Origin of the sequence: Kitasatospora sp. NPDC088264, assembly GCF_040685715.1 — a bacterium.
Classification (GTDB): domain Bacteria; phylum Actinomycetota; class Actinomycetes; order Streptomycetales; family Streptomycetaceae; genus Kitasatospora.
The window spans coordinates 1-57,671 of record NZ_JBFBIR010000026.1 but is presented as its reverse complement, the minus strand read 5'-3'; the positions used below and the strand labels follow the sequence as shown (position 1 = coordinate 57,671).

29 protein-coding genes and 1 pseudogene (1 of these 30 running past the window's edge) are annotated in these 57,671 nt (G+C 75.7%); 17 read left to right on the top strand and 13 right to left on the bottom strand.

The window, feature by feature from the left end; all coding sequences use genetic code 11:
• The 3 genes from AB0O82_RS21120 to AB0O82_RS21110 form a co-directional block, all read right to left on the bottom strand.
• Positions 1 to 1,281 carry the beginning of a BTAD domain-containing putative transcriptional regulator gene (locus tag AB0O82_RS21120; protein WP_363585506.1) on the bottom strand. Its footprint begins 1,929 nt before the window's first position, so the window shows 1,281 of its 3,210 coding nt (coding positions 1–1,281); its start codon is at positions 1,279 to 1,281; its stop codon lies off the left edge, out of view.
• A gap of 9 nt (positions 1,282 to 1,290) precedes the next feature.
• The gene (locus AB0O82_RS21115) at positions 1,291 to 2,235 is read right to left on the bottom strand and encodes a DUF4184 family protein (RefSeq protein ID WP_363585505.1); all 945 of its coding nucleotides are present in this window, start codon (positions 2,233 to 2,235) and stop codon (positions 1,291 to 1,293) included.
• 736 nt (positions 2,236 to 2,971) lie between these two features.
• On the bottom strand, positions 2,972 to 3,772 hold the full coding sequence (locus AB0O82_RS21110; RefSeq protein ID WP_363585504.1) for a maleylpyruvate isomerase family mycothiol-dependent enzyme: 801 nt from the start codon (positions 3,770 to 3,772) through the stop codon (positions 2,972 to 2,974).
• A gap of 130 nt (positions 3,773 to 3,902) precedes the next feature.
• On the opposite strand from AB0O82_RS21110, the gene AB0O82_RS21105 reads away from it, so the two are divergent.
• Both AB0O82_RS21105 and AB0O82_RS21100 read left to right on the top strand, forming a co-directional pair.
• Complete coding sequence (locus AB0O82_RS21105) at positions 3,903 to 4,202, top strand: hypothetical protein (RefSeq protein ID WP_363585503.1); 300 nt, start codon at positions 3,903 to 3,905, stop codon at positions 4,200 to 4,202.
• A gap of 81 nt (positions 4,203 to 4,283) precedes the next feature.
• Positions 4,284 to 4,442, top strand: a pseudogene (locus tag AB0O82_RS21100) (IS630 family transposase); the annotation flags it as partial.
• 20 nt (positions 4,443 to 4,462) lie between these two features.
• Here the strand turns inward: AB0O82_RS21100 and AB0O82_RS21095 are convergent.
• Positions 4,463 to 5,365 (bottom strand): hypothetical protein, encoded by a 903-nt coding sequence (locus tag AB0O82_RS21095; protein ID WP_363585502.1) that lies wholly within the window; start codon positions 5,363 to 5,365, stop codon positions 4,463 to 4,465.
• A complete protein-coding gene (locus AB0O82_RS21090) occupies positions 5,362 to 5,688 on the bottom strand; it encodes a PadR family transcriptional regulator (protein WP_363585501.1) in 327 nt (108 codons plus the stop codon). The genes AB0O82_RS21095 and AB0O82_RS21090 overlap by 4 nt, the downstream gene beginning before the upstream one ends.
• Here AB0O82_RS21090 and AB0O82_RS21085 point away from each other — a divergent pair.
• Positions 5,683 to 5,982: a hypothetical protein gene (locus tag AB0O82_RS21085; protein ID WP_363585500.1), complete on the top strand. Its 300-nt coding sequence runs from the start codon at positions 5,683 to 5,685 to the stop codon at positions 5,980 to 5,982. The genes AB0O82_RS21090 and AB0O82_RS21085 overlap by 6 nt on opposite strands.
• Positions 5,983 to 6,069: 87 nt before the next feature.
• Here AB0O82_RS21085 and AB0O82_RS21080 read toward each other — a convergent pair whose 3' ends face one another.
• A complete protein-coding gene (locus tag AB0O82_RS21080; RefSeq protein WP_363585499.1) occupies positions 6,070 to 6,705 on the bottom strand; it encodes a TetR/AcrR family transcriptional regulator in 636 nt (211 codons plus the stop codon).
• A 146-nt stretch (positions 6,706 to 6,851) separates the two neighbouring features.
• On the opposite strand from AB0O82_RS21080, the gene AB0O82_RS21075 reads away from it, so the two are divergent.
• Together AB0O82_RS21075 and AB0O82_RS21070 are read left to right on the top strand one after the other, a co-directional pair.
• Positions 6,852 to 7,610 (top strand): SDR family oxidoreductase, encoded by a 759-nt coding sequence (locus AB0O82_RS21075; RefSeq protein ID WP_363585498.1) that lies wholly within the window; start codon positions 6,852 to 6,854, stop codon positions 7,608 to 7,610.
• Between the two features lie 170 nt (positions 7,611 to 7,780).
• Complete coding sequence (locus tag AB0O82_RS21070; protein ID WP_363585497.1) at positions 7,781 to 7,909, top strand: hypothetical protein; 129 nt, start codon at positions 7,781 to 7,783, stop codon at positions 7,907 to 7,909.
• 364 nt (positions 7,910 to 8,273) lie between these two features.
• On the opposite strand, the gene AB0O82_RS21065 is transcribed toward AB0O82_RS21070, so the two are convergent.
• Positions 8,274 to 8,885: a TetR/AcrR family transcriptional regulator gene (locus AB0O82_RS21065; protein ID WP_363585496.1), complete on the bottom strand. Its 612-nt coding sequence runs from the start codon at positions 8,883 to 8,885 to the stop codon at positions 8,274 to 8,276.
• 167 nt (positions 8,886 to 9,052) lie between these two features.
• Between AB0O82_RS21065 and AB0O82_RS21060 the strand changes: the two genes are divergently transcribed.
• Positions 9,053 to 10,012 carry a chlorophyllase gene (locus AB0O82_RS21060; RefSeq protein ID WP_363585495.1) on the top strand — a complete coding sequence of 320 codons (960 nt, stop codon included), beginning with the start codon at positions 9,053 to 9,055 and terminating at the stop codon, positions 10,010 to 10,012.
• A gap of 85 nt (positions 10,013 to 10,097) precedes the next feature.
• Here the strand turns inward: AB0O82_RS21060 and AB0O82_RS21055 are convergent, their stop codons facing one another.
• The 5 genes from AB0O82_RS21055 to AB0O82_RS21035 form a co-directional block, all read right to left on the bottom strand.
• Positions 10,098 to 10,763, bottom strand: coding sequence for a hypothetical protein (locus AB0O82_RS21055; RefSeq protein ID WP_363585494.1), 666 nt, complete (start codon positions 10,761 to 10,763; stop codon positions 10,098 to 10,100).
• Positions 10,764 to 11,009: 246 nt separating this feature from the next.
• Positions 11,010 to 11,210 (bottom strand): MbtH family protein, encoded by a 201-nt coding sequence (locus AB0O82_RS21050; protein ID WP_363585493.1) that lies wholly within the window; start codon positions 11,208 to 11,210, stop codon positions 11,010 to 11,012.
• Between the two features lie 49 nt (positions 11,211 to 11,259).
• Positions 11,260 to 12,075: a dimethylargininase gene (gene ddaH, locus AB0O82_RS21045; protein ID WP_363585492.1), complete on the bottom strand. Its 816-nt coding sequence runs from the start codon at positions 12,073 to 12,075 to the stop codon at positions 11,260 to 11,262.
• An 83-nt stretch (positions 12,076 to 12,158) separates the two neighbouring features.
• A complete protein-coding gene (locus AB0O82_RS21040) occupies positions 12,159 to 12,983 on the bottom strand; it encodes an ABC transporter permease (RefSeq protein ID WP_350878844.1) in 825 nt (274 codons plus the stop codon).
• An 83-nt stretch (positions 12,984 to 13,066) separates the two neighbouring features.
• On the bottom strand, positions 13,067 to 13,978 hold the full coding sequence (locus AB0O82_RS21035) for an ABC transporter ATP-binding protein (RefSeq protein WP_363375621.1): 912 nt from the start codon (positions 13,976 to 13,978) through the stop codon (positions 13,067 to 13,069).
• 458 nt (positions 13,979 to 14,436) lie between these two features.
• Here AB0O82_RS21035 and AB0O82_RS21030 point away from each other — a divergent pair, with 458 nt between their 5' ends.
• On the top strand, positions 14,437 to 14,913 hold the full coding sequence (locus AB0O82_RS21030; protein WP_363585491.1) for a GNAT family N-acetyltransferase: 477 nt from the start codon (positions 14,437 to 14,439) through the stop codon (positions 14,911 to 14,913).
• Positions 14,914 to 15,338: 425 nt separating this feature from the next.
• Positions 15,339 to 22,631, top strand: coding sequence for an amino acid adenylation domain-containing protein (locus AB0O82_RS21025; RefSeq protein WP_363585490.1), 7,293 nt, complete (start codon positions 15,339 to 15,341; stop codon positions 22,629 to 22,631).
• A 74-nt stretch (positions 22,632 to 22,705) separates the two neighbouring features.
• Here the strand turns inward: AB0O82_RS21025 and AB0O82_RS21020 are convergent, their stop codons facing one another.
• The gene (locus tag AB0O82_RS21020; protein WP_363585489.1) at positions 22,706 to 23,539 is read right to left on the bottom strand and encodes an alpha/beta fold hydrolase; all 834 of its coding nucleotides are present in this window, start codon (positions 23,537 to 23,539) and stop codon (positions 22,706 to 22,708) included.
• A gap of 324 nt (positions 23,540 to 23,863) precedes the next feature.
• Here AB0O82_RS21020 and asnB point away from each other — a divergent pair, with 324 nt between their 5' ends.
• From asnB to AB0O82_RS20975, 9 genes are all read left to right on the top strand, one after another.
• Complete coding sequence (gene asnB / locus AB0O82_RS21015) at positions 23,864 to 25,747, top strand: asparagine synthase (glutamine-hydrolyzing) (RefSeq protein ID WP_363585488.1); 1,884 nt, start codon at positions 23,864 to 23,866, stop codon at positions 25,745 to 25,747.
• Complete coding sequence (locus AB0O82_RS21010; RefSeq protein WP_331745473.1) at positions 25,744 to 26,487, top strand: aspartate/glutamate racemase family protein; 744 nt, start codon at positions 25,744 to 25,746, stop codon at positions 26,485 to 26,487. Before asnB ends, AB0O82_RS21010 begins: the two co-directional genes overlap by 4 nt.
• Positions 26,484 to 28,271 (top strand): non-ribosomal peptide synthetase, encoded by a 1,788-nt coding sequence (locus AB0O82_RS21005; RefSeq protein ID WP_363585487.1) that lies wholly within the window; start codon positions 26,484 to 26,486, stop codon positions 28,269 to 28,271. The genes AB0O82_RS21010 and AB0O82_RS21005 overlap by 4 nt, the downstream gene beginning before the upstream one ends.
• A complete protein-coding gene (locus AB0O82_RS21000; RefSeq protein ID WP_363585486.1) occupies positions 28,268 to 34,759 on the top strand; it encodes an amino acid adenylation domain-containing protein in 6,492 nt (2,163 codons plus the stop codon). The genes AB0O82_RS21005 and AB0O82_RS21000 overlap by 4 nt, the downstream gene beginning before the upstream one ends.
• 1 nt (position 34,760) lies before the next feature.
• A complete protein-coding gene (locus AB0O82_RS20995) occupies positions 34,761 to 35,498 on the top strand; it encodes an aspartyl/asparaginyl beta-hydroxylase domain-containing protein (RefSeq protein WP_331744769.1) in 738 nt (245 codons plus the stop codon).
• 104 nt (positions 35,499 to 35,602) lie between these two features.
• Positions 35,603 to 40,075, top strand: coding sequence for an SDR family NAD(P)-dependent oxidoreductase (locus AB0O82_RS20990; RefSeq protein ID WP_363585485.1), 4,473 nt, complete (start codon positions 35,603 to 35,605; stop codon positions 40,073 to 40,075).
• Entirely contained in the window at positions 40,072 to 48,741 is an 8,670-nt protein-coding gene (locus AB0O82_RS20985) for an amino acid adenylation domain-containing protein (protein WP_363585484.1), read from the top strand. Before AB0O82_RS20990 ends, AB0O82_RS20985 begins: the two co-directional genes overlap by 4 nt.
• Positions 48,742 to 48,841: 100 nt before the next feature.
• A complete protein-coding gene (locus AB0O82_RS20980; protein ID WP_363585483.1) occupies positions 48,842 to 54,361 on the top strand; it encodes a type I polyketide synthase in 5,520 nt (1,839 codons plus the stop codon).
• On the top strand, positions 54,358 to 57,558 hold the full coding sequence (locus tag AB0O82_RS20975; protein WP_331744776.1) for an amino acid adenylation domain-containing protein: 3,201 nt from the start codon (positions 54,358 to 54,360) through the stop codon (positions 57,556 to 57,558). The genes AB0O82_RS20980 and AB0O82_RS20975 overlap by 4 nt, the downstream gene beginning before the upstream one ends.
• Positions 57,559 to 57,671: the final 113 nt, after the last annotated feature.

Genomic DNA, 57,671 nt, shown 5'->3' with positions numbered 1-57,671 from the left:
CAGCGCCGACCTGCTTTCTAGGTCCTTGGGCACAACTGCCGCCCGGACGCCCAGCGTTGTCAGGAAGTCCGCCAGGATGTCGGACGCGTTCGCGGGCACCAGGTCGGCGCCGCGCAGGTCCGCGTACAGCCGGCCGTCGGGGAAGTCCGGGCGCACGGTGTGGGCGGCTCGCACCGCGAGGGTCGTCTTCCCCACCCCGGCCATCCCGGTCACGGTCACCAGTCGCAGTGCGGGGCTGGTCCGTCCGGCCGGTGCTTGCCCGGTCAGCGCTTGTCCGATTCCGGCGATGTGCTCCTGCCGTCCGATGAACTGTGCCAGCACCGGGGGGAGTTGGTCCAGGGCTTCACTGTCGGCCGCATCGCCTGCGCTGCGGTCGACGTCTCGTTCGACGTCTCGTTCGGCGCCTCGGTCAGCCGACGCGGGCGATAACGGTACGTCTGGGCGTAAGCCCGGACCGGGTGCAGCGGTCCTCGATCGCATGGCGGCATCCACACCGAGATCGTGACACAACTCCGTGAGCGCGGGCGCCGGTTCGATCCCCAGCTGCTCGACCAACCGTAATCGAAGCGCGTCGTAGACCGCACGCGCCTCGGACGTGCGCCCTTGCCGCCGCAGCGCGCGGATGAGCAGTTCCTGGAGGCGCTCGTGGAGCGGGTGGTCACCGGCCAGCTGCTCCAGCTCCGACAGGTAGCCGGAGGGAGCGTCGAGGGCCGCGCCGAGTCCCGCACCGTGGGCCACGTCGAGGGCCACGTCGAGGGCGAGGCGCTCCTCCAGGAGGGTGAGGCGCAGCCTCGAAAGCCGCTCCCGCTCGCGGCACATGAGCGGCCCTGGCAGGCCGGCGAGCGGCTCCCCGCGCCACTGGGCCAGGGCTTCTCCCAGTGCGTTCCGGGCGTCCTGCGGGCGCTTGGCGGCGCACGTCCCGGCCAGTTCCTGCAAGCGCTTGACCCGCCACAGGTCCACGCGGTCCGGCTCGACGGCCAGACGGTAGCCACCCGTTCGGGAGACCAGCACCCTGGGCGCCGTGCGCACGGGCTCCAGCAGGTTCCGCAGCTGCCACACGTAGGTGCGCAAGCTGGTGTCGGGCGCACCGGGCGGCCGGTCTCCCCACAGGCCGTCGATCAGCTCGTCGACCGTCACGACCGCGTTCGGGCGCAGCAGCAGGGCGGCCAGTACCGACCGCTGCTGCGGGCCGCCGAAGTGCAGGTCCGTGCCGGCGCGCCGGACCCGCAGCTCGCCGAGTAACGCGAAGCTCAGCGAATCCTGATCATGATCTGGACGCACGTGTTCCCCTCATCTGGTCGGCCGGGTACCGAACCGGCCATCGGCCTCTGCCTGGTGTTCCGATTGTCGGTGAACGGCCCCGCGTTCTCCCTGCGGACCCGGGCGTACTGTGTCAACTCTGCCCCGGCGGAGGCGGGTTGCCGTGAGGGCGCGCCGACTCCACCACATGAGGACGTACAGGGCCAGGCTGCCGATCAGGCCGGCGCCCGCGCCCTTCGCCGCGTCGGACAGCACCCCTTCGACGACGGCGCTCAGCGGCAGCCCGTCGGCCACCGCCTCCGGGCCGGCGAGCCACCGCCAGGCGTGGGCAACGGCTCCGACGAGCGTGACCAGGGCCATGGCGAGGAGGACGGGGCGCCGGGTTTCGCTGCCAGGCTTCGTGCGGCCCTCAGTGGCGAGGAAGCGGGCCCGCCTCGGCCACACGTACACCGCGATGGCGGCCAGGCCGCCGATCGTGCTCGCGTGCTGCAACGCCCGCGCCCAGGTGAGGCTGCCCACCAGCGTGGAGTTGAGCCAGGGCGTACGGGCGACCACGAAGCCGTCGAAGTGGGTGAAGGCGTCCCAGACCAGGTGCGTGGCGATGCCGATCAGGGCGGACAGCACGATCCACCCGGCTCGTCGCGCCAGCGCGCCGGCAGCGCGGAGCCGCGACGCGGCGCTGGGCTCCGGCAGCGGCAGCGGCAGCAGGGACGCCAGCGGGCGTTCGCCGGCGCGGAGCAGTCCCCACAGGGCGAGGGCGTACGGCAGGGCGACGGTGACGGCGCCCGGAGCGCTGTGCGAGGTCGTGGCGTTGACGAACGGTTCGTACCAGGACTGCGCACTGACGGGCAGTCCCGTGGTGACGACGAAGTAGGGCAGGTCCGGTGCGACGGCTCCGGCGACCAGCGCGGCCCGGCTGAAGGGTCTCCGCAGCAACGGCAGTACGGCCGCGGGGTGGGCCAGGGTGAACGGCATGAGCATCCTCTCGCGCAGACCTCAATAGTCCGTCGAACGGAATGCTACGTCAAACGGACTAATGACCTCTGGCGAATGCGCCGCGTCATCCCTCGCGGCTCCGGCTGCGGCGGGCGACCGTGCTGTCGATGCCCAAGGCCCGATAGGCCAGATGGGCCTGAACGCCGTCCGGAATCCAGCATCCTCCCCATCCTCCCCGTCACGGTCGCGGCGGGTCCGCTCGCAGAAGCCAACCCTCACCACCGGCGAACTCAATGCCCTGGAAGGAAGCACCGAACGCCACCTGGTCGAACCCGACTTCCCGGTGCAGAGAGGTTGTCGTCTTTCCAGGCTTGAGGACTGCGTTCTCGCTGGTCAGGCATAGGGTCGGCGGTCTCGTGGCAGTGGTGACGTGTCGTGTCGTCGCTTTGGTGGAGGTCGAGGATGCCGTCGGTTGTGGGACTGCTGGAACAGCGTGAGCTCACCGCTCGCCGTCGTGTCGACGATCTGCGGGAGGAGGCCGACCGCCTCCAGGCGGAGCTGGCCGTGGCCGAGCGGGAGTGGAACGAGTGGGTCATCGCCCGCTCACGCGCTGGCGAGGTACTGGCCCCGGGCAACGACGCCGTCGTCGGCCCCGCCGCCTCCGAGGGTCTGCCGGCTCCCGGTGTGCAACCGGCGCGGCCCGAACCGGCGGAGGCGGCGAACAATCGTGTCCTACCGGCTCGAGGCCCGGTCCCCGCCCCGTCCCCGCTACGTCCTACTTCTCCTCCGGCTCCCAGGCGCGGAGCAGGTCGAGCAGCCCTGCGTCTCCGTCAACGTGCAAGGAGTCGGCCTGGATCCGGTCGTACAGGTAGAGGACCAGCTCACTGGCCGTGCCGTGGACGGAGGCGCCGGCTGCGTCCGAGTCCTCGCCGGTCGCGGCGGTGGGCGCGGGGATGCGGGTGGTGCGTGCGCCGTCGCCGTCGACGGTGAGGCGCCAGGAGCGGCCCTCGGCGGCGTGGAAGTCGAAGGCCGTGGGCTTGTGCGGCCAGGCACTCGGCGTTCCGCAGACGGTGAACAGGAACTCCTCCACACCGTCGAGTACCACCTCGACCGGCAGCGGCTGCGGGGCGCCCCAGGCGAGCTGGGCGTCGTACGTGTGCACCGCGGTCTCCTGGACCCGGTGCCGGGCGACACCGCCGGAGGTTGGCGGTGACTGCGACGCGGGCCACCACGTCCAGCAACCGCTCTCCGGTCCTGCCTCGCGCAGGGCGCTCAGCAGAAGCTGCGTCGACGCGGCCAGCCAGGCCAGCAGGGCCTCACGCTCCCGCGGCACTACCAGAGCGGCGCGCGCGGCGACGGCCTCGGCCGGGGGCGCGTCGGCAGGCCCCGCACCGACGATGGCGGCCCAGAAATGGTCTCCCCCACCCAGGTGCTTCACCAGATCGAACAACGTCCACCCGGGGCAGGTCGGCACCTGCGCGTCAAGACTGGGCGCGGCGGCAACCACGGCGCGGAATGCGGTCGACCGTTCATCGATCAGTCGCAGCAGGTCAGGGAACTCAAGATTCTTTTCCACGCCGGATGTCTATCACCGTGCTCCGGTGATCGGACAGCGATTTTCACAGTCGCCGCCGGTTGGCCACTGCGGACGTCTCGCCTCCCACCGCTCGGGTGACAAGCTGCGCACTGCTGCGAGGACGCCGGTGGTGGCGGTACGCCAGGCGTCGTGCCTGTGGGTGCCCTGGCCTCGCCGCGCGGCCGGGCACCTCGGCGACGTGACGTCCACCCGGTACGCGCTGTTCGGAGACCTTGTGTCGCGCCTCGAGGACGACTTCGCCATGCGGTGTGCGACCGAGCGAGACGCCCAGGACCGCAGTGAGTACGGTCGTGTCACCGTACCGGCAGATGCGACCGTGTGCGGGACTCGGATCGTCGTCTGCGTGAGCAAGTTCGGGTCGCCGGCCCTGGTCTGCGCGGACAACCCCGGTGCCTTCCTGGTGCTCTGACCGCGAAGGTTCACCGGGTTCGCGGTGGCACGGTCCGGACCGGTTGGACGTGGGTGGACATCCGAGGTTCGGGGAGGCGTGGTGGCGGAGCCGGTCAAGGTTCGGAGACTGGCCGGCCAGGAGGGCCAGCAGTTACAGCGGATTGTGCGGCGTGGCAGTACGGGTTCGGTGCGCTACCGGCGGGCGATGATGTTGCTGGCCTCGGCCGGCGGGAACCGCGTGCCGGTCATCGCCCAGCTGCACCGTCCCCGAGCTGCCGGTCAGCGGAGGAGGCGACCGCTTCGCTTCAGGCGGCCGGCGAGCCCGACGGCCACCACGGTGGCCGGCAGCGCGGCCGCCAGGCACGCCACGACAGCCGCCTCGCCCCACGCCACCGTGTAGGCGTGGGCGAGCAGCGGCGGGGAGGCCAGGGCCATCGCCGCCAGCTCGCGGCCGCCCCGCGATCCACTGGACCAGGTCAGCGCGACACCGGTCGCGGCGAGGACGACCAGCGGCCAGCACCCGTAGTCGGTGCTGACCCACGGCACCCCGTGCGAGGCGATGGCCGCCCGCGGCACGACCACGAGCGCGACCACGGCAGCGGCCTCGCCCGCTCGCCCCGCCGCGACGCCCTCCGCCCGCCGGTCCTGCGGGCAGGCGAGCAGCACGGCCGCCGCCAGAACCATCGCGGCCGGGGTGACCACCGGGTCACCGAACCCCGGCCCGCTGACCACCGCGGCCACCGCGAAGGAGAGCAGCCCGGCCACCGCGCAGGGCACCCCCACGCGCCACCGGCCGGCCAGCGCCGCTACCGCCCCCGCGACCACGACCAGCGACGAGACGAGCAGCGCGCCCCACGCCCCCGACAGGTCGGCTTCGAGTCGCACCCCCAACGGGGCGGGCGAGGAGACGACGTCGGCGTACCAGGTCAGCAGGTGCAGGCCGCAGGCGGCGGCCGAGGCGGCCAGCGCGAAGGGGTACGCCAGCGCGAGGACCTTCGCGACGGGAGCGGCCGGGCCCAGCCCCATCCGCATCCTCATCGCGTGCGCCGCCAGACCCGCGCCCTCCCGCAGCCGCGAACCCAGCGGCTCGCCCGCGGTCATCTCGCGGAAGGTCGCGACGATCTCCCCGCCGTGGGCCCGGCGGTAGGCGGCGGGATAGAGCCGCAGGACGCGCTCGATCATGCGGAAGCCGCCGGCGGCTCGGCGACGGACAGGCGGCGGGTGGCCTCCTTCGCCGCCGCGGCCAGGCGCTCGGCCTCCACCGCGAGCCGCTCCCGCCCCGCCGGGGACAAGGTGAAGATCCGCCGGGCCCGGCCGTCGACGATCTCCTCGCGGTCGATGTCGATCAGGCCGTCGGCCAGCAGCCGGTCCAGGGCCCCGTACAGCGCACCCGTGCGCAGCGCGACCCGGCCGCCGGTCATCGTCTTGACCTCCTGCGCGATGGCGTATCCGTGCCGGGGCGCGTCCGCGAGGGCGGTCAGCACCATCAGGGTGGGCTCTTGCATCACACGTTCACTCACCTCACGAAGATAGTCACTCCGCCGGACCATCTCAACGCGGTCGGTCGGGGTCCTGAGGTGCGGTGCCGGGGCTTATCGCCGTTCGGCGCGTCATTCGGCGCTCCGTTCGGCGCGTCATTCGGCGCGTCATTCGGCGCTCCGTTCGGCGCTCCGTTCGACGCCCGGTTCCTGCGCGGGCAGGCCGCGGAGCAGCGTGCCGAGGAACAGTTCGAAGCGGGGGGTGCTGTCGCCGAGGTCGAGGGGGTGCTCCTGAACAGCGGTGATGCGCTGACCGCTTGAGCTCGCCTTCGTTTGCCGACAGGTATCGCGGGTGAAGGCGTCGCGGTCTTTGGCATTGCGCGTCAGTGTCGAAGTTCCGGCTTCCGGTCAGGCCAGCGGGTCGGGGGTGTATCTGGCGAGCATGGTCTCGACGGCCTCTTCGACGGCGTTGTGAATGTCGGAGGCTGCGGGGTTCCAGCCGGTCAGCAGCATGCGGGGCCACAGGACGTAGTTGGCGATCATGCCGAGGAACTGGTTCGCGGCGCTCTCAGCGTCGGGCACATCAGCGTTGCCCGCCTCATGCTCGGATTCCAAGTAGTGCTGGACGGAGGCGAAGTAGGGCAGTTTGCCGAGCTGGAACTGCATCCGTCCCAGCTCGGGGAAACGAGGCAGTTCGGCGATGACGATCCGGAACAGGCCTGTCATGCGGGGCTGGCTGATCAGGTCGGCGTAGCGGTGGCCGATGGCTGTCAGCCCGGAGCGCAGATCTCCCGCCTGCGGCCGGGCGGCGGTATCGCCGGCGTCACGCTGCCAGGACTCGGTGACGATGGCCTCGAAGAGGGCCGCCTTGGTGGGGAACCGCTTGAACAGGGTGGACTTCGAGACCCCGGCCGCTTCGGCGATCCGTGCGAGGGAAGTGCCGGCGTAGCCACGGTCCAAGAACAGTTCTGTGGCCGCGGAGGTGATCGCCTCGCGCTTCTGCTGGGCGAGCCTGCGGTGATGCGCGGTGAGTTCTGCTGCCATGCGGAGAGTATGCCGCAGTCCCGAGGCGAGTCACTTGACTCGCCTCGGGGGCCCGCTTACGGTGCACCAACAAGGCGAGTCAAGTGACTCGCCTCTGATCTGTGGCACCTGGGCGAATCCTGGTTGTCGCACGGTGGAGGAAGTTCATGACAATCGACAAGATCGCTTTGGTGACCGGTGCGAATCGCGGCCTCGGGCGCAGCGCGGCCATCGCCCTGGCCACACGCGGAGTGCGGGTCGTGGTCACCCACCGCGGCGATGTGGCCGGGGCTGAGAGGACGGCGGAACAGGTGCGGGCCGTGGGTGGGACTGCCGCTGTTCTCCGGCTCGACATCAGCGACGTCTCCTCCTTCGCGTCCTTCACCTCCGAACTGGGCGCGCAGCTGGAGCGCTGGGGTACTTCGAGGCTCGACATCCTGGTCAACAACGCGGGAGTGGGAGTCTTCGGGCCGCTGGAGACTGTCACGATCGACGACTTCGACACGGTGATGGGCACCAACGTCCGGGGCACGTTCTTCCTCATCCAGTCGCTCGTGCCGCTGCTGGCCCAGGGCGGCCAGGTCATCAACGTCTCGACGTCACTGACCCGCCACACCAGCCCCGCCACCTCGGCCTACTCCGCGTCGAAGGCCGCCGTCGAAGCTCTGAGCCGCACCCTCGCCGCAGAACTCGGACCACGCGGCATCCGGGTCAACTCCATCGCCCCGGGGCCGACCGCCACCGACTTCAACGGTGGAGCGATGCGGGACGACGCCGGAATGCGCCAGGTTCTGGCCGGACAGACCGCGCTCGGCCGCGTCGGCGAACCTGAGGAGATCGGCGACGCCATCGCCACGCTGGCCTCCGAGGGACTGCGCTGGGTCACCGCCCAGCGCATCGAGGTCTCCGGCGGCGCTCTCCTGTGACGCCGGGCGACGGTCGGTAGGGAAGCAGGCAGTGACGGCCCCGGCTCACTCCGAGCCGACCAACTCGTCCTCATCCTCATCCTCGTCCAGCTCTGGCGCATCAGGGTCCCGAAGCGGGCTCAGGGCGCCGGCGGCCGGAAGGATGGCGGTGACCACTGTGCTGGACGACCATGATCGTTCTCACCGATAACGGCTGTACCGATGTTCAACTCGGCGCCGCCAGCTACCAGCCGGCCCCCGGCGACGTGGAGGGCTGGGCCTTCGGCGCGGGCGGCCAGCCGAGCGTCACCGCGCCGTAGCACCGACCCGGTACGCGCGCCGCTGCGGACGACCTGCGGCGGCGCGCGCTTGGCGGGCACCGCCGCCATCCTCTACTTCACACTCGTGGTGCACCTGCCCGCCGCACTGGCCCTCTCTGTCAGCCTTGGGTGAGACAGCCCGCTTTGGCGGGTTGGCCTGAGAGGGCCCGAGCAGCAGTTCCACCCCTGGTGACCAGCACCGATCCGTCCGCCCGTGGTGGACGAGGCGTTCACCGCCGTCGAACACGAGCTGGGCATCACGGCCGCAGCCGGGGCGGGGCATAGTGATCAGGTCCATCCACGCCATGCCGGCCAGGACCGGCCGAACCGAGGAGAGCTCACGGTTGCGGAAGGCCGTGGCCCGTCAGGATGACGGCGGTCGCTGGAGGCCCTGGAGGAGCAGGTCGACCAGGCGGCGGGGGTCGTAGCGGGGGTCGTCGTCGCGGCCGGCGCAGAGGTTGCCGATGCCGCGCATCAGTTCGTAGGCCTGCGTTCCGGGCCTGGTCTCGCCGGCCTCGGCCGCGGCGGCGAGCAGTTGGGCGCAGACGGGCACCAGGCGGTCGAGGAAGTAGGCGTGCAGCGCGTCGAAGCCGCCGCCGTCCGATTGCAGCGCGTTGGCGAGTCCGTGTTTGGTGACCAGGAAGTCGACGAAGAGGTCGACCCATTGGCGAAGTGCCGCGAACGGGGAGTCGGCCTCGGCCAGCAGGGCCGGGCCGGCTTCGGCGCAGGCCTCGACCTGGTGGCGGTAGACGGCGACGACGAGGTCCGCGCGGGTCGGGAAGTGGCGGTAGATCGTCCCCGTTCCGACGCCCGCCCTGGCCGCGATCTCGCGGATCGGCGCGTCGACGCCGGAGGAGACGAACACCTCGGCGGCGGCGGCCAGCAGCGTCTGCCGGTTGCGCTGCGCGTCGGCCCGCCTTCCCCTGGCCGGCGACTCCCCGGGCCGGGTCTCCCCGGACTGGCCCGCAGTGGACACCACGCTCTCCTCCCGATAGTCGTTGACGAAGCGGAACGCTGTTCCGTATAGTAAGTGGAACAAGGTTCCGGTTTCAGCATAGCCGAAACCGGACGCTCCCGACCGCCTCGCCCGCCGCCGGCCGCTCAGGCCCGGCCGGGAGAGGCCCCTGAAGGGACATGCGCACCATGAGCGAATCGACGCACCCGGCCGACACCTTCGGCCCGCCCGTTCCCGTCCTCTCCGTCAGTCCGGTCGTCCTGCCGGTGCCCGGCCGGGCCGTGGACCTGGAGGTGCGGGTCTCCGCGCCGCTGACCGGGAGCGACCTGCCGGTCGTCCTCCTCTCCCACGGCCAGGGCCACTCGAACAACCTCTCCTCGCTGAACGGCTACGCCCCCCTCGTCAACTTCTGGGCCGCGCACGGCTTCGCCGTGATCCAGCCCACCCATCTCAGCTCGACGACGCTGGACCTCGCCCCCGACACCCCCGGGGCACCCATGTACTGGCGGTCCCGGGCCGAGGACATGACGCACATCCTCGACCGGCTCGACGCGATCGAGGCCGCCGTCCCCCAACTCCTCGGACGCCTGGACCACGGCAGGGTCGCCGTCGCCGGGCACTCGATGGGCGGGCACACCGCGAGCCTGCTGCTCGGCGCCCGGCTCACCGACCCCGACGACGGGACGACGGTGGACCTGGCCGAACCCCGGATCACGGCGGGCGTCCTCCTGGCCGCACCCGGCAGGGGAGGTGACGCCCTCACCCCGCTGGTGGCCGAGAACTACCCCTTCCTCTCGACCCCGGACTTCTCCCGGATGACGACGCCCGCGCTCGTGGTCGCCGGGGACAAGGACGCCTCCGCCCACCTGACGGTCCGGGGGCCGGACTGGCACACCGATCCGTACACCCTCTCCCCCGGCCCCAAGTCGCTGCTCACCCTGTTCGACGCGGAGCACGGGCTCGGCGGCATCTCCGGATACGACGTCGCCGAGACCACGGACGAGAACCCCGCACGGGTCGCGCTGCTCCAACGGCTCACCTGGGCCTACCTGCGCACCGCGCTCCACCCCGGCGACCCCGCCTGGCAGACGGCATGCGACGCGCTGACGGCCGAAGCCGACCCGCTCGGCCGGGTCGACTCCAAGTAGCACCGGCCGAGCGCGTGCGTCATTCGACGCCGTCTCCTCGGTGAGTGCCAGGGCGCGGGTGGTCGACGGCCGCCGACCACCCGCGCTACTCCACCGGCGAAACGTGCAGCGCGGGAAGCGTTGGGGCCGTGGCCGGTCGTCCCGTCAACTCGCGGTAATGGCGCACCCGGAACACCCCGGACAGGCTCGCCGTCACCGTCACGGCGACCGCCAGCCAAAGGGCAGCGCCCGCCATGGCGAGCACCCCGAAGACCCGGTCGACCGCCGTGAGGCCCAGGCCGAAGACCGCCACCGACGGAAGGAAGGACAACAAGACGGGCAGAGCGATCCAGGTCGAACTGCGCGCGGTGTCCCCGCCGCGGGCCCGGAACGCCTGCCGGGAAGTCCGCATCGCCTCACGGACCCCGATGCCGTCGATCATCATCGCCGGCAGTACCAGGTAGGAGGCCATCGCCCACGAGAGCCCGACCAGCAGCAGCGACCCGAAGAAGATCACCACCACCCCGACCAGTGCCCACACCACGATCGCCGGCAGCCGCCGCAGCGCCCGCCCGTAGCCGGCCCCGATCCCGACCGGCCGCCCCTGCATCGCGTCATCCGCCGCGGCGACCAGCACCGCGTTGAAGAACGTGGCGCAGACCGCCCCGACGAGGATCGCGACCACCACCAAGGCCACGTTCCCCAGGACGGCCCCCGACCACAGCCCCGTCACCCCCAGGGCGAGCGCCCCGACCAACCCGGCGAGCACCACGCCGGCGATCCCGGGCAGGAGCAGCAGCGCCTTTGTGCTCCCACATCACCCGCGCCGATTCCCTGACCGGCCTCTCCGTGTACAACGTCCCACCCCAAAGGTTCTCAACCGGGCGCGGCCGGCCACTCCCGGGGCCCCTCCGGCAGCTCCAAGCACGCTTCCTGATCGGCCGATTCGTCGAACTCGTCGCGCAGCGGCCTCAGCAGGAACTCTGCCATCCCGTGGGGCAGCGGGGCGGGGCGGCGGTCAGTCGTGGGTCAGGGTTCGGGGGCGGATGTCGGGCCAGGTCTGCTCGATGTGGTCGAGGCAGGCCTGCCGACGCGCCGCGCCGAACACCGTCTTCCAGCCCTCGGGCACGGCGGCGAAGGCGGGCCAGAGTGAGTGCTGGCCCTCTCCGTTGACCAGGACCAGGTAGTCGGCGTCGGGGTCGTCGAAGGGATTCGTCACCACGTCGTCCTCTCGTGCTTGGTGAAAACCGGTGAGCTTGCCGGTGTGGTCAGCGGCCGCGCAGTTCCAGGGTGCAGCACTTGACGCTGCCGCCCGCCTTGAGGAGTTCGGTGAGGTCCACGCCGATCGGCTCGAAGCCGCGTCGGCGCAGTTCGCCGATCAGGTGGGTGGCCGACTCGGGGAGCAGGACGTGGCGGCCGTCGGAGAGCGCGTTGAGGCCGAAGACGGCGGCGTCCTCGGCGGTCGCCTGGATGGCGTCCGGGAACAGTTCGCGCAGTACCGCCCGGCTGCCGGGGGTGAAGGCCTCCGGGTAGTACATGATCTCGTCGTCGGAGAGGACGGCGAGCGCCGTGTCCAGGTGGTAGAACTCCGGGTCGACCAGGGTCAGGCTGGTCACGGGGACGCCGAAGAACTCCTGGGCCTCGGCGTGCGACCTCGGGTCGGTGCGGAAGCCCGTGCCGGCCAGCAGCCGACGGCCGGCCAGCAGGTAGTCGCCCTCGCCCTCGTTGATGTGCTCGGGCCACAGCAGTTCGGACCAGCCCTGCTCGCGGAACCAGGACAGGTAGGCCGGGCCCTCGGCCGTGCGCTCGGCGTGGCGGAAGCGCGCGCCCAGGACCTTCCCGTCGACCACGGTCGCGCCGTTGGCCGCGAAGACCATGTCGGGCAGTCCGGGCAGCGGGTCGATCTCCTCGACGGTGTGGCCGAGGTCGCGGTAGAGGTCGCGCAGCCTGGTCCACTGGGCGAGCGCGAGCGCGCCGTCGACCGGCTTCTCCGGGTGCATCCAGGGGTTGATGGAGTAGCTGACGCCGAAGTGGCTGGGCCGGCACATCAGGAAACGGCGCTGGCTTGCGACGCGGGCTGTCATCGGGGTGGTTCTCCTTGGTCTGCGTGCTGCGTGCTACGTGGTGTTCGTGTTGCTCCGGGGGTCCGGGAAAGTCCGGGAGCCGTTCAGTCGATGAGCCGGCGGCGCATCCCGCGGACGGCCAGGAACCAGGCGAGGACGGCGAATGCGGCCAGGACGGCCCCGTGCAGGGCGTCGCCCGCCCCGAGCGTCCCGAAGGCGGCGTGGCGCACCAACTGCGTGCAGTGGTAGATCGGGTTGACGGCCGCCACCCCCTGGACCCAGTCGGGCAGCCCGTCCAGCGGGAAGAACACGCCCGCGGCCATCACCAGCGGTGTGAGCACGCCGGACACCACGAGCCGCAGCCAGTCGATCGCCGGCACCAGGCAGGACACCCACATGCCGAGCAGGGCGAAGGCGAAGCCGGAGACCAGCGCCACCAGCGGCACCAGCAGCAGCTCCGGCCCCGGCGGCAGGCCGATGGCGAGGCAGACCAGCAGCGGCGCGGTGCCGTAGACGGAGGACTTGACGGCGATCCAGGACGCCTCGGCCGTGACCAGTTCCCAGACGTCGACGGGCTGGCACAGGACGGCGTCGTAGATCTTCTGGTACTTGCGGCGGTTGAAGCTCTCGAACATCCCGGCGAAGGCCGAGGCGAAGAGCACCGAGGTGACCACCATGCCGACGCCGACGAACTGCGGGTACGGGTGCCCCTGGACCGAGTCGATCAGCCGGCTGAAGCCGATGCCGAACCCGGTCATGTAGACCAGCGGCTCGATCAGCGAGCCGAAGGTGATGGCGGGCCAGTAGCGGCGGAAGAGCAGCAGTTCGCGCAGCCACACCGCCCGCATGGTCGGCCACAGGGCGGGCGGGAGGCCTGGGGCGGGACCGGTCTGGGCCTCGGTGCGGGGCATGGGCGTCGCCGTGGTCATCGGGTGTCCTCTCTGTGGGGGCGAGCAGGCGGGCGGGCAGGCGGCCGGTGGGCCAGGGGGGCGAGGGAGCGGCCGGCCCGGGCTCAGCCGAACAGCTCTCCGGTCAGCGCGACGAACACGTCCTCCAGGGAGGTCGGGCGCAGCACGTCCGGCGGTCCGAGACGCTCGCGCAGCTGCGCGGAGATCGTCTCGGCGCGCAGGACGGAGACCGCCGGCCCGGTCCGCCGGCTGGGCAGTCCGGCCCGGGCGGCCTCGGCCTCGACGAGTTCGCGCCGGGCCGCGTCGCCCCGGTACTCGGCGGCCTGCGCGCCCGCGTGCGCGCGCAGCAGTTCGGCGGGGGTGCCCCGGGCGATCACCCGGCCGCCGGTCACCACGGCCACCTCGTCGGCGAGCCGTTCCGCCTCTTCGATGTAGTGGGTCGACATGACCACCGTGGTGCCGCTCTCGCGCATCCCGTCGATGACGTCCCACAGGTCCTGCCGGATCTGCGGGTCCAGGCCCACGGTGGGCTCGTCCATGAGCAGCAGCCGCGGGTTGTTGACGATGCCCCGGGCCAGTAGGACCCGTCGGCGCATGCCGCCGGAGAGCGCGTCGGCGCGGGTGTTCGCGCGGTCGGTCAGCCGGACGGCGGCCAGCGCCTGGTCGACCGCCTCACGGTAGCGCTCGCGCGGCAGGGCCGTGAACCGGACGAAGACGTCGAGATTCTGGCGCACCGTCAGTTCGGGGTCGATGTTGTCGTGCTGCGGGACGACGCCGACCAGGGAGCGGGCGCGGCGGGAGTCCTCCGGCATCCGGTGCCCGAACACCTCCACGGTGCCCGCGTCCGCGCGGGTCTGCCCGGTGAGCATCCGCATGGTGGTGGACTTGCCCGCGCCGTTGGGCCCGAGCAGGCCCAGGAACATGCCGGGCGGCACTTCCAGGTCCAGGCCGCCCACCGCGGTGGTGGCACCGAACGTCTTGACCGCGCCGCTGATTCGGACGGCAGGAGTGTCCACGCGGGCGCTCCTTTCGGGGAGTCGGGGAAGGCAGGAGAAGCGCAGGGGATGTGCAGGGGATGTGCGGGGGAAGACGAGGGGAAGGCGGAGGAAGTCGGGCGAAGCCAGGGGAAGTTCGGCGTCGGGGAAGGTACAAGGGAAGTCGGGGAATGTCACCGCCCGGTGCGCCGAAATCCTCGCTCCCCGGGGGCCGGGCCCGCGCGATCATCTAACCGCAGAATCGACTTGTCAGGAACCTGCTTTCGGGGGTTCCCCTGTCCATGACCAGGTGTTAGGTTGCTCGAAGATCAATGCCGCCGGGACGCACTATGTCGGCCCATCCGGGGGGAAATTCGGCTCCATCGCCCGTAGTTCGCGACCGTAGCGTCGGTGTGCGACGGGTGCCGATCACGTATTCCTCCTTCGGTCGTCACCCGCGGCACCACCGCCCCTTCACACACCTGACCGAGGAGATGTGGATGCAGTCCGACGGACCGCTCACCGCGAACGTCCGCCTGCGGGCCGCGGTAGCCGAGGACGCCGGTGTCGTCACCGAGGTCTTCCTGGCCTCCCGCACCGCGACCATGCCGTACCTGCCCCGTCTGCACAGTGACGAGGCCACCCTGAGCTGGATCACCCACGTCGTGCTCCCGGACACCCGGGTGTGGCTGGCCGAGGAGGCCGGGACCGGGGCCGTGCTGGGCTTCGCCTCGCTCGACGGCAACCTGCTCGACCACCTCTACCTGCGCCCCGAGGTGCGCCGCCGCGGCATCGGGACCGTGCTGCTGGAGGCCGTCAAGTCGGCCAGCCCGCAGGAGCTCTCGCTGCACGTCTTCCAGAAGAACACCGAGGCGCGCGCCTTCTACGAGCGGCACGGCTTCGTCGTGGTGGACACCAACGACGGCAGCCGCAACGAGGAGAACGAGCCGGACATGACCTACCGCTGGACCGCGTGACTCCCGCCCGCACAGCGCGGTAGCCGGTACCCCCCCCGCCGAGGGACGTCGGCGGGCCCCCGCGGCCCCGGAGCCCACAAGGACCCCCGGAGGCCACCACGGCCGGGGGCCCGCGACGGCCCCGGGACCCCCGGCGGCCCGCACACCACCACGGTCCGTGAATCACCGCGGTCCGCAGATCACCACGGCCCGCTCATCACCACGGCCCGCTCATCACAACGGCGGGGCTCGCCACGGCCTGAACTCACCACGGCCGCGGCCCCCGACGGCCCCGGGGCCCACGACGCCCCGCGACTCACCGTGGCCGCAACTCACCACGGCTCACCACGGCCGGGGCCCACAACGGCCAAGAGCCACCGGAAACCACCGTCCGGCCCGCCCGACCCACCCGGCCGGCGGGGCGGTTCCACCTGGAGGGATGCCCCGTGCTGGGCGAACACAGCCTGCCCGCGGAGACACCGCTGTCGTACGCACAGTTGGCGCTCTGGTTCAACGACCGCCTCCAAGGCGGCGACGCCTCGTACAACGTCCCGGTGGCGCTGCGGCTGACCGGCCCGGTCGACCACGAGGCGCTGCGGTGCGCCCTCGCCGACGTGGTGGAGCGGCACGCGGCCCTGCGTACCGTCTTCCCCGAGCGCGACGGCGTGCCGCGCCAGCACGTGCTGGCGATGGCCGAGCTGCCGCCGGTCCTCACCGTGGTGCCCGTCACCGAGGAGGAGCTGCCCGCCCTGATCGAGGCCGGGGCCGGGCACGTCTTCGACCTGGAGGCCGAGGCCCCGCTGCGGGTGCACCTGTTCGTGCTCGGCCCGCAGCAGCACGTGGTGCTCATGGTGCTGCACCACATCGCCGGCGACGGCTGGTCGCTGGCCCCGCTGGCCCGCGACCTGAGCACCGCCTACCTGGCCCGCAGCCAGGGCCGGGCGCCCGTCTGGTCCCCGCTGCCCGGCACGTACGCCGAGTACGCCGTGCGCCAGCACGCGAACCTCGGCGACCTGGACGACCCGCAGGGCCAGGGCGGGCGGCAACTCGCCTACTGGCGCCAGGCGTTGGCGGGCCTGCCGGACTTCCTGGAGCTGCCCACCGACCACCCCCGCCCCGCCGCGATGTCGCACCGGGGCGAGTACTTCCCGTGGGACCTCCCGGCCGAGCTGCACCGCGAGCTGCTGGCGCTGTCCCGCTCCTGCCGGGTCAGCATGTTCATGGTGCTCCAGGCGGCGCTGGCGACGGTGCTGACCCGGTCGGGGGCCGGTACGGACATCCCGATCGCCAGCCCGATCGCGGGCCGCACCGACGAGCGCTACGACGACGTGGTCGGCTACTTCGTCAACCCGCTGGTCCTGCGCCTGGACACCTCCGGTGACCCGACCTTCCGCGAGCTGCTCAAGCGGGTGCGCCGCACCGACCTCCAGGGCTTCGCCCACCAGGAGTTCCCGTTCGAGCGGCTGATCACCGCGCTCAACCCGCACCGCTCGCTGGGCTGGCACCCGCTGTTCCAGGTGATGCTGGCCTTCCAGAACACCCCCGAGGCCTCCCTCGCGCTGCCCGGCATCGAGACCGAGATCGCCGAGGCGGGCCCGGGCGGAGCGAAGTTCGACCTGTCCTTCAACATGCGCGAGGTGCACGACGCCGACGGCGCCCCGGCCGGGCTCGGCTGCTTCGTCGAGTACAGCACCGACCTGTTCACCCGCGCGGGCGCCGAGGCCCTGACCGCCCGGCTCGGCCGGCTGCTCGCCGCGGCCGCCGCCGACCCGGACCAGCGGATCGGCGAGTACGACCTGCTCGGCGCCGAGGAGCGGCTCGACCTGTTCGAGCGCGCCCACGGGCCCGCCCTGCCCTTCCCCGCGGTGCCGCACGACGACGCCCCCGCGGTGCCGCACGACGGTACCGCCACGATGACGCACGACGGCGCCCTCACCGCGACCCAGCACGGCGCCCCCGCGGTGACGTACCACGGCGCCTTCGAGGAGCGCGCCGCCCTGGAGGGCGAGGTCACGGCCCTCGTCGCCGAGGACGGCCGGTTCACCTTCGCCGAGGTCAACGAGCGCGCCAACCGGCTCGCCCGGGAGCTCGTGCGGCGCGGGGCCGGCCCCGAGCGCTACGTCGTCCTGGCGCTGCCGCGCACCACCGACCTGCTGATCGCGCTGCTCGCCGTCATCAAGTCGGGCGCCGCCTACGTACCGGTCAGCCCCGCCATGCCGCGCGAGCGGCTGGCCGGCATCCTCGCCGACGCCGCCCCGGTCTGCGTGCTCGCCACGGCCGCCGACGCCGGCCGGCTGCCGGACGGCGCGCCCGTCCTGGTGCTGGACGAGCCCGGGGCGCGGGCCGCCGTCGCCGCCCACCCCGGCGGGAACCTGACGGACGCCGACCGCACCGGCCCCACCGGCCCGGACGACCCGGCCTACGTCATCCACACCTCCGGCTCGACCGGCGTGCCCAAGGGCGTGGTGATCCCGCACGGCGGCCTCAGCAGCCTGATGCACCACCACCGCACCCGCATGGTCCGCCCGTCCGGCGGCCCGCAGGGCCGGCGGCTCCAGCTCGGCCTGGTCGCCTCGATCACCTTCGACACCGCCTGGGAGCCGCTGTTCTGGCTGCTGGAGGGCCACCCGCTGCACCTGCTGAGCGACGAGGTCCGGCTCGACCCGCAGGCCCTGGTCGGCTACGTCCGCCGGGAGCGCCTCGACTTCCTGGACCTCACCCCGACGTACGTCCCGGCGCTCACCGCCGCCGGCCTCTTCGCCGAGGGCCACCACCGCCCGGCCGTGCTGATGCTGGGCGGCGAGGCCGTCGGGCCGGCGCTGTGGACCGAACTCTCCGCCCTGCCGGACGTCGCGGTGTTCAACTACTACGGCCCGACCGAGTGCACCGTCGACGCGCTCGCCTGCTCCCTGGCGGACAGCCGCACCCCCGTCATCGGCCGCCCGCTCGACAACACCCGGGCGTACCTGCTGGACGACCTGCTGCGCCCCGTCCCGCTCGGCGTGCCCGGCGAGCTCTACCTGTCCGGGCCGCACCTGGCCCGCGGCTACCTGCGCCGCCCCGCCCTGACCGCCGAGCGCTTCGTCGCCGACCCGTACGGCCCGCCCGGCGCCCGGATGTACCGCACCGGCGACCTCGCCCGGATGCGCCGCGACGGCCAGGTGGAGTACCTCGGCCGGGCCGACGGGCAGATCAAGATCCGCGGCTTCCGGATCGAGCCCGGCGAGATCGAGGCGGTGCTGCTGCGCCACCCCGCGATCGTGCAGGCCGCCGTCCTGGCCCGGGGCGCCGGCGCCGAGGAGCGCCACCTCGCCGCCTACCTGGTGACCGAGGACGGGAACGCCCCCGACCTCGCCGAGGTGCGCGAGCTGCTGGCCGGGCAGCTGCCCGACTACATGATCCCGGCGGCCTACGCCGTCCTGGCCCGGCTCCCGCTCAACTCCAGCGGGAAGCTGGACGGTTCCGCTCTTCCCGAGCCCGGGCTGCGGGCCGCCACCGGCCGCTCCCGGGCCCCCCGGGACGCCCGCGAGGCCGCGCTGTGCGCGCTGCTCGCCGAGGTCCTCGGCGTGGCCGAGGTCGGCCCCGACGACGACTTCTTCGCGCTCGGCGGCCACTCCCTGCTCGCCACCCGGCTGGTCAGCCGGGTGCGCACCGCCCTGGGTGCCGAACTGCCCATCCGGGCGGTCTTCGAGAGCCCGACGGCCGCCGGGCTCGCCCGCGCGGTGGACGCCGGGCGATGTCGCCCGGCGCTGACGGCCGCCGCCCGCCCCGAGCGGATCCCGCTCTCGCACGCCCAGCGCCGGCTCTGGTTCCTCCAGCAGCTGGACCCGCACAGCGACGCGTACCACATCCCGCTGGCCCTGCGCCTGACCGGCGCCCTGGACCGGGACGCCCTCGCCGCCGCGCTGCACGACTGCGCCGCGCGCCACGAGGCCCTGCGCACCGTCTTCCCGCTCCCCCGCGGCGAGGACGCGGCTCCCCACCAGCGGATCCTCGCCCCGGAGCAACTCCCGCCGCTGCTACGGCACTCCGGCGCCGCCACGGTGACCGAGGAGGGCCTGGCCGAGGCCCTGCGCACCGCCGCCGCCCAGCCCTTCGACCTCGCGTCGGAGCCACCGCTGCGCGCCCACCTCTTCGCCCTCGCCCCCGAGCGGCACGTCCTGCTGCTGACGGTCCACCACATCGCCTGCGACGGCTGGTCGATGGGCCCGCTCGCCCGCGACCTGGGCGCCGCCTACCAGGCCCGGACGGCCGGCCGGGCCCCCGAGTGGACCGCCCTGCCCGTCCAGTACGCCGACTACACCCAGTGGCAGCTCACCCTGCTCGGGGACGACGAGGACCCGGGCAGCACCGCCGCCCGGCAGTGGCAGTACTGGAGCGGGGCGCTGGCCGGCCTGCCCGAGGAGATCGCGCTGCCGGTGGACCGGCGGCGCACCGCCGAGACCGGCCAGGAGGCCGGCCGGGTGCCGCTGCGGCTGAGCGGCGCGGACCACCGCGCCCTGGCGGAGCTCGCCCGGGCCGACGGCGCCAGCCTCTTCATGGCCGTCCAGGCCGGTCTGGCGGCGCTGCTCACCCGCCTCGGCGCGGGCACCGACCTGCCGATCGGCACCCCGATCGCCGGGCGCACCGACGAGGCCCTGGACGACCTGGTCGGCTTCTTCGTCAACACGCTGGTGCTGCGCACCGACACCGACGGGGACCCGGGCTTCCGGGAGCTGCTGCGCCGCGTCAAGGACGCCGACCTCGCCGCCTACGCCCACCAGGACCTGCCGTTCGAGCGGATCGTCGAGCTGGTCAACCCGGAGCGCTCCCCCGGCCGCCACCCGCTCTTCCAGGTCGCCCTGGTGATGGAGCAGGCGGGCGCCGCCGTGGAGATCCCCGGCCTCGACAGCGAGTTGCTCACCGCCGGCCCGGCGCCGGCCAAGTTCGACCTCACCGTCACCCTGGGCACGCCCGCCGGCCCGGACGACGAGCTGACCGGCGCCGTCGAGTACCGCGCCGACCTGTTCGACCGGGCCACGGTCGAGGCGATCGCCGGCTACCTGACGCGGCTGCTCGGCGCGGCCGCGGCCGACCCCGAGCGGCCGATCTCCCGGCTCGAACTGTCCGCCGAGGGCGAGCGGCCTCGGCTGCTGGAGCGCTCCGCCGGCGAGCGGCGGGAGCTGGCGCCGACCACGCTGGCCGCCCTGGTGTCGGCAGGGCTCGCCGCGCCGTCCGACACCCCCGCCCTGGTGTTCGAAGGCCGGGAACTCGGCCCGGCCGAGCTGGACCGCCGGATCGACGCGCTGGCCCGCCGGCTCGCCGCGGTCGGCGTCCGCCCGGGCAGCCGGGTCGCGGTGGCCGTGCCCCGCTCGGTGGAGCTCGTGGTGGCGCTGTGCGCCGTCCACCGCGCCGGCGGCGCCTACCTCCCGCTGGACCCGGACTACCCGGCCGACCGGCTCGCGTACATGCTGGCGGACGCCCGCCCGGCCGCGGTGATCGCCGCCCCGGAGCAGGCCTCCGCGCTGCGCCCCGCCGAGGGCGTGCCGTGCCTGTCACCGGAGGACCTGCCGGCGCCCGAGGGCGTCACGCCGACCGCCCCCGGCCCCCGGGACCCGGCCTACGTGATCTACACCTCGGGCTCGACCGGGCGGCCGAAGGGCGTGCTCGTCCCGCACCACGCCATCGCCAACCGGCTGCGCTGGGGCCAGGAGGAGTACCGGCTCGGCGCCCGGGACGGCGTGCTGCAGAAGACCTCGGCCAGCTTCGACATCTCGCTGTGGGAGTTCTTCTGGCCGCTGATCACCGGCGCCACCCTGGTGCTGGCGAAGCCCGACGGGCACCGCGACCCGGCCTACCTGGCAGAGCTGATCCAGCGCGAGGGCGTGAGCGTCGCCCAGTTCGTGCCGTCCATGCTGGACGTCTTCCTCCAGCACCCGCGGGCCGCCGAGTGCACCGGGCTGCGCCTGGTCGTGGCCAGCGGCGAGGCGCTGCCCGCGGCCACCGTGCGCCGGTTCCGGCAGGTGCTCCCGGGCGTCCGGCTGGACAACCTCTACGGGCCCACCGAGGCCACCGTGGAGGTGACGGCCTGGGAGTGCGGCCCGGCGGACGAGCAGGCGCACCCGGTGCCGATCGGGCGGCCGGTCTGGAACTCCGGCGGCTACGTCCTGGACACCGCCCTCAACCCCGTCCCGCCGGGCGTGCCGGGCGAGTTCTACCTGACCGGCGAGCAGCTCGCGTACGGCTACCTCGGCCGCTCGGCGCTCACCGCCGAGCGCTTCGTCGCGGACCCGCACGGCGCGCCGGGCACCCGGATGTACCGCACGGGCGACCTGGCCCGCCACCGCCCCGACGGCGTGGTGGAGTACCTGGGCCGGGTGGACAGCCAGGTGAAGCTGCGCGGCCACCGGATCGAGCTCGGCGAGATCGAGACCCGGCTCGGCGAGCACCCGGCGGTCACGGCCTGCGCCGTCGCCGTGCGCGAGGACCGGGCCGGCGCCGTACGGCTGGTCGCGTACGTGGTGCCGGACGGCGCCGCGCAGCCGCCCACGGCCGCCGCGCTGCGCGCCCACCTGCGCGGCCACCTGCCCGACCACATGGTGCCCACCGCCTACGCGCTGCTCGGCGCGCTCCCGGTGACGGCCAACGGCAAGCTGGACCGCCGGGCGCTGCCCGAGCCGCAGACCCACGTCGAGAGCCGGGCCCGGGAGCCGCGCACGCCGGCCGAACGCACGCTGGTCGCGGTCTTCGCCGAGCTGCTGGGCGTGCCCGCGGTCGGCCCGGAGGACGACTTCTTCCTGCTCGGCGGCCACTCACTGCTGCTGATCCGGCTGGTCGAGCGCATCCACGCGGAGTTCGGCGTCGACCTGCCCGTGAAGACGCTGTTCGAGGCGCCGACCCCGGCCGCGCTGGCGCAGCGGCTGACCGGGCAGCGGCCCGGGCGCGCCGACGCCCCCTTCGAACCGCTGCTGGCGCTGCGGGCCGCGGGCGGCCGGGCACCGCTGTTCTGCGTCCATCCGGTGACGGGCGACGGCCTCGGCTTCATCGGCCTGCTGCGCGGGCTCGACCCGGACCAGCCGGTCTACGCCTTCCAGGGCATCGGCCCGGTCGGCGGCGGGGAGCGGCCGGCCGACGTGGACGGCCTGGCGCGGGAGTACCTGGCGCGGATGCGCGCCGTCCAGCCGCACGGCCCCTACCGGGTGCTCGGCTGGTCCTTCGGCGGGCTGGTCGCGCACCAGATCGGCGTGCTGCTGCGCGAGCAGGGCGAGCAGGTCGACCTGGTCGCGCTGCTGGACAGCCATCCGGCGCCGCCGGACGCCGGGGAGGTCACCGACACCGCCGTGCTGGCCGAGCTGCTGACGGCGACGGGCGCGCCCGCCGCCGAGGTGGCGGCCGTCCTGGCGCAGCAGTGGCGGCCCAAGCCCTCGGAGCTCCTCGACCGGCTGGCCGTGGCGCTGCGCGAGGCCGCGCCGCGCGACGAGGACGAGCTGGCGGTGTTCCTCGACTCCTGCCGCTACCACGCCGGGCTGATGGCGGCGTGGACCCCGGGGGTGCTCGACGCGCCGCTGACCACCTTCACCGCGACCGGCGACCACCGGCCGCAGCAGACGGTGGCCGTCTGGTCGGCCCACACCACCGGGCCGGTGGCCGACCACCCGCTCGCCGCCCGGCACCTGGACCTCGCCGACGCCGGGCCGATCGACGAGATCGCCCGGGTCGTCGCCGCCGTCCTGCGACGGGCCGACGAGGGCCGGCGATGACGGTCCGTCCGGAGCGTTCCGGACGGACCGCCACCCGCCGCCCGGCCCCGTCGTACGGAACCGGGCGGCCGGGGTCAGGCGCCCGGCGCCCGGCCCTCCTGGGGGCCGTCCGCGGTGTCCAGGCACGCCCGGGCCTGCGCCGCGAGCTCCGCGAGCACCTCGGCCCGCTGCTGGTGCAGGAAGAAGTGGTCGCCCGGCAGGATGCGGTGGCGGAAGCCGGCCGCCGTGGTGGACCGCCAGCCGGTGATCCACTCCGGTCCGGCCATCAGGTCGTCGGCGCCGCCGAGCGCCAGCACCGGGCAGGGCAGCACGGTCGGCCGGATCCGGTCGTTGTACTCGCCCAGCAGGGTGACGTCGGCCCGGAGCACCGGCAGGATCATCTGCATCAGGTCGGCGAACTCCAGCACCTCGGCCGGGGTCCCGCCGAGGCCGACGATGCGCTCCAGGAGTTCGTCGTCGGTGAGTCCGTGCAGCCGGGTGACGTCCGGCGTGCCGGGGGCCCGGCCGCCGGAGACCACGAGGGACAGCGGCAGCGGCAGCGCCTCGGCGGCGAGCCGGCGGGTCGTCTCGTAGGCGATCCGGGCGCCCATGCTGTGGCCGAAGAGGATGAACGGTTCGTCCGCCGGGCGGCTCGCCAGCAGGGCGAGCAGGCCGTCGACGACCTCGTCCATGACGGCCGACGGCGGCTCGGCGAGGCGGGTGCCCCGGCCCGCCAGTTCCACCGGAACGATCGTCAGGCCCGGCTGCTCGCCGGACCGGGCCCACGGCAGGTAGGCGCTCGCGGAGCCGCCGGCGTGCGGCAGGCAGTAGACGCGCACGGGCCCGGACCGCCCGTTCGGCGCGGCGTCCCGGTGCCACGGCGTCCATCGGGCCACCTCGTCGTGCTGTACGGCGGACGAACCGGTCATCGCTGCTCCTTTTTCTTCCCCAGTCAATTACGCGAAGCCTGAACAGGCCTCCCACACGACTTTATGCGGTAATTCACGGGTTGGTCCAGCCCGTATTCCGGCATGCCCCGAGAAGGTCTAACCGGGCGATGCCGCAGCTCAGTTGTGCCCTGAAATAGTTGGTTGGCGCATAAGGATCTTGAGTCTTTCCCGGAACACCGAGCTCTGTTACGGTGCTCCTCGTCCGGGTTTCTTTCGGATATTTCCAGAGTATTTCGATCGGCGAGTTCCGACGACGAGTTCCGACGACGAGTTCCGAACGCACGACGGGAGAGGGCGGACAGAATGTGCGGAATAACCGGCGTATTCGTCCTGGGCGGCGGTCGCCCGGCCGATGCCGCCGTGGTCCGGGAGATGACGGCGTGCCTGGTGCACCGCGGCCCCGACGACGACGGCCACTACGCCACGGACGGCCTGTGCCTGGGCTTTCGCCGGCTGGCCCTGAACGACCTCGCCGGCGGCAACCAGCCGCACCGCACCGAGGACGGCACCCTGGTCTCGGTCTGCAACGGCGAGATCTACAACCACCGCGAGCTGCGCACCGCGCTGAGCCGCCGCGGCCACCGGTTCCGCACCGAGAACGACACCGAGGTGCTGCTCCACCTGTACCGCGAGTACGGCGAGGACCTGACGGCCCACCTGGACGGCCAGTTCGGCTTCGCGCTGCACGACGGGACCGCACAGCGGCTGCTGCTCGCCCGCGACCGGGCCGGCATCGTCCCGCTCTTCTACACCGTCGCCGACGGCCAGCTGATCTTCGCCTCCGAGATCAAGGCGATCCTGCGCCACCCGGCCGTCAGCGCCCGGGTCGACCTGCGCGGCCTCGACCAGGTGCTGACGCTGCCCGGACTGGTCAGCCCGCGCACCATGTTCGAGGGCATCAGCGCCCTGCGCCCCGGCGAGCGGCTGATCGCCGACCGCTCCGGCGTGCGCACCGAACGGTACTGGGACCTCGACTTCCCGCTCGCCGCCGACCTCGACCCGGTGGCCCCCGAGGCCCTGGACCGGGAGCTGGAGCGGTACGCCCACCGCACCGCCGAACTGCTCGACGGGGCCGTGCGCAGCCGGCTGCTCGCGGACGTGCCGATCGGCATGTACCTCAGCGGCGGCCTCGACTCCAGCCTGATCGGCGCCCTGATGGCCCGGGCCCGGCCCGGCCACGCCTGGCCCAGCTTCTCCGTCACCTTCCCCGGCCGCGACTTCGACGAGGGCCCGCACCAGCGGCTGGTCGCCGCCAAGCTGGGCACCGAGCACCACGAAGTCCCGGTCGGCGAGCACGAGGTGGCCGAGCGGATCACCGCGATGGTGCGCCACGCCGAGGCACCCGTGCGCGAGTCGTACAACGTCTGCTCGCTGGCGCTGTCCGAGGCCGTCCGCGCCGCCGGGACGGTCGGCGCGCTCAGCGGCGAGGGCGCCGACGAGCTGTTCGGCGGCTACCCCGGCTACCGCTTCGACGCCACCGGGCTCGGCGGCAGCCGGCTCACCGGCCTGGACGCCCGGCTGGAGCGCGAGATCCGCGAACGGATGTGGGGCGTCGACCTCGGCTACGAGCAGGACCAGCTGCCCGCCCAGGAGTTCCGCCGCGAGCTGTACGCCGAGGACCTGGCTTACGGGCTGGACGAGTTCTCCGTCACCAACCAGCGCCTGGTCGACCCCGAGCGGCTGTCCGGGCGCCACCCGCTGCACCAGCGCTCCTACCTCGACTACCACCTGCGGCTCGCCGACCACCTGCTCGGCGACCACGGCGACCGGATGGCCCTGGCCAACGGCGTCGAGCTGCGCTTCCCCTTCCTGGCGAACGCGGTGGTCGACCACGCCACCACGCTGCCACCGGAGTTGATGCTCGCCCACGGCCGGGAGAAGGCCGTGCTGCGCCGGGCGGCCGAGGGGCTGGTGCCCGGCGAGGTGCTCAGCCGGCAGAAGTACGGATTCCGCGGCCAGACCAGCAGCCACCTGCTGAGCACCGGCGCCGACTGGTTCGAGGAGCTGGTCTCCCCCGCGACCGTCCGCCGCCAGGGCTACTTCGACCCGGACACCGTCGCCGCCCTGACGCAGCGTCAGCGCGGCGACGGCCAGCAGGTGCACGCCCACCTGGACACCGACTACCTGATGCTCGTCGCGACCTTCGCCCTCTTCGTCGAGGAGTTCGATCTGCCGTGCCTGGGATGACCGCCACAGCCGCCGGGCCGATCGCCGACCCCGGCACCCGCCCGCGCCACCCGCTGGTCGGGGTGGTCGGCGGCATGGGCCCGCTGGCCTCCGTCGAACTTCTGCGCACCGTCTACCGGGCCTGCCGGCTCCACCCCGAGCAGGACACCCCGCGGGTGCTGCTCTGGTCCGACCCGGCCGTGGTGGACCGCACCGAGGCCATCGGCAGCGGCGAACTCGACGAGCTGCGCCGCGCCGTGGAGTCCTCGCTGCGCGGCCTGCTGGCCGCCGGCGCGGAACGCGTGGTGATCGCCTGCATCACCGCCCACCACGTGCTCGGCGACCTGCCGGCCGACCTCGCGGCGCGCTGCGTCTCGCTGGTCGACGTGGTGCACGAGGAACTGGCCGCGGCCGGCGAACCGCACCTGCTGCTCTGCTCCTCCGGCACCGCCCGGGCCGGCATCCTCACCTCGGGCGCCGCCGGGGCCCGGGCCGCTGGCCAGCTGGTGGCGCTGCGCCCACCGGACCAGGAGGCGCTGCACCGGGAGATCCACCGCCTCAAGCGCGGCGAGGACCCGGCCCGCACCATCGACTTCCTGCGCGAGACCCTGCCCCGCTACGGCGTGCGGGCCTTCGTCGCCGCCTGCACCGAGCTGCACCTGGTCACCAGGGCGATCGAGGACGCCGGTCTGAGCGAGGCCCTGCCCTCCCTCGACCCGCTGACGGTCGTGGCCCACCGGATCATGAACGGAGAGTTGTGAGCCACACGAGCATCCTCGACCGCTGGGCCGACCAGGTCGAGCGCCGAGCCGCCGCCCCCGCCCTCGCCACCGCCGAGCGGGTCTGGAGCCACCAGGAGCTGGCCGGGCTGGCCGCCGGCCTGCGCGACCGCCTCGCCACCGGCACCGGCCCGGTCCTGGTTGCCTGCGCGGACCCCGTCCCGGTGGTCGCGGCGATCCTCGCCTGCGCCGCCACCGGCCGCCCGTTCGCCCCGGTGGACACCCGCCAGCCCGCCGCCCGCTGGACGGCCCTGCTGGAGGACCTCCGGCCGGGCACCGTGCTCGCCGACGCCGCCGGCCGCTCCGCGCTGGCCGCCGCCGGGCCGGGCCCGACCGTCGCCGGGCAGCACCTGGCCGTCGCCGGACAGGGCGAACTGCCGCTGCTCGCCGCCGAGTCGATCACCCCGCTGCCCTGGGCGGCCGACGACTGGACCGGCATCAGCGGCCCCGACGCCGGCTACGTCTACTTCACCTCGGGCACCACCGGCCGCCCCAAGGGCATCCGGGGCAGCTTCGAGGCGGTCGCGCACTTCCTGGACTGGGAGATCGCCGAGTTCGGCATCGACCCGGGCACCCGGATCTCCATGCTCACCTCCCCCGGCTTCGACGCCTTCCTGCGCGACGCCCTCGTCCCGCTGTGCGCCGGCGGCACCGCCGTGCTCCCGGCGCCCGGCGCCATCCCCGTCGGCGCGGCCCTGGCCCGCTGGCTGACCGAGCAGCAGGTCGACCTGCTGCACTGCGTGCCCACCGTGTTCCGCACCCTGCGCGCCGCCGGGCTGGCCGCCGACTCCCTGCCGCGGCTGCGCAGCGTGCTGATGGCCGGGGAGCCGGTCCGCCCCGCCGACATCGCCTGGTGGCGGGGCCTGTTCGGGGACGGCAAGGAACTGGTCAACCTCTACGGGCCGTCCGAGACCACCATGACCAAGGTCTTCCGCCGGCTCACCGCCGAGGACGCCGAGGCCGAGACCGTCCCGGCCGGCCGGCCGATGCCCGGGGTCGAGATCGCGGTGCTGTTCGGCGGACGCCCGGTGGTGGACGCGATCGGCGAGATCGAGATCCACACCCCGTTCCCGCTGCGCGGCTACCTGGGCGACGCGGCCGGCGGCTTCGTCGCACCGGACCGGTACCGCACCGGCGACCTCGGCCGCCTCGGCGCCGACGGCACCCTGGAGGTCCTGGGCCGCCGCGACCAGCAGGTCAAGGTGAACGGCGCCCGGGTCGAACTCGGCGAGATCGAGGACCTGCTGCGCCGCCACCCCGCGGTGGCGGACGTCTGCGCCGCCCTGGTCGAGGAGGCCGACGGCGAACCGGTGCTCTGCGCCTACCTGGTCGCCGACGGCGCCACCGACGAGGAACTGCGCGCGCACGCCGCCGAGGGCCTGCCCGCCCCCGCCCGCCCCGCCCTGTACCTGCGGCTCGCCGCGATCCCGCGCACCCTCAGCGGCAAGGCCGACCGGCGGGCGCTGCCCAGCCCGGCCGCCGCCCTGGCCGGGCGCACCGGCGAACAGCCGCTGGACGGCCTGGAGGCCGGCATCGCCGAGCTGTGGCGCGAGCTGCTGCACGTGCCCGCCGTCGGCCGGCACGACGACTTCGCCCTGCTCGGCGGGGACTCGCTGGGCATCGCCCGCCTGCTGGACGGGCTGCGCACCCGCTTCGGCGTCGAGGTGCCGCTGCGGGTGTACGTCGGCGACCCGACCGTCGCCGGGCTGGCCGCGGCCGTCGCCGCCGGCCGCGCGGACGCCTCGCCGGAGGGCGGCCGCCGATGAGCCGCGACACCTCCCTGCCGCTGCGCGGCGACCGCGCCCGCGCGCCGCTGTCCTACGCCCAGCGGTCCATCTGGCGGGCCGAGCAGGTGCTGCCCGGCACCGCCCTGCACAACGAGAGCGCCGCCTTCCACGTCAGCGGCCCGCTGGACGTGGCCGCCCTGGAACGGGCGCTGGCCGCCGTCGCCCGGCGGCACGAGGTGGTGCGCTGCGCCGTCACCGCCGACGGGGCGGGCGAGCCGTGGCAGCTGTTCGCCGACCGGGTCCGCCCCGCCGTCGAGACCGTCGACCTGACCGGCGTCCCCGAGGGCGAGCGCGCGGACCGGCTCGCCGAGCTCACCGCCCGCGCCGTGGCCGTGCCCTTCGACCTGGCCCGGCCCCCGCTGATGCGCACCCAGCTGTTCCTGCTGGGCGGGGACCGCTCGCTGCTGCTGTTCACCGCCCACCACATCGTGGTCGACGCCTGGGGCTTCGGCGTCTTCCTGGAGTCGCTGGCCGCCTGCTACGCCGCCGAACTCGGCGGCGAGGCCCCGGACCCGGACCCGGCCCAGGAACCGGCCGCCGGACCCGACTTCGGCGACTTCGCCGCCTGGCAGCGCGGCGACGACAGCGACACCAGCCACGCCGGCGGAATCGATCACTGGCAGACCCGGCTGGGCGGCGAACTGCCCACCGCCGACCTGCCGTCCGACGTCGGCCCCGGCGGCGACCCGGCGGCCGGCGCGCTGCACCACTTCACCGTCCCCGCCGACCTGGCCGCCCGGCTCAGCGCCTTCGGCCGGGGCGAACTGGCCAGCCTGTCCACCGTGCTGCTCACCGCCTTCTGCGCCACCGCCGCCCGCTGGACGGGCCAGGACGACCTGGTGGTCGGCATGCCGGTGGCGACCCGCGGCCGCACCGCGCTGGCCGGCGTCGTCGGACCGCTGCTCAACCTCGTCGCCCACCGCAGCGACCTCGGCGGCGAGCCGAGCTTCCGGCAGGCCCTGGCCCGCACCCGCCGGCACCTGAAGGCCGACCTGCGCCACCGCGACACCCCCTTCGACCTGGTCCTGGAGCGGCTGGGCCGGGCCGCGGGCGGGCGCACGCCGCTGTTCCAGCTGATGTACTCCTTCCACAGCGGCCCCACCACCACCCTGGAGCTGCCCGGCGTCACCACCGCCCCGGCGCCCTCGCACAGCGGCACGGCCAAGTACGACCTGACCTTCTTCCTGCGCCCGCGCCCCTCGGGCGCGCTGGACGCGACGCTGGAGTACCGCACGGCGCTGCTCGCCCCCGAGACGGCGGCCGACTTCGCGGACTCGCTGCTGTGCCTGCTGGAGGCCGCCGCAGCCGACCCGGACCGGCCGCTGGCCGAGCTTCCGGTGCTCTCCGAAGGCCGGCGCCGGCGCGTCCTGGTGGACTTCAACCGGGCGCCCGACGCCGAGCGCGCCTGGGCCACCGTGCCCGAGGCGCTGCGCGAACTCGCCCGGCAGGACGGCGCCGCACCGGCCGTCGAGTCACCCGGCCGCGCGTTCAACCGGGCCGCGGCCGACGCGGCCGCCGACCTGGTCGCCCGCCGGCTGGTGGCCCGGTACGGCGTGGCGCCCGGCGACCGGGTGGCCCTGCGCGTCGAGCGCGGCGCGCAGCTGGTGCCGCTGATCGTCGGCATCTGGCGGGCCGGGGCCGTGCTGGTCCCGCTGGACGAGGCCATGCCCGCCGCGCGGGCCGAGCACGTGCTCGCCGACAGCGGCGCCCGCCTGCTGATCGGCGACCCCGCCGAGGGGCTGCCCGCCGCCGACCCGGCCGCGCTGCTCGACGAGGGCCCGGACGCCGGGACCGGGCAGCCGCTGCCCGGCGCCGGCCCCGAGGACCTCGCGTACCTGATGTACACCTCGGGCTCCACCGGGCTGCCCAAGGGCGTGGCGGTGCCGCACGGCTGCGTCGCCAACCTGCTGCACAGCGTGGTCCGCGCCGAGCCGGGACTGCGGGCCGACGACACCCTGCTCGCCGTCACCTCGATCACCTTCGACATCTCCGTCCTGGAGCTGTTCGCCCCGCTGCTGGCCGGCGGCCGGGTCGTGGTCGCCCCGCGCGAGAGCGTCCGCGACGCCGAGGCGCTGGGCGCGCTGCTGGAGCGCAGCGGCGCCACCGTCATGCAGGCCACGCCCTCGCTCTGGCGCGGGCTGCTGGACGGCGGCTGGGCGGGCCGGCCCGGACTGCGGGCGCTGTGCGGCGGCGAGGCCCTGGACGCCGACCTCGCGGATCGGCTGCTGGCTCGCTGCGCCGGGCTGTGGAACCTGTACGGGCCGACCGAGACGACCATCTGGTCCACCGTCGGGCGGGTGCTGCCCGGCGAGGGCGTCACGGTGGGGCGCCCGGTGGCCGGCACCGTCTGCTACGTCCTGGACCGGCGGCTGCGGCCGGTGCCGCGCGGGGCCGTCGGCGAGCTGGTGATCGGCGGGGCCGGCGTGAGCGCCGGGTACCGCAACCGCCCGGAGCTGACCGCCGCCGCCTTCGTGGCCGACCCGGTCGACCCGGCCGGCGGCACCGTCTACCGCACCGGCGACCTGGCCCGCCACCTGCCGGACGGCCGGATCGTCGTGCTCGGCCGGGCCGACCAGCAGGTGAAGATCCTCGGTCACCGCATCGAGGTCGGCGAGGTGGAGTCCCTGCTCGCCGCCCACCCCGAGGTCCGCCAGGCGGCGGTGGTCGTGGACCGGGGGCAGCCCGCCGGGCCCCGGCTGGTCGCCTTCGTCACCGCCCGCACCGGGGACGACGGGCTGCCCGACCGCCTGCGCCGGCACCTGCGCGAGCGGCTGCCCGCCGCCGCCGTCCCCGGGGTGATCGCCCCGCTGCCCGCGCTGCCGCTCAACACCAGCGGCAAGGTGGACCGGCCGGCGCTGCTGCTGCGCGCCGGGGAGCTCACCGCCGCCCGGCGCAGCGCACCGGTCACCGAGGCCGAGCGGGCCGCCGTCGCGCTCTGGGCGGAGGTCCTGGGCCTGCCGCCCGAGCGGGTCGGCACCACCGACGACTTCTTCGCCGCCGGCGGCAACTCCATCGCCGCGACCCGGCTGCTCGGCCGGGTCCGGGCCCGCTTCGGCGCCGCGCCCTCGCTCGCCGAGTTCTACACCGACCCCACCCCCGCCTCCCTGGCGCGGGTGCGGCCCGCCGCCCCGGCGCCCGCCGTCCGGACGGCCGGGCCGGCCCCGGACGCCGTCCCGATGACCGACCAGCAGCGCCAGCTGTGGCTGCTGCACCGCCTGGCCCCCGACTCGCCCGCCTACCACCTGCCCGCCGCGCTCGACCTGACCGGCCCGGTGGACGAGGCGGCCCTGACCGGGGCACTCGCCGACCTGACCGCCCGGCACCCGGTGCTCGCCGCCTGCTGCGAGCTGCGCGAGGACGGCCCGGTGCTGGTCCTCGCGCCGCCCGCCGCACCGGCCCTGGCCGTCCTGGACGCGGCGCCCGAGGAGGTGCCCGAGCTGGCCCGGGCGGAGGCGGTGCGCCCCTTCGACCTGGCCGGTGAGCCGCCGCTGCGGCTCACCCTGGTGCGCACCGGCCCCGAGCGCTCGGTGCTGCTGTGCACCGCGCACCACCTCGCGGTCGACGGCTGGTCGATCGGCGTGGCCGTGCGCGAGCTGGCCGCGCTGTACGCCGCCCGCCTCGGGCTGGCCGAGCCGCCGCCCGCGCTCGACCTGGACTTCGCCGGCTACGCGGCCGACTGCGCCGACGAGGCGGGCCTGAGGCTGCGCCAGGAACACCTGGAGTACTGGCTGAAGCGGCTCGACGGGCACCCCGGCGTGCTCGACCTGCCCGCCGACGCACCGACCCGGGCGCGGCCGACGGGAGCCGGCGAGACCCTGCCGGTGGCGCTCGCCCCGGAGCTGACGGCCGCGCTGCGCGAGGGCGCCGCCCGGCTGCGCACCACGCCCTTCACCCTGCTGCTCGCCGTGTACGCGGCGCTGCTGGGCCGCTACGCGGGCAGCGACGACGTGCTGGTGGGCGTGCCCGTCGCCAACCGCGACCGGCCCGAACTGGAGTCGCTGGTCGGCTCGTTGGCCAACACCCTGCCGGTGCGCGTGGACCTGGCCGGGGCGCCGTCCTTCGCCGAGCTCGCCGCCCGCACCGGGCGGGCGCTGGCGGGCGACCTCGGCCGTCCGCTGGTCGCCTTCGACCGGCTGGTGGCCGGCCTCGGCCTGCCCCGCGACCCGGGCCGCCCGACCCTGGTCCAGGCCTCGCTGGTGTTCCAGGACGCGCCGCCGGCCGACGTCCGGCTGGGCGCGGCCGCCGGCGTGCTGCGCCAGGTCCCCACCGGGGCGGCCAAGTACGACCTGACCCTGGCCCTGGACGAGCGCGCCGACCGGATCGCCGGCGCCCTGGAGTACGCCACGGACCGCTTCGGCCCGCAGTTCGCGGACCGCTTCGCCCGGCACTTCCACGTCCTGCTGCGGGCCGCCCTGGCCTCGCCGCAGGCCCCCCTCGACGCCGTCGAGCTCACCGACCCCGCTCTGCCCGCCCCGCGCCCGGCCCGCCCCGCGGGCGAGGCGCGCGCCGGGCACGCCGTCTCGGTGTCCGAGCTGTTCCGGGCCCGGGCCACCGCCCGTCCGGACGCCCCCGCGATCCGGGCCGAGGGCGTGACGGTCGGCTACCGGCAGCTCGACGTCTGGAGCGACCGGATCGCGTCCCGGCTGCTGGAGCGCGGCGCCGCCCCCGGCCGGTTCGTCTCGGTGCTGCTGCCCGCCGGCCCGGTGCAGAGCGCCGCGATCCTCGGCGTCGCCAAGACCGGGGCCGCCTTCGCGGTGCTCGACCCGGCCGACCCGGACGCCCGCCTGACCGCGCTGCTGGCCGACGCCGAACCGGTGTGCCTGCTGGCCGCCGAGAGCACGCTCGCCCTGCACCCCGAACTGCGGGAAGGCGTCGGGCACTTCGCCGGTATCCCGGTCGAGGCCGTCGACCCGCGGGTGCCGGCCGCCGACGAGCCCGCGGGCCCCGCCCCGGCCGCCTCACCCGCCGGCCCCGGCGACCCGCTCTGCCTGGTCTACACCTCCGGCTCCACCGGCACGCCCAAGGGCATCGCCCTGCCGCACGCGGCGCTCGCCCAGTTCGCCCACTGGCAGCGCGAGCACTTCGGCATCCGGTCGGACAGCCGGATCGCCCAGTGGGCCCCGTTCACCTACGACGCCGCGTACACCGAGGTGTTCGCCGCGCTCTGCTCGGGCGCGGTGCTCTGCCTGCCGCCGCAGGGGCTGCGCCGCGACCCGCTCGCGGTGGCCGGGTGGCTGCGGGCCGAGCGGATCACCCAGATCCAGACCGTCCCGGCCTTCTTCCAACTGGTCACCGAGGCGCTGGACGCCACCGGATCGCACCTGCCGGACCTCGCCCACGTGCTGATGGCCGGCGAGGTGCTCCCGGTGGCCCTGGCCGCCGCCTGGGCGCACCGTCCCGACCGGCCGCGGCTGCACAACCTCTACGGGCCCACCGAGTGCGTGCTGGCGACGCACCGCGAGCTGGCGCCGGGCGAGGAGTTCCCGGCCGGGGTACCGATCGGCAGCCCGATCCCGGGCCGCGAGGCGGTGGTCCTGGACCGCCGGGGCCGGCTCTGCCCGGTCGGCGTGGTCGGCGAGATCCACCTGCGCAGCGACTTCCTGGCCGGCTCGTACCACCGCAGGCCCGAGGAGAGCGCCCGGGCGTACGTCGCCGACCCCTGGCAGGCCGGGGGCCGGCTGTACCGCACCGGGGACCTGGGCCGCCGCCTCCCGGACGGCGAGCTGGCGTTCGTCGGCCGGATCGGCAGCCAGCTGAAGATCCGCGGCAACCGGATCGAGCTGGAGGAGATCGAGGCGCTGCTGGAGCTGCACCCCGGGGTCCGCGAAGCGGCCGCCGCCGCGCACGGCCAGGGCGGGGCCCGCCGACTGGTCGGCTACGCGGTCGCGGCGCCCGGGGTCACCGGCGCCGAGCTGCGGGCGCACCTGGCCGAGCGGCTCCCGGCGGCGGTCGTGCCGGACACCGTGCTGCTGCTGGACGCGCTGCCCAGGACGCGCACCAACAAGCGGGACCGGGCCCGGCTGCCGCTGCCCGGGGCCGCCGCCCGGCCCGCCGACGCCGCCCCGCTGGCCGGGGTCGAGCAGCTCGTCGCCGACGCCTGGCGCCAGTTGCTGGGCGGCGGCCCGGTCGGCCGGCACACCAACTTCTTCGAGGCCGGCGGCGACTCGCTGCTGGCCGCCCGGCTCCAGCTGGAGCTGGCCCGCCGCCTGGAGCGGCCGGTCCGGCTGGTGGACGTCTTCGGGCGGCCCACCATCGCCGAGTTCGCGGCCGGCCTCACCGAGGGCGCCGCCCCGGACGGCCGGGCCGCCGCCGAGACCGCCGAGCCGCGCGGCGAACGCCGCCAGAGCGCCGTCCGGGCCCGCGCCAGGGCCCGCCGCGAGGCCCGGGACCGGGCCGAGGGCCCGGCCGCCGACCAGCACACACCGGCCGGGCCGACGACCCGGACCGCACCGACAGGGAGGGACTGACATGGACGTTCAGGGCGTGATGACGGAGCTGCACGGCATCCTCGGCACCGAGGGGCTGGAGCGGGTCGAGGAGTGCCTGCGCATCCTCACCGGCGAACAGGCCCCGGAGTACCTGCACGACGACCAGGAGCCGACCCGGCTGTTCTTCCCCGGGATCAGCGCCCTGCCCTGGCACGACACCGCCGAACTGCCCTGGGTGGCCCGGATGGAGGAGGCGTACGACCGGATCAAGGCCGAGTTCCTGGAGCTGCGCGCCGAGCAGGCCCGCTTCGCCCCGTACGAGGACCTGTACACCAAGGAGCTCGGCTGGCAGGGCTGGGACACCTACCAGCTGTACCGCAACGGCAGCTGGCGCGACGAGGTCCTGGAGCGCTGCCCCGAGACCCACGCCGCCGTCTCGGCGAGCCCGCACGGGCCGCGCGACGGCATGTTCACCATCCTCAACCCCGGCGTGCACATCACCCCGCACACCGGCGGCGTGAACCTGCTGCTGACCGCGCACCTGCCGCTGATCGTGCCGCCCGGCTGCGCCATCAAGGTCGGCGACGACGAGCGGGGCTGGGAGGAGGGCAAGGTGATCCTCTTCGACGACAGCTTCATCCACGAGGCCTGGAACAAGGGCACCCAGCAGCGCGCCGTCCTGCTCTGGGACGTCTGGCACCCGGAGCTGACGCCCGTCGAGGTCCGGGCCCTGGAGTTCCTGATGCCCCGTTTCCAGCGCTACCTCATGGCGGTCTGAGCCGCACGGCGGCCCTGAACCCCATGGCGGTCTGAGCCCCGGCCGCGTACCCGGTCCTGCCCGCCCCGCCGCGCGCGGAGCCCACCTCACCCACGGAGAACACCTTGAACGCACAGCCGGTCATTCCCGACGAGGCCGAGACCGACGGCCGGGTCGCCGTCGTCGGCCTCTCGGGCCGCTTCCCCGGAGCCGATTCCGTCGACGCGCTGTGGGAGCTGCTGGCCTCCGGCACCGAGGCGATCAGCCGGTTCGGCCCCGAGGAGCTGCGGGCCGCCGGGGTGCCGGACGGCGAGGCCGGCAAGCCCGGGTACGTGGCCGCCAAGGGCGTGCTGGCGGATGTCGCCGGCTTCGACTCCCAGCTGTTCGGCTACAACGCGCTGGAGGCCTCGGTCATCGACCCGCAGCAGCGGATCTTCCTCGAATGCGCCTGGGAGGCGCTGGAGGACGCCGGCTGCGACCCCGACCGGGCGCGCGGGCCGATCGCGGTCTACGCCGGGTCGCTGCTGAGCACCTACCTGATCCACAACCTGCTGCCGCGCACCGACCTGCGGGACTCCCTCGGCGTGCCGATGCTCTTCCAGGGCAACCAGCCCGACCAGCTGGCCCCCCGCGCCGCGTACAAGCTCAACCTGCGCGGCCCGGCGGTCAGCGTGCAGACCGCCTGCTCGACCTCGCTGGTCGCGGTGCACCTCGCGGTGCAGAGCCTGCTGTCCGAGGAGTGCGACCTCGCGCTCGCCGGCGGCGTCACCGTCACCGTGCCGCACCGCTCCGGCTACCTGCCGGTGCCCGGCGGCATCGAGTCCCCGGACGGGCACTGCCGGCCCTTCGGCGCCGAGGCGGCCGGCACGGTCTTCGGCAACGGCGCGGGCGTCGTGGTGCTCAAGCGCCTCGCCGACGCGCTCGCCGACGGCGACCGGGTGCACGCCGTCATCCTCGGCTCGGCCGTCAACAACGACGGCGCGAACAAGGCGGGTTACACCGCCCCGGGGGTCGCCGGCCAGACCGCCGTGATCCGCGAGGCGCTGTCCGTCGCGGGCGTCGCCCCGGACAGCATCGGCTACGTCGAGGCGCACGGCACCGGCACCCCGATCGGCGACCCGATCGAGGTCGAGGCGCTCACCGCCGCCTTCCGCGCCGAGCAGGACGCCGACGACAGGTCCGCCACCGGCTGGTGCGGCCTGGGCTCGGTCAAGTCCAACCTCGGCCACCTGGACACCGCCGCCGGCGTCACCGGCCTGATCAAGGCCATCCTGACGGTGCGCGGCGGCCGGATCCCGGCGAGCCTGCACGCCGAAGCCGTCAACCCCGAACTCGGCCTCGCCGACAGCCCGTTCTTCGTCCCGGCCGGCCTCACCGACTGGCCGGTCGCCGACGGCCCGCGCCGGGCCGCCGTCAGCGCCTTCGGCATCGGCGGCACCAACGCGCACGTGATCCTGGAGCAGGCCCCCGAGCCGGCCCCGCGCGAGGCCGCCGCACCGGGCGCCGTCCCCGTCGCCCTGCCGCTGTCGGCCCGCACCGCCGCCGCGCTGGACGCCGCCGCCGAGCGGCTCGCCGACGACCTCGCCGCCCACCCGGACCGCCCGCTGGCCGACGTCGCCCGCACCCTGCGCACCGGCCGCCGCCAGCTGGTCCAGCGCCGCGTCGTGGTCGCGGACGACACCGCCGCCGCCGTGGCCGCGCTGCGCGGCGCCGGCCGCCGGGAGTCGGTCCGGGCCCGCGCCGGGCAGGGCGCCGCCCCCGTCGCCTTCCTGCTGCCCGGCCAGGGCGCGCAGTACCCGGGCATGGCCCTGGGCCTGCACCGGGCGCACCCGGTCTTCCGGGCCGCCCTGGACGAGGCCGCCGACCTGCTGCGCCCGCACCTGGGCCTCGACCTGGTCGAGCTGCTGCGCGGCGGCGACGCCGACCTGCTGCGCCGCAGCTCCGTCACCCAGCCCGCCGTGCTGGCGGTCGGCCACGCCACGGCCGCGCTGTGGCGGCACTGGGGCGTGCGCCCGGCGGCGCTGCTGGGCCACAGCCTCGGCGAGTACACCGCGGCGCTGCTCTCCGGCGTCCTCGACCTGCCCGAGGCGCTCGCCCTGGTCGCCGCCCGCGGCCGGCTGATGGAGCAGACCGCGCCCGGCGCGATGCTGGCCGTCCCGCTGGACGAGGCGGCCGCGGCCGACCTCGCCGCCGCGCACGGCCTGGACCTCGCCGCCGTCAACGGACCGGGCGCCTCGGTGCTGTCCGGCAGCGCCGAGGCCGTCGAGCGGGCCGCCGCCGAGCTGGGCGAGCGGGGCCTGCGCGCCCTGCGCCTGCCGGTGGAGCGGGCGTTCCACAGCGCCCTGTGCGCGCCCGCCGCCGAGCAGTTCGCGGCCGAGCTCGCCAAGGTCACGCTGCACGAGCCCACCGTGCCGTTCCTGTCCAACCTCACCGGTGACTGGATCACCCCGGAGCAGGCCACCGACCCCGGTTACTGGGTGCGCCAGATGCTCGCCCCGGTGCGCTTCCACGACGGGCTCACCCGCCTGGCGGCGCTCGACGAGCGGATGGTGCTGGTGGAGACCGGCCCCGGCAGCGTGCTGACCGACCTGGCCCGCGCGGCCGCTGAGGGCACCGCCGGGCCGCGGCTCGCCCTGCCGCCGCTGCCCACCCGCGGGCGGCGCGGCGCCGAGGACGAGCCCGGCAGCGCCGTCCTCGCGCTCGGCAGCCTGTGGGCGCACGGCGCCGCCGTGGACTGGGAGCCCGTCGACGCCGACGCCCGCCCCGCCGACCTGCCCGGCTACCCGTTCGAGCGGCTCCCGCACTGGATCGAGCCCGCCGTCCCCGGCCGGGCGCCCGCCACCGCGCTGCCCGCCGCGGACCTCGACGCCGTCCACGCGACCGTCGACTGGCGCCCGCTCGGCGAGAGCGCCGGGGACGACCCGCTGGCCGGCCGCCGCCAGACCTGGCTGGTCCTGCTGGACCGGGCCGCCGCCGCCCAGCCCCTGGTCGAGCTGCTGACCGCGCGCGGCCAGATCGTCACCACCGTCCAGCCCGGCCCGGCCTACCGCCGGGTGCGCCGCGGCGTCTACGAGCTCGACCCCTCCGACCCGGCCCAGTACGCGAAGCTGCTGGCCGACCTGCGCGGCCTGGTCCGCACGCCCACCGCCGTCCTGTACGCCTGGGGCCTGGACGAGACGCCGGACGAGACCGCCGGCTACTTCGGCCTGGTCCACCTCGCCCGGGCGATGTCCGCCGAGAGCGTGCTGAACGAGGTCCGGCTCGGCGTCGTGACCGCCGGGGCCTTCCCGGCCGCCCCCGGCGAGCAGCCCCGGCCCGCCGCGGCCCTGCTCAGCGGCCCGGTCCAGGTGCTCGGCGAGGAGTACCGCAACCTGCGCTGCACCCAGGTCGACCTCGCCGTCGGCGCCGCGCTCGACGAGGCCGCCGCCGACGCGGTGGTGCGCGCCGTGCTCACCGGCCCTGCCCGGCTGCTCGCCCTGCGCGAGGGCGCCCTGCTCACCCGCACGGTCGAGCCCGCCGAGCGCCCCGTCCCGACCGCCCCGGCCCGGGTGCGGGCCGGCAGCACCTGGCTGCTCACCGGCGGCCTCGGCGGGATCGGCCTGACCCTCGCCCGGGCCCTGGCCCGGGCCGGCGCCGCCCGGCTCGTCCTGCTCGGCCGCGGCGCCGCCGACGAGGCCGTGCTCGCCACAGTGCGCGAGAGCGGCGCCGAGGTGCTGGCCGTCCAGGCCGACGTCACCGACGCCGAATCGCTGGACCGGGCGCTGGAACAGGCCCGTTCGGCCTTCGGCCGGATCGACGGCGTCGTCCACGCGGCCGGCGTGCCCGGCGGCGGCTCCATCGAGCTGCGCTCCGACGACAGCATGCGCACGGTCCTCGCCCCGAAGACCGCCGGCCTGCGCCACCTGCTCGCCGCGCTGCGGCCCGGGGAGGCCGAGGTGCTGGTGCTCTGCTCCTCGCTCGCCACCCTGATCCCGACCTACGGCCAGGCCGACTACGCGGCCGCCAACGCCTACCTCGCCGCCGTCGCGGAGGCCGAGGCCGCGCGCGGCGAGCGCCACGCGGTGGCCGTCGACTGGGACATGTGGGCCGGCGTCGGCATGGCCAGCCGGGCCGAGGTCCCCGAGGCCCTGCGGGCCTTCCAGGCCGACATGCTGGCCGGCGCGCTCACCCCCGAGCAGGGCGCCCGCGCCTTCGCCGCCCTGCTGGAGGGCCCGCCCGGACGGGCCGTGGTGGCCCGGGCCGGCGCCGCGATCGCGGACGGCACGCTGCGCACCTCCGCCGCCCCGGCCGCCGAGGCCCCCCGGACGGCGGCCCTGCCCCGCCCCGAGCTCGCCACGCCGTACACCGCCCCGGCCACCCCGACCGAGGAGCGCCTGGCCGAGATCTACGCCGAACTGCTCGGCCTCGACCGGGTCGGGGTGGACGACGACTTCCTGGAGCTCGGCGGGCACTCGCTGCTGGCCGCCCAGATCGCGGCCCGGCTGCGGGCCGAGTTCGAGGTCGACGTCCCCGCCCGGGTCTTCTTCGAGGGCGGCCGCGTCGCCGACCTCGCCACCGAGATCGAAGACCGCATCCTCGCCGACCTGGAGAACCAGTGACCAACCCCGCAGGCCGCCGCGAGGACCGCCTCGCCCGGCTCACCCCCGAGCAGCGCGCCGCCTTCGAGGCGCGCGCCCGGGGCCGCGCAGGCACCACCCCGGCCGCCACGGCCGGCCCCGCCGCCACCGCCCCCGCCGTGCCGCCGCGCGACCCGGCGCTGCCGGCGCCGCTGTCCTTCGGCCAGGAGCGGCTCTGGTTCCTGGAGCAGCTCACCCCCGGGCTCGGGGTGTTCAACGAGTACGTGGGCCTGCGCCTGAGCGGCCCGCTGGACGTCGCCGCGCTGGAGGCCGCGCTGGACGGCCTGGTGGAGCGGCACGAGGCGCTGCGCACCGTCATCGCCGCCGGCCAGGACGGCCCGGTGCAGCGGGTGCTGGAGCGCACCGCCCCGGTGCTGCGGGTGGTCGAGCCGGCCGGCGGCGAGGCCGGCTGGAGCGAGGCCGAGGAGCGCGCGCTGGCCGAGCGAGAGGCGGCCCTGCCGTTCGACCTGGAGCACGGCCCGCTGCTGCGCGCCCTGCTGATCCGCTCCGCGCCCGAGCGCGCCCTGCTGGTCGTGGTCAACCACCACCTGGTCGGCGACGCCTGGTCCCGCGCAGTGCTCGTGGAGGAGCTCTGCGCCCGCTACCGGGCCTTCCGCGAGGGCGGCCCGGCCCCCGAGCCGCTCGCCGTGCAGTACGCCGACTGGGCGCAGTGGCAGCGCCGCGAACTCACCGACACCGCGCTGGCCGAGCCGCTCGGCTACTGGCGCGAGCGGCTGGAGGGCGCCCCGCACGTCCTGGAGCTGACCACCGACCGGCCCCGGCCGGCCGTGCCCGGCCACCGGGGCGGCCGGGTGCACTTCACCCTGGACGCCGCCACCACCGAGGCCGTGGAGGGCGCGGCCCGGGCGGCCCGGGCCACCCCGTTCATGGTCACGCTGGCCGCCTGGCAAGCCGTCCTGATGCGCCACTCCGGCCAGCAGGACGTCGTGGTCGGCGTGCCCACCGCGGGCCGCGACCGGCCCGAACTCGCCGGGCTCGTCGGCATGTTCGTCAACAGCCTGGTGCTGCGCTCGGACCTCTCCGGCGACCCGACCTTCGGCGAACTGCTCGGCCGGGTGCGGGAGACCTCGCTCGGCGCGCTGGCCCACGCCCAGGTGCCCTTCGAGCGCCTGGTCCGCGAGCTGCGCCCGGACCGCGACCTCAGCCACGCCCCGCTCTACCAGGTGCAGTTCGGCTACCGCAACGTCCCCGCCCCCGACATCGCCCTGCCCGGCGTCACGGTCGAGCTGGTCGAGCTGGACAACGGCCTGTGTCGCACCGACCTGAGCCTGGAACTCGCCCGTGACGGCGAACTCACGGCAGGCGTCTGCGAGTTCAGCGGCGACCTGTTCGACGACGACACCGTGCGCACGCTGACCGAGGCGCTTCAGCGGGTGCTGGCCCGCGGCGCCGCCGACCCCGGACTGCGGCTCTCCGAACTGCTCGCGCTCACCCCCGTCGAGCAGGCCCTGCTGGCCTCGGCCGGCGACGGCCCGGCGCTGCCCGCGGACGCGCCGGACGTCGTGACGGCCTTCGCCGAGGCCGTGCGCACCCGCCCGGACGCCGAGGCCGTGCTGCCCGGCGGCCGCCCGGAGCTGGCCCTCACCTTCGCCCGACTGGACGCCCGGGTCGACGAGTTGCTCGCCCGCCTCCAGGCCGCCGGGGTGCGCCCCGGCGACCGGGTCGGCCTGTGCCTGCGCCGCGGCACCGACCTGCCCGCCGCCATGCTCGCCGTGCTCCGGGCCGGCGCCGCCTACCTGCCGCTCGACCCGGACTACCCGGCGGCCCGGCTGCGCCACGTGGTCGAGGACGCCGAGCCCGCCGTGGTCGTGGTGCACGCCGCGACCCGGGACGCCGCGCCCGCCGGCGCCCCGCTGCTCGACCTCGACGCCCCGGCCGAGTCCGCCGGACCCGCGCCCACAGCCGCACCCGTGGATCCGGACTCCCCCGCGTACGTCATCCACACCTCCGGCTCGACCGGCCGCCCCAAGGGCGTCGTCGTGCTGCGCCGCAACCTCACCGCCTTCCTGGCGGCGATGGACCGCGTGCTGGCGGACGACGGGGAGCCCGCCACCTGGCTGGCCGTCACCAGCGTCTCCTTCGACATCTCCGTCCTGGAACTGCTCTGGACGCTCAGCCGGGGCCACCGCGTCGTGGTCAACCCCGACCCCGGCACGGCGGCCCCCACCCCGGCCGCACCGGCCTCGCAGGACGCCCCGGCCGTCCCCGAGTTCAGCCTCTTCTACTTCGCCAGCGACACCGCCGGCGCCGAGCCCGGCCCCGACCAGTACCGGCTGCTGCTGGACGGCGCCCGCTTCGCCGACACCAACGGCTTCTCCGCCGTCTGGCTGCCCGAGCGGCACTTCCACGCCTTCGGCGGGCCGTTCCCGGCCCCCTCGGTGCTGGCCGCCGCGATCGCCCAGGCCACCCAGCGGATCGGGATCCGGGCCGGCAGCGTGGTGCTGCCGCTGCACCACCCCGTCCGGGTCGCCGAGGAGTGGTCGGTCGTCGACAACCTGTCCGGCGGGCGGGTCGGGCTCTCCTTCGCCTCGGGCTGGCACGCGGACGACTTCGTCCTCGCCAAGGACGCCTACCAGGACCGCCAGGCGCTCACCGTCAGCGGGATCGAGCAGGTGCGCCGGCTGTGGCGCGGCGAGCGGCTCCCCTTCGAGGGGCCCGGCGGCCGCACCGTCGACGTCCAGGTGCTGCCCCGCCCCGTCCAGGCCGAGCTGCCGTACTGGCTCACCTCCTCGGGCAACCCCGAGACCTGCCGGACGGCCGGCCGGGTCGGCGCCCGGCTGCTGACCCACCTGCTGGGCCAGAGCGTCGAGGAACTCGGCGAGAAGATCGCCCTCTACCGGGAGGCCTGGCACGAGGCCGGCCACCCGGGCGAGCCGCACGTGACCCTGATGCTGCACAGCTACGTCGGCGCGGACGCCGCCGACGTCCGGGCGCACGCCTGGCAGCCGTTCCGCGACTACCTGCGCAGCTCGGTCGGCCTGATCGAGAACCTGGCCCGCGGCCTCGGCATGGACGTGCGCAGCAACGACTTCACCGCGGAGGACCAGGAGGCCCTGCTCGACCACGCCTGCGCCCGCTACCTGGGCCACGGCTCGCTGATCGGCACCGCCGAGGAGTGCCTGCCGCTGGTGCACCGGCTGGCCGCGGCCGGCGTGGACGAGATCGGCTGCCTGGTCGACTTCGGCGTCGACACCGACGTCGCGCTGGCCGCCCTGCCCCGGCTGGCCGAGCTGCGCCGCACCGCGGCCGCCGCACCGGCCGCCCTCGCGGTCGCGGCCGACACCGAGCTGACGGCGCTGGTGCGCGCCCACGGCGTCACCCACCTGCAGTGCACCCCCTCGCGGGCCCGCACCCTGCTCGACGAGGCCGACCCGCAGGCCCTGCGCGGCCTGCGGCAGCTGCTGCTCGGCGGCGAGGCCCTCGACGCCGAGCTGGTGCGCCGGCTGGCCGAGCACCTCGGCGGCCCGATCCGCAACATGTACGGGCCGACCGAGACGACCGTCTGGTCCACCACCGCCGTGGTCGACCCGGCCGAGGGCCTGGTCACCATCGGCGGCCCGATCGCCGGCACCACCGTGCGCGTCCTCGACCCGTACGGGCGGCGGGTGCCCGTCGGCGTGCCGGGCGAACTCCTGATCGGCGGCGCCGGGGTGACGGCCGGCTACCTCGGGCTGCCCCGGCTCACCGACGAACGCTTCGTCGCCGACCCCGAGGCGACCGACCCCGCCTCGGCAAGCCCCGGGTCGGCCGGCTCCGAGTCGGCCGGCCCGGGCTCGGCCGACCCCGCCGCCCGGCTGTACCGCACCGGCGACCTCGTCCGCACCCTGCCCGACGGCCGCCTCCAGTACCTCTCGCGCAACGACCACCAGGTCAAGATCCGCGGCTTCCGGATCGAGACCGGCGAGGTCGAGGCCGCGCTCACCGCGCTGCCCGGCATCCGCCAGTGCGTGGTCACCGCCTACGGCCTGGGCACCGCCCGGGCCGCGCTGGCCGCCTACCTGGTGCCCGAGGACCCGGCCGCGCCGCCCGCCCCGGCCGAGCTGCGGGCCGCCCTGGCCGGGCAGCTGCCGGGCTTCCTGATCCCGTCCCGGTTCATCCCGCTCGACGCGCTGCCGCTCACCGGCAACGGCAAGGTCGACCGCGCGGCGCTGCCCGCCCCCGAGACCGTCCCCGCCGCCGGCCGCGACCGCACCGCGCCCGCCACGCCGACCGAGGAGCGGATCGCCGCGATCTGGCGCGAGGCCCTGACGCTCGACGAGGTCGGCACCGAGGAGGACTTCTTCGAGCTCGGCGGCCACTCCCTGCTGGCCGCCCGCATGGTCGCCGGGATCCGCCGCGACCTGGACGTCCAGCTGCCGCTGCGCACCCTGTTCGACTCGCCGACCGTCGCCGCCCTCGCCCGGGCCGTGGACGCGCTGGGCGCCGACGGGGCCACCGCGGCGCCCGCCCAACCGGTCGAGCTGCTGCCCGACCCGGCCCACCGCCACGAGCCCTTCCCGCTGACGGACGTGCAGCGCGCGTACTGGATCGGCCGCAGCGGCGCCGTCGGCGGCGACGTCGCCTGCCACCTCTACCTCGAAGTGGACGTCGCCGACGTCGACCCGCTGCGCCTCCAGGACGCCTGGCAGGCCCTGGTGCGGCGGCACGACGCGCTGCGCCTGGTCTTCGCCGAGGACGGCACCCAGCGCATCCTGCCCGAGGTGCCCGCGTACCAGCTGGCCGTCGAGGACCTGCGCGGGCTGCCGGAGCCCGAGCGGGCCGCCGCCCTCGCCGGGACCCGCGCCCGGATGTCGCACCAGGTGCTGCCCGCCGACACCTGGCCGCTGTTCGAGCTGCACGCCAGCCGGACCGAGGGCACCGACGCCCGGCTGCACCTGAGCATCGACACCCTGATCGCCGACGGCGGCAGCGTGCAGATCCTGCTGCGCGAGCTGCTGGCGATCTACCAGGGCTCGCTCGACCCGCGCCCGATGGAGCTCTCGTTCCGCGACTACGTGCTGGCCGAGCGGACCCGCCGCGAGGGCCCCGCGCTGCAGCGCGACCTCGACTACTGGCACGGCCGCCTGGAGACCCTGCCGCCCGCCCCCGCGCTGCCGCTGGCGCGGCGTCCCGAGGAGCTGACGCAGACCAGGTTCCACCGCCGCGAGGCGCACCTGCCCGCCGAGCTGTGGGAGCGGCTGAAGAGCCGGGCCGCCGCCGGCCGGGTCACGCCCTCGGCGCTCGCCCTGGCCGCCTACGCCACCGTGCTCGGCACCTGGGCGGCGGCCGACCGCTTCACCCTCAACCTGACGCTGTTCAACCGCGTCGGCGACCACCCCGACCTGGCCGCCATGGTCGGCGACTTCACCGCGCTCAGCCTCTTCGAGGTGGACGGCGCGACCGCCGGCTCCTTCGCCGAGCGGGCCCGCCGGCTCCAGGACCGGCTCTGGGAGGACCTGGACCACCAGCTGGTCAGCGGCGTGCGGGTCGGCGGCGACCTGGCCCGCCGACGCGGGGTGGCCGACGCCGCCATGCCGGTCGTCTTCACCAGCGAGCTCGGCGCCGGCGAGGTCGGCGGCAGCCGGGTGCTGCGGGAGCTCGGCGCCAAGGTCGCCCACACCATCACCCAGACCCCCCAGGTCTGGCTGGACCACCAGATCTCCGAGGACGAGGGCCGGCTGCGGCTGACCTGGGACGCCGTCGAGGAGCTCTTCCCCGAGGACCTGCTCGACGCGATGTTCGAGGCCTACACCGGCCTGCTCACCGCCCTCGCCGAGCGGCCCGACGCCTGGACGGACCCGTACCTGGCCGCCCTGCCCGCCGCCCACGCCGAGGCCTACCGCGCGCTCAACGCCACGGACGGCCCGCGGCCCGACGGTCTGCTGCACGAGCCGTTCCTCGCCCAGGCGCGCACCGCCCCCGAGCGGACCGCCGTGGTCTCCGCCACCGGCACCGTGACCTACGGCGAGCTGGAGCGCGCCTCCGCCGCCGTGGCCCACGCGCTGCGCGGGGCCGGCGTCGGCCCCGGCGACCTGGTCGGCGTGCGCGCCGACCGGGGCTGGGAGCAGGTCGCGGCCGCGATCGGCGTGATCCGGGCCGGCGGCGCCTACCTGCCGCTGGACGCCGGACTGCCGGCCGCCCGCGTCGCCCGCTCGCTCGAACACGCCGGCGCCACCGCGCTGCTCGCCCGGGAGTCCTGGGACGCGGCCGGCGCGGTGCCGGCCGGGGTCACCCTGCTGGGCTTCGAACAGGCGCTGGCCGCCCCGGCCGACGCCGAGCCGGCCCCGGCGCCCACCACCCCGGCGGACCTCGCGTACGTCATCTACACCTCGGGCTCCACCGGTGACCCCAAGGGCGTGATGATCGACCACCGCGGCGCGCTCAACACCGTGGTGGACGTCAACGACCGGTTCCGGGTCGGCCCCGCCGACCGCGTCCTCGGCCTCTCCTCGCTCGGCTTCGACCTCTCGGTCTACGACCTGTTCGGCACCCTCGCCGCCGGCGCCGCGCTGGTGCTGGTCGGGCCCGGGGAGGAGCGCGACCCCGCGCGCTGGTCCCGGCTGGTCGCCGAGCACGGCGTCACCGTCTGGAACTCCGTCCCCGCGCTGATGGAGATGCTGCTCGCGTACGCCGGCGGCAACCCGGCCGCCGACCTGGAGTCGCTGCGCCTGGTCATGCTCAGCGGCGACTGGATCCCCGTCGGCATGCCCGACCACGTCCGCGCGCTGTCGCCCAAGGCCGAGGTGATCAGCCTGGGCGGCGCCACCGAGGCGTCGATCTGGTCCGTGCTGCACCCGATCGGCGCGGTCGAGCCGGGCCGCCCGAGCATCCCGTACGGGCGGCCGATGCGGAACCAGGGCATGGTCGTCCTGGACGAGGCCTTCCGGCCGCGCCCGGTCGGCGTCGCCGGCGCCCTGTTCATCACCGGCGTGGGCCTGGCCGTCGGGTACCGCAACGCCCCCGAGCTCACCGCCCGGGCGTTCCCGACCCACCCGGTCACCGGGGAGCGCCTGTACCGCACCGGCGACCTGGCCAGGCTGCTGCCCGACGGCGAGCTGGAGTTCCTCGGCCGGGAGGACTGCCAGGTCAAGGTGCGCGGCATGCGCATCGAGCTGGGCGAGATCGAATCGGCGCTGGTCCGGATGGACGGCGTCCGGGAGGCGGCGGCGCTGGTCGAGGGCAACGGGCTCGGCGCCCGGCTCGCGGCCTTCGTGGTCCGCGAGGCCGCCCGGCCGCAGCCCGCCGCCCCCGCTCCCGCGGCGGCCCCGGCCCTGGACGCCGAGCGGGTCCGCCGGCTGGAGGCGCGCCTGCGCCAGCCCGGCCGCCGCGCCGACCTGGCGGGCCGTGAGGTCCTGCCCTTCGCCCTGCCGACCGACACCCTGGACCTGCGCCGGGCCGCCGCCCTGCGCGGCGCCGCCACCGGGTTCGCCGACGCCCCCGTGCGGCTGGCCGACCTGCACGCGCTGCTGACCGTGCTCGCCCGCCAGGACGAGGACGGCGTGCCCCGGTACGCCTACGGCTCGGCCGGCGGCCTGTACCCGGTGCAGACCTACCTGGCCGTCGCCCCCGGCAGGGTGGCGGGCCTGCCGGCCGGCACCTACTACGTCGACCCGGCCGGGCCGGCGCTGGTCGCCCTCGACGGAGCACCGGGCTCGGCCCGGGCGCTGGACCGGGCGCTCTACAGCGAGGCCAACGGGCCGCTGCTCGACCAGGCCGGCTTCGCCGTCTTCCTGGTCTCCCGGACCGCCGCGATCGCCCCGGTGTACGGCGAACTCGCCGACCGCTTCTGCCTGTTGGAGGCCGGGGCGATGGCGCAGCTGCTGCGCCACCGCGCCGCCGACTGCGCGGTGGCGCTCTGCCCGATCGGCGACGTCTTCCCGGATCCGCTGCGCGAGGCGCTGCGGCTGGAGGAGGGCCAGCGCGTGCTGCACACGCTCGTCGGCGGCCGACCGCTGAACGCGTCCGCCGAGGAGCCCGGCTCCGGCACCGACTGGACGGCCGCGCTGCGCGACGCGCTCGCCGAGCGGCTGCCCGGCTACATGGTTCCGCAGCGGGTGCGGGCGGTCGAGGCGCTGCCGCTGTCCGCCAACGGCAAGGTCGACCGGGCGGCGCTCGCCCGGCTGGGCGCCGCGGTGCCCGCCCCCGCCGTCGTCTCCGCCGTCCCCGTCGCCCCCGCCCTCGCGGCGGCCCCGGCTTCACCGGTGGCGCGAGCGGCGGCGCACGGGCCGAGCGCGCTCGGCGCGATGGAGCGGCTCACCGAGCTGTGGCGGGAGGTGATGGACGGGGCGGAGGTCGGCGTCGACACCAACTTCTTCGAGGCCGGCGCCAACTCCATCCACCTGGTCCGGGTCCAGCGGCGGATCGCCGAGGACTTCGGGCAGGAGCTCTCGGTGGTCGAGATGTTCGACCGGCCGACCATCCGTCACCTGGCCGAGCTGCTGGACCGGCCGGCCGGCGCCCCGGCGCCGCAGGCGGTACCGGCTGCATCGGCACCCGAGCCCGCCTCGGACACGGCCGGACCCGACACCGCTGGACCCGACACCGCCGCATCCGACACCGCGCAGCCCGCCGGCGGCGACCGCCGGCAGCACCACGAACGGCGCCGCGCCGCCCGCCGAGGCGGCTCCGGCACCGGCCCGACCGGCTGACCCCGACGGCCGGCGGCCGACACCCCGCACCCCGTGCCGGGTGTCGGCCGCCGGACCCCCGCGAGCCGCGTCGCATCACCACCCATGAGGAGAAAGCCCGATGACCACCCACGCCCCTGGGGGCCCGGCCGCCGCACCGCCGGACCTGCCGGACGCGATCGCCGTGACCGGCCTCGCCTGCCGGTTCCCCGGAGCTCCCGACGCCGGGGCCTTCTGGGCCAACCTGGTCGCGGGCCGCGAGAGCGTCACCTTCCGGAGCCCCGAGGAGCTGGCGGCCCTGGGCGTCCCCGCCGAACGGCTGGCCGACCCCCGGTTCGTCGGGGCGGGCGGCGTGCTGGAGGGCCTCGCGGAGTTCGACGCCGAGTACTTCGGCATCCCGCCCCGCGACGCCGAGCTGATGGACCCCCAGCACCGGCTGTTCCTGCAGTGCGCGGTCACCGCGCTGGAGGACGCCGGGCAGCTGACCGACGGCGTCGAGGGCGGCGTGGGCGTCTACGCCTCGGCCGGCTTCAACTCCTACCTGACGCACCACCTGCTGCCCAACGCGGCCCACCTGGCCGACCGGGCCGACGTCCAGTGGCTGGCCGCCGGGGACAAGGACTACCTCGCCACCCAGACCTCCTACCGGCTGGGCCTGACCGGCCCGAGCCTGAGCGTGCAGAGCGCCTGCTCCTCCGCCCTGCTCGCGGTCCACCTGGCCGCCGAGGCGCTGCTCAGCGGCGAGTGCGACGTGGCGCTGGCCGGCGCCGTCTCCGCCGGGATCGGCCAGGGGCTCGGCTACCTGCACGCCGAGGGCGGCATCCTCTCCGCCGACGGGCACTGCCGCCCCTTCGACGCCGACGCGACCGGCACGGTCTTCGGCAGCGGCGTCGGCGTGGTGGTGCTGAAGCGGCTGGCCGACGCGGTCGCCGACGGCGACACCGTACGGGCCCTGCTGCTCGGCTCGGCGGTCAACAACGACGGGAACCGCAAGGTCGGCTTCACCGCGCCGAGCCTGGACGGACAGGTCCGGGTCGTCTCGGCGGCCCAGTCCGTGGCCGGGGTCACGCCCGGCGAGGTCTCCTGCATCGAGGCGCACGGCACCGGCACCGCGCTCGGCGACCGGATCGAACTCGCCGCGCTGGGGCGGGTGTTCGCGGACGCCCCGGACTCCCGCCGGGTGCTCGGCGCGGTCAAGTCGAACGTCGGCCACCTGGACACCTGCGCCGGGATGGCCGGGCTGATCAAGACGGTGCTCGCACTCCAGCACCGCACGCTGCTGCCGACCGTGCACTTCGAGAGCCCCAGCCCCGAACTGGCCCCGGGCCTGTTCCGGGTGCTGACCGAGGCCGAGCCGTGGTCCGGCCGCGACGGCGCCCGAATCGCGGGCGTCAGCTCCTTCGGCATCGGCGGCACCAACGCCCACCTGATCCTCCAGGACGCGCCGCCGCTGCCCGCCGCGCCCGCCGCCGAGCCCGCGCAGTGGGAGCTGCTGCCGCTGTCCGCCAGGAGCGAGCGGGCGCTCGACCGGGCCGCCGAGCGGATCGGCACGGCGCTGGCCGCCCCCGGTGCGCCCGGCGCGGGCGACGCCGCGTTCACCCTCCAGACCAGGCGGCGCCACCACCCGTGGCGGCGCGCCGTCCTGACCGGGCGTTCGGGCGAGGCGTCCCCCGCCGCCCAGGCCGTCCAGGCCGTCGGAACCGGTCGGAAGGTGGCCTTCCTCTACCCCGGGCAGGGGGCCGGCCACCCCGGCATGGCGGCCGAGCCGTACCGCGCCGAGCCGCTCTTCCGCGCCGCGCTCGACCGCTGCCTGGACGCCCTGCGGCCGTGGACCACGGCGCCGCTGCGCGAGCTGCTGCTCGACCCGGCCCACCCGGACCTGTTCGACCGGACCGAGACCGCCCAGCCGGCCCTGTTCGCGGTGGAGTACGCGCTCACCGCGTGGTGGACGGGGCTCGGCGTCCGGCCGGTCGCACTCGCCGGGCACAGCGTCGGCGAGTTCGCGGCCGCCTGCGCCGCCGGGGTCTTCGACCTGCCCGGCGCCGCCCGGCTGGTGGCCGAACGCGGCCGGCTGATGGGCACCATGGCGCCCGGCGCGATGCTCAGCGTCCCGCTGCCCGAGCCGGAGCTGCGCGCCCTGCTGGACGACCCGGCCGGGCCGGAGCTGGCCGCCGTCAACGCGCCCGACCGCTGCGTGGTGGCCGGCGCCCCCGAGGCGGTCGCGCGGCTCGCCGAGCGGCTGGCCGCGCGCGGTGTGGCCGCCCGGCAACTGGCCGTGCGGCACGCCTTCCACTCCCGGGACGCCGAACCGCTGCTGGAGGAGTTCGCCCGGCTGGTCGCCACCGTCCCGGTCCAGGCGCCCGCCGTGCCGCTCGTCTCCGGCCTGACCGGGCGTGAGCTCACCGCCGAGGAGGCCGCGTCACCGGAGTACTGGGCGCGCCAGCTGCGGCACACCGTCCGCTTCGCCGACGCGCTCGCCGCGCTGCCGGGCGACGGCCCGCTGCTGGAGCTCGGCCCCGGCCGGGGGCTGAGCGGCTTCGCCGTACGGACCCTGGGCGCCGGAAGCCCCGCGCTGCCCACCCTCGGCGGCGCCGCGCCCGCCCCGGACCAGCCGCCGGCCCGGCTCACCGCGCTGGCCCGGCTGTGGGAGCGGGGCACCGAGGTCGACTGGTCCGCCCTCGGCGAGCGCGCCGGGCGCCGGCACGTCTCGCTGCCGGGCTACCCGTTCGAGCCCACCCGGCACTGGTTCGAGCCCACCGCCGCCGAACCCGCCGCCGTCACCGCCCAGGGCCCCGCCGGGCCCGCGCAGGTTTCCGACGGTGCGAGCGGCGTGGACGACTGGCTGCACGTCGTGTCCTGGACGCAGGCCCTGCCGCCGTCCGGCACCGGGCCGCTCCCGCCGTCGGTGCTCCTGCTCGCCGACGAGTCCGGCCTCGCCGAGGCCGTCGCCGGAGAGCTCGCCGCCGCCGGTGCCCAGGTCAGCCTGGTCCGCGCCGGGGCATCCACCGCGCTCACGCACGGCACCCCGTTCACGCTCGACGCCGACGACCCCGCCGCCTTCCCCGCGCTGGCCGCCGCCCTGGCCGCGCGCGGCACCGCGCCGGACGCCGTCCTCTCCTGCTGGGCCCTGGACACCCCGCCGCTGCGCTCGGCCACCCCGGGCGAGGCGGCCGACGGCGCGCTGCGCGCCCTCACCGTCCCGGTCCAGCTGGCCCGGGCCCTGGGCGAGGCGTTCCCCGGCCGGCCGCTGCGGATGCTGCTGGTCACCGACGCCGCCCACGGGGTGCACGGGCAGCCCGCCCGCACCCCGCAGGCCGCCGCCGGGCTGGGCGCGGTGCGGGTGCTGCCGCAGGAGCTGCCCGGCGTCACCGTCCAGGCCCTCGACCTGGACTGCCCGACCCGGGAACCCGAGGAACTGGCCCTGGCGGCGCAGACCGTGGTGGCGCAGCTGCGCGCCGGGCACGCTGCGGCGCCGCTGACCGCCGTCCGCGGCCGGGCGCACCTGGTGCCGGCCCCGGAGCGGCCCGTCCTCACCGACCCGGCCGGGCCGCAGCCCGCCGCGCCGTCCGGCGTGTGGCTGGTCACCGGCGGCCTGGGCGGGATCGGTCTGGCCGTGGCCGGCCACCTCGCCGAGGACGCCGACCGGACGCTCGTCCTGCTCACCCGCCGTGCCGTCCCCGACGGCGCCGGCTGGCGGAGCCTGCGCCCCGAGGACGCGGCGCCCGCCGCGAGCTGCCCGCCGGAGCTGGCCGAGGCCCTCGCCGGGCTGACCGCGCACGGCGCCCGGCTCTGCCTCGTCCAGGCGGACGTCACCGACGAGGCCGCGCTCGGCGCCGCGCTCGACCGGGTCCGGGCCGCGTACGGCCCGATCGCCGGGGTGGTCCACGCCGCCGGGGTGCCCGGCGGTGGCGTCACCGCCCTGCGCAGCGCCGGGGAGATGGCGCGGGTGCTCGCCCCCAAGGTGCTCGGCACCGTCCTGCTGGAGCGGCTGACGGCCGTGGACCGGCCGGTGCTGGTGCTCTGCTCCTCGGTGCTGGCGGTCACCGGCGCGGTCGGCCAGGCCGACTACACCGGCGCCAACGCCTTCCTGGACAGCTTCGCCGCCGGCTCCCGGGCCGCCGTGTCGATCGGCTGGGACCGCTGGTCGCAGACCGGCATGGCGCTGCGGTCCGGCCGGCGCGACTGGCTCGACGGCGGCGAGGTGCTCGACCACGCCCTGTTCGACGCCCGCCGGGCGGAGCCGGACGGGACGGTGGAGCTGCGGCTGCGCCGCACCGGGCAGAGCGCCTGGCCGGCCGAGGAGCACCGGATCGGCGACGTCCCGGTCCTGCCCGGCACCGCGCTGCTCGAACTCGCCGTCGCCGGGCACCGGTTGGCGGTCGGGGACGGGCCGGTCGAGCTGGACGCGGTCTTCACCCACCCGCTGCGGATGCCCGCCGACGCCCCGCCCGAGGTCACCCTGCGGCTGCGTCCGGCGCCCGACGGCGGGCACCTGTGGGAGGTGCGCTCCACCGCCGTGCCGTCCAGGCCGCACGCCCAGGGCCGGATCGCGCCGTACGGGGGCGACTCCCCCGAGCGCCTGGACCTCGACGGCCTCGCGGCCCGCTGCGCCCCGGTGCCGCAGGTCGCGGTGTCCGCCGCCGCCGGGGAGCGGCCCGGCGGCGCCAGCGGGCTGCGCACCGGGCCGCGCTGGGAGAGCGTCACCGAGGTCCGCGAGGACGGGCGCGGCGGGGCGATGCTGCGGCTGCGCCTGCCCGAGGCGTTCCACGGCGACCTGGCCGCGCACCCGCTGCACCCCGCGCTGCTGGACACCGCCACCGGCGCCGTCACCGCCCGCACCGGCAGCCACCTGCCGGTCGCCTACCGCCGCCTGGTGGTGCTCGGCCCGCTCGGCCCCGAGGCCGTGGTGCGGGTCGACCGCCGCTCCGGTGACGCCGGGGCGGGCGACACGCTGGTCGTCGACGTGGTCGTCGCCGGGCCGGACGGCGCTCCGGCCGTGCTCGTCGAGGGCTTCGTGCTGCGCCCGGCCCCGGCCGCCCCCGGCCCGGACGCGGGGCACGCCGCGGCCGCCGGGCCCGAGCAGGGCGGCATCCCGACCCGGGAGGGCCTGCTGGCCTTCGACCGGATCCTGGCCAACCGTCACCTCCCGCACGTGCTGGTCAGCCCCCGCGCGGCCGGGCCGGCCACGCCCGTCCCGACCGCATCGCAGGCCGCGCCGGAGGCCGCCCTGGCGTCCGCACCGGCGACCGGCCCCGAGGGGCTGGAGGAGCAGATCGCCGCGGTCTGGTCCCGGTTGCTGGGCGTCCCCCGGATCGGCCCCGAGGACAGCATCTTCGAACTCGGCGGCGACTCCCTGCTGATCGTCCAGATCACCGCCGAACTCCAGCGGCAGGGCCTGACCGTCTCCCCCGGCGACCTCTTCGCCCACCCCACCGTCGGACAGCTCGCCGCCCGGCTGCGCGCGGACCGCACGCCCGCCGCCGCCCCGGCGTCCGACACCCCCGCCCCGCCCACCGCTCCCACCGAGCCCGATCCGGCCCCCGCGAAGGGGGCGGGCGAGGCGTTCTCGGACGCGGACCTCAGCGAAGACGACCTGGCCCGGGTATTCGCCCTGTTCCGGTCAGGAGAGGACACCAAGTGAACGACATCGAGGACATCTACCCGCTCTCGCCGACCCAGGAGGGGATGCTCTTCCACAGCACCACCTCCCCCGAGCACGGCCTGTACGTCGAGCTGACCACCTTCCGGGTGCGCGGCGAACTGGACCTGACGGAACTGGGAGCAGCCTGGCAGCGGGCGATCGCCCGGCACCCGGTGCTGCGCACGGCCTTCGTCCGCGAGCGGATCCGCACCCCGCACCAGGTGGTGCTGCCCAAGGCGGACCTGCCGATCGAGTTCCGCGACCTGTCCGGGCTGGACGAGCCGGCCCGGGAGCGCGCCGTCGCCGAGGAGCTGGAGCAGCGCGCCCGCGAGCGCTTCGACCTGGCCCGGCCGCCGCTGATGCGGCTGCTGGTGCTGCGCCTGCCCGACGAGCACCTGGTGGTGTGGACGTACCACCACCTGCTGCTGGACGGCTGGTCCGCCGCGCTGCTGCTGGCCGAGGTCACCGCCGGACTGTCCGGTGACGCCGCCGAGCCGCCCGCGCCGCCCGCCTTCCGCGAGTACATCGCCTGGCTGGGCCGTCAGGAGGCCGAGCGCGACCGCGCGTTCTGGACCGGCTACCTGGCGGGCTACCGCGAGCCGGCGACGCTGAGCCTGCCCGGCGTGCGCCCGGGCGCCAAGCCGTCCGGCGACTTCCGCACGGTGCGGGCCGAGCTGCCCGCCGAGACCGTCACCGCGCTGCGGCGGCTGGCCGCCGGCAAGGCGACCACGCTCAGCAGCCTGGTCGAGGCCGCCTGGGCGGGGACGGTCGCGCGCCACAGCGGCCGCGACGACGTGGTGGTCGGCGTGACCGTCTCGGGCCGCCCCGTCGACCTGCACCGGGCGGACCGGATGCTCGGGATGTTCATCAACACCGTCCCGGTGCGGGTGCGGATCGACCGGGAGCTGCCCGGCGACGAGTGGCTGGCCCGCCACGCCGCGACCCGCCACCCGCTGCTGGACCACCAGCACACCCCGCTGACCGACATCCAGCGCTGGGCCGACACCGCGCCCGGCGTGCCGCTGTTCGACACCGTCGTGGTGGTCGAGAACTACCCGGACCGCACCGAGGCGGTGCTCTCCCACGGCGCGGTCACGGTCAGCGACGTCCGCTACGAGACGCGGACCAACTACCCGGTCACCCTGGTCGTGCGGGCCGCCGCCGAGATGCAGCTCCAGGCGGTGGTGGACGCCGGGCGGATCACCCCGGAGGAGACCGGCGCGCTGCTCGACCACGTCGTCGCGGTGCTGACCCGCATCGCCGCGCAGCCCGGCCGCCCGGTCCGCGAGCTGCTCGCCGTCCCCGAGGCGGCCCGCGCCCGCCAGCTCGACACCTGGAACGGCAGCGAGATCGACCGCGGCGAGCCGTCGGCCCTGCTGTCCGGGCTGATCGACGACGCGGTCCGCAGCCGCCCGGACCACCCGGCGGTGGTCGACCAGCAGACCCGGTACAGCTACCGCGAACTCGACCGGCGGGCCGAGGCCCTGGCCCGGCAGCTGGCCGCGCGCGGCGTGCGCCCCGGCGACCGGGTGGGCGTCTGCCTGGGCCGCAGCGCCGACCTGGTGACCGCGGTGCTGGCCGTCGCCCGGGCCGGGGCCGCGTTCGTCCCGCTCGACCCGGCCCACCCGGTGGAGCGGATCGGCCTCGTCCTGGCGGACGCGGCCCCGGCCGTGGTGCTCACCGACGCGACCGGCGCGCCCGCGCTGGCCGGCTGGGACGGCACCGCCGTCGACCTGGCCTCCCTGGACCTGGCCGACCTCGACCTGATGCTCCAGGAGGCCGCCGACCCCGCCGCCGCCGAGCTGCCGGGCGCAGCCCCGGACGGCCTCGCCTACCTGATGTTCACCTCCGGCTCCACCGGCCGCCCCAAGGGCGTCGCCGTCGGCCACCGGGCACTGGCGAACCTGGTGGACAGCCTGGCCCGCCGTCACCCCGGCCTCGACGGCGACACCCGCTTCCTCGCCCTCACCACGCTCGGCTTCGACACCTCGCTGGCCGAGCTGCTGGTGCCGCTCGCCGTCGGCGCGACGGTGCACGTCGGCGGCCAGGCCCTCGGGCTGAGCGGCCGCGAACTCGACCGCTACAGCGTCGAGCACGGCATCACCGCGCTCCAGGCCACCCCGTCCCGCTACCGGGCGCTGCTGGACTCCGACTGGCAGGGCGCCGGCCGCCCCCGGCTCTACAGCTGCGGCGAGGCCTTCCCCGCGGACCTGGCGGCGCCGCTGGCCGAGCGCGGCGAGTCGGTGTGGAACATGTACGGGCCGACCGAGACCACCGTGTACTCCAGCGTCGAGCGGATCACCGCCGACACCACCCGGGTCACCGTCGGCCGCCCGATCGCCAACACCGTGCTGCACGTGCTGGACACCGTGGACGGCGAACTGCTGCCGGTCGGCTGCGTCGGCGAGCTGTGCATCGGCGGCGACGGCGTGGCCCAGGGCTACTGGCAGCGGCCCGAGCTGACGGCCGAGCGGTTCGTCACCGACCCGTTCACGGGCGGCCGGATGTACCGCACCGGCGACCACGCCCGCCGCCTGCCCGACGGGCGGATCGAACTGCTCGGCCGGATGGACCGCCAGCTCAAGCTGCGCGGCTACCGGATCGAGCCCGGCGAGATCGAGCAGGTCCTGCTGGCCCTGCCCGAGGTGGCGGCCGCCGCGGTCGCCGTCCGGGAGGGCCGCCTGGTCGCCTGGGTGGTGCCCGCGGACCGGGGCGCCCCGCTCGACACCCCCGGGGTCCAGGCCGGGCTGCGGCGCTCGCTGCCCTCCTACATGGTCCCCGAGGCGGTCACCGTCCTCGCCGAGCTGCCGCTCACCCCGGCCGGCAAGACCGACCTGCTCGCCCTGCCCACCCCGGCCGGGTTCGCCGACGAGGCCGCGCCGAGCGGCGGGCCGGGCGGCACGGCGGACCACGAGGCGCTGGTGGCCCGGCTGTTCCGCGAGGTCCTGGCACTGCCGGAGGTCGGTTTGGACGACGACTTCTTCGAGCTGGGCGGCGACTCGCTGCGCGCCCTGCGACTGGTCTCCCGGCTGGAGGCGGAACTCGGCTGCTCGCTCGACATCGAGCTGCTCTTCGACTCCTCCACGGTCCGCGACCTCACCGCGGCCATCGGCCCCGCCCTGGCCGACGCCGACGCACCGGCCGACGCCGACGCACCGGCCGGCTCCGACGCCCCGGGCTCCGACGCCGACCAGTGAACCAACCGGCGTCCCGGCGGCCGGCCCCCCCCGCCCGGCCCCCCCGGGGGGGCCGCGCCACCACCGGGATCTCCGGCCCGGCGTCCGGTAGCCCCAGGTACTTCCTGACCGCC

Excerpts from the sequence above, each read along its gene's own strand:
- AB0O82_RS21030 (WP_363585491.1), top strand. The coding sequence starts at position 14,437 with ATGCAGTCCGACGGACCGCTCACCGCGAACGTCCGCCTGCGGGCCGCG.
- AB0O82_RS21115 (WP_363585505.1), bottom strand. The coding sequence starts at position 2,235 with ATGCCGTTCACCCTGGCCCACCCCGCGGCCGTACTGCCGTTGCTGCGG.
- AB0O82_RS20995 (WP_331744769.1), top strand. The coding sequence starts at position 34,761 with ATGGACGTTCAGGGCGTGATGACGGAGCTGCACGGCATCCTCGGCACC.
- AB0O82_RS21000 (WP_363585486.1), top strand. The coding sequence starts at position 28,268 with ATGAGCCGCGACACCTCCCTGCCGCTGCGCGGCGACCGCGCCCGCGCG.
- AB0O82_RS21010 (WP_331745473.1), top strand. The coding sequence starts at position 25,744 with ATGACCGCCACAGCCGCCGGGCCGATCGCCGACCCCGGCACCCGCCCG.
- asnB (WP_363585488.1), top strand. The coding sequence starts at position 23,864 with ATGTGCGGAATAACCGGCGTATTCGTCCTGGGCGGCGGTCGCCCGGCC.
- ddaH (WP_363585492.1), bottom strand. The coding sequence starts at position 12,075 with ATGACAGCCCGCGTCGCAAGCCAGCGCCGTTTCCTGATGTGCCGGCCC.
- AB0O82_RS21090 (WP_363585501.1), bottom strand. The coding sequence starts at position 5,688 with ATGCAAGAGCCCACCCTGATGGTGCTGACCGCCCTCGCGGACGCGCCC.
- AB0O82_RS21040 (WP_350878844.1), bottom strand. The coding sequence starts at position 12,983 with ATGACCACGGCGACGCCCATGCCCCGCACCGAGGCCCAGACCGGTCCC.
- AB0O82_RS21075 (WP_363585498.1), top strand. The coding sequence starts at position 6,852 with ATGACAATCGACAAGATCGCTTTGGTGACCGGTGCGAATCGCGGCCTC.
- AB0O82_RS21060 (WP_363585495.1), top strand. The coding sequence starts at position 9,053 with ATGAGCGAATCGACGCACCCGGCCGACACCTTCGGCCCGCCCGTTCCC.
- AB0O82_RS20980 (WP_363585483.1), top strand. The coding sequence starts at position 48,842 with ATGACCACCCACGCCCCTGGGGGCCCGGCCGCCGCACCGCCGGACCTG.
- AB0O82_RS21095 (WP_363585502.1), bottom strand. The coding sequence starts at position 5,365 with ATGATCGAGCGCGTCCTGCGGCTCTATCCCGCCGCCTACCGCCGGGCC.
- AB0O82_RS21020 (WP_363585489.1), bottom strand. The coding sequence starts at position 23,539 with ATGACCGGTTCGTCCGCCGTACAGCACGACGAGGTGGCCCGATGGACG.
- AB0O82_RS21070 (WP_363585497.1), top strand. The coding sequence starts at position 7,781 with ATGATCGTTCTCACCGATAACGGCTGTACCGATGTTCAACTCGGCGCC.
- AB0O82_RS21080 (WP_363585499.1), bottom strand. The coding sequence starts at position 6,705 with ATGGCAGCAGAACTCACCGCGCATCACCGCAGGCTCGCCCAGCAGAAG.